A 56,405-nucleotide genomic window follows, 5' to 3' on the forward strand; every position below is an offset into this window, starting at 1 on the left:
TTCGGACCGCATCGCCAGGCTTGGCGTCGGCGTCGAAATGCAGGTCGGCGAGGAGACGGTGAACGGCTTCTTTCCGATCACCGAACCGGTCATCGGCGGCCCGGCGGCTCGCATCATGAGCCTGCGCGACGGGTCGAAGAAGATGTCGAAATCGGACCCGTCGGACCTGTCGCGCATCAATCTCACCGACGATGCCGACACCATCTCGAAGAAGATCCGCAAGGCCAAGACCGATCCGGAGGCCTTGCCGAGCGAGCTCGACGGACTGGAAAGCCGGCCCGAGGCGGAAAACCTGGTCGGCATCTATGCCGGCCTCGCCGAAATCTCGAAGGTGGACGTGCTGAAGGAATTCGGCGGCCAGCAGTTTTCGGTGTTCAAGCCGGCGCTAGCCGACCTTGCGGTGGAGAAGCTGGCGCCGATCGCCGGTGAGATGCGCCGCATCGAAGGCGACCGCGCCTATGTCGACGCGGTGCTCAAGGACGGCGGCGAACGCGCCGGCGTGCTCGCCGAAACGACAATGAAGACGGTGCGCGACATTATCGGCCTGTTGCAGGGCTGACCGCGGCACCCGCCCACCGCGCCAACACTGGGCATACTGGCCAAGGGACATACCGGCTCAAAGACCGGCGGCTTGCCGCCGGTCTGCCGTAGTGGCAGATTGCCGCCGAATAGACATCGAGTAGATAGACATGGTCTCCAAACGCCTCAGCCGCGAAGCCGGTCATCGCAGGAAATTCCTGACGATCATCGACGATACGCCCGAGTGCGAGCGCGCCGTCGCCTACGCCTCGAAGCGGGCGCAGAGCACCAGCGGCACGCTGGTGCTGCTCTATGTCATCGTGCCGGACGATTTCCAGCACTGGCTCGGCGTCGAGAAGATCATGCGCGAGGAGGCCAACGCCACGGCGCGCGCGGCCCTGGACGGCTATGCCAACAAGGTGCGCCAGAAGCTCGGTATCGAGCCCGAGATGGTGGTGCGCGAAGGCAAGCCGACGGAAGAGATCCACAAGCTGATCGAGGAAGACCAGGATATCGCCATCCTGGTTCTGGCGGCCGGCGCCGGCAAGGAAGGGCCGGGACCGCTGGTCGGCGCCGTGGCCGGCAAGGGCGCGGCCTTCCCCATTCCGGTGACCGTGGTGCCACAGAATCTGTCGGACGACGAGATCGACAGCCTCGCCTGAAGCCCGCCCGGGATTCTGTTCCCCAGCCAGCAAAAACATTCCGCCAGCCAGCCGATCGGGCGATGCCTTTCGCTTGAATGTCCAGCCGATAGAGCCTATTTAGAACTATTCCAAACTATCTGCCCGAAACGGGCACGGAGACGGCCATGTTCATCCAGACCGAATCGACGCCCAATCCGGCGACGCTGAAATTCCTGCCTGGCAAGGAAGTGCTTGTCGAAGGCACGGCCGATTTCCGCGATGCCGATAGCGCGGCAACGGCTTCGCCGCTGGCCGGCCGGCTGTTCGAAATTCCCGGCGTCACCGGTGTCTTCTTCGGTTACGACTTCATCACCGTGACCAAGGACGGCCCCGACTGGCAGCACCTGAAGCCGGCGATCCTCGGCGCCATCATGGAGCATTTCATGTCCGGCGCGCCTGTCATGGCCAAGGCCGGCCCGGCCGCCGAGACCAGCCAGACCGGCGAATTCTACGACAAGGCGGACGAGGAACTCGTCGTCACCATCAAGGAACTGCTCGATACTCGCGTGCGCCCGGCGGTGGCCCAGGATGGCGGCGACATCACCTTCCGTGGATTCGAAAACGGCACGGTGTTCCTGCACATGAAAGGCGCCTGCGCCGGTTGCCCGTCATCGACGGCAACACTGAAGCACGGCATCCAGAACCTGCTTCGCCATTTCGTGCCTGAAGTGCAGCAGGTCGAACAGGTTTCCTGACCGCTCCGTACCGACATCATCCAAAAAACAAAAAACCGGGCCGAATTGCCCGGTTTTCTGTTTGGGACGTCCGTTGTTGCCTAGACGGTCCGCGTACGAAACTTGTCTTCACGTTTGACCATGATCCCCGAGGGATCGTGGTCCTTACATCACGATGACCTTGGCGCCGACCGAGGCGCGGTCGTAGAGATCGATGATGTCCTGGTTCATCAGCCGGATACAGCCGGATGACATCGCCTTGCCGATCGAATTCCATTCCGGGCTGCCGTGCAGGCGGTAACCCATGTCACCGCCCTTGTTGAAGAGATACATGGCGCGCGCGCCAAGCGGGTTCTTCAGGCCCGGCTCCATGCCATTCGCGAACTTGGTAAGTTCCGGCTGGCGCTTGATCATTTCACGCGGCGGCGTCCAGGTCGGCCATTCGCGCTTCAACGCAATATGGGCGGTTCCGTGCCATTCGAAGCCTTCGCGACCGACGCCGATGCCGTAGCGAATGGCGCGACCGTCGCCCTCGACGAAGTAGAGGAACTTGTTCTGCGTATCGACGATGATGGTGCCCGGCTTTTCCTTGGTGTCGTAGTTCACTTCCTGCCGGTGGAACTGCCTCGGCACTTTTTCGATCGGTATGCGCGGCAGCTGGTAACCAGCATCGGTCACCGCGCCATAGTCGTTGGAGAAGATCTGCCCGCCAATGGTGCTGCAACCGGCGAGTGCGGTGGAGAACGCCAATGCGGCCATTATTGCAAGCGACTTCATCCGCATGAGGTGATCCGTGCCCTGCTAAACTGCGCGGCACGAGTCGGCCGCTTTCTCGCCATCATTCATGCTGGCATTTGCTTTGCTTGCCAAGCGCACGATGCCTATATGCGTGGCCTTACCCGCTGGTAAGCGTATCAGTATGGCATTTCGGCAACAGCCCTCACCGGATTGTGAAGTAAATTCAATGGGGGCGACATCAAACGGTTACGTGGAATCGAGGATCAGTCATGAATGTCGGCGATGCAGCCCAAAGATCAGGCCTGCCGGCCAAGACCATCCGTTACTATGAGGAGATCGGCCTGATCGCGCCGGCGCGCGCCACCAACGGCTACCGCGACTATTCCGGCGACGACATCCACCGGCTGGCCTTCCTGCGCCGTGCGCGCAACCTCGGCTTTTCCATCGACGATTGCCGCCAGTTGATGGCGCTCTACCAGGATCGCGGCCGTGCCAGCGCCGACGTGCGTGAGATCGCCGCCGCCCATGTCACGGCGATCGAGGAAAAGGTGCGCGAGCTGCAATCCATGCGCTCGACCCTGCAGAAGCTCATCCATGCCTGTCATGGCGACAACAGGCCGGACTGCCCGATCCTGGATGACATGGCGGGGTCGCCTGGCGACAGGGCCGTTTCAGCGAGGCCATAGCAAGGGTAGGCTAGTCCGGGGGAAGTCAGAGCGATGAGGAGGTCCGGTCAGGTCCGGCGGAACAAGGGACTTCAGTCTTATTTGCGCGAGTGCTAATATACATATACGTTGAGCGTGCGGGGACCGACACACCCAATAGCCCACACCCGCAATGGCCGGCGCCCCCCTAGAACCCAAAGCCAAACTGCGCCGGCCATTTCGCGGCTATGGTCCCCAACGTCTTCTGTTATATTCTGCTTGTCTAAAGTAACGGAACGTTCAATGGACATTAGCGGAACTTAAACGGTCCCCTCAGACCTTTGGGCATTAGCGCGCAAGACTTTAGTCCTGCCGTTCTCTAGTGAAGAACGGAAGTTAACCGGCACGACATAGAGCCGTTTGGCAAAGATCAATACCAGACTGCACCCGGCCGGATATTGCGCGATCACGGAAGACTCCCCAAGCCAGGCCGAGGTTTGCCAAACGTGTAATCGCCCGGCGCAGGGCGATTGTCTGTTTGAGAGACCCATCGTTGCACGAGCGATCGCGCCGGGGCGGCGTCCCGTAGGAACGGCCCGGCACGCTCGCAGTCTGGGGGACGTGGGGTCGTGCCGGGTCGTTGCGGGTCAGGCTTGTGGGATCGTCTCCGCACTGCCTAAGCTATAACAATATTAGCAATAGCTCAATTAAGACTGAAGTCCCCAGCCCATGAGCTATTTGGCTGCAGAGGCCGCACAGGTACCGTCCTTTTCCGAACTCAACTTCATTTCTACCAGTAAACTCCCCGCGGCCTCCATTCGGTCCTCTGTCGCAAAGTAATCCTATTTGACGGTCGCGATACACCCAAAAGAAGTCAGGACCGGTTCTTGAAGACTTGATCTGGGGAGCATACCGTCGGTTCAAGGGGCTTGGGTAAGGTCATGTTGAACGACGACAAAGGCGAGCGGCTTTGGGCTTTGGACCTTGACGCTCTGCGCAAGGCTTTTGAAACCTACGTTCAAGAGCACAAAACGACGGCTGCGGAGTGGGGGGAACACGCCAAGCGGTTCCTCGAAAAACAAAGAGTTAGTCAGGGACAGTCGCGCTGATCCGCGCTATTGGCAGCACTGCTCCCGAGGTGCTTCACTGGGCTGAACTCGGTTTCGTCCTTGCTGGTTTCCTATGGGATGCGCGTCACCCCGCAAGGTGATTATCTGGTTGACAAACCCAAACCAATGAGCGATAACGATTCCAAGGAGTTATCGCTATGTCCGTTCTGTCCCGCCCCGAATTCCATGACGAAGCCAAGGCTTTCGAGCATGTCGAATCCATACTGTGGCCCAACGGTCCTGTTTGCCCGAAGTGCGGCTCTGTCGATCGCCACTATTCCCTGAAGGGCGTTCGCACCAAGCCCTCTAAGAAGAACCCCCACGGTGTCGAGCGTCACGGCCTGTACAAGTGCAGCGCTTGCCGCTCGCAGTTCACGGTCCGCATGGGATCCATTTTCGAGGAAAGCCATTTGCCCCTGACCAAGTGGCTACAGGCTATCCACCTCATGTGCGCCTCCAAGAAGGGTATCAGCGCTCACCAGATGCACCGCATACTCGAATGCACCTACGAGGCCGCTTGGTTCCTGTGCCACCGCATTCGCCTTGCAATGGCGTCTGGCGATCTGTCCCCGATGGGCGGCAACGGCAAGACCGTCGAGGTTGACGAGACGTATATCGGTCGCCTCAAGGGTACCCCGGTTAAGTCTGGCGGCGGCGCGCACAAGAACACTGTCGTCACGCTGGTAGAGCGTGGGGGCCGCGCCCGTTCCTTCCACGTCGATACCGCTCGCATTGGCACCGTGATGCCAATTGTTCGCGCCAACATCGCCAAGGAAAGCGCATTGATGACGGACGAGGCTGGCATGTATCGCCGCGTGGGCCAGGAATTCGCCTCGCACGATGTCGTCACGCACTCCAAGGACGAGTATGTCCGCTACGAAGGCGCAAAGACCGTCCACACCAATACCGTCGAAGGCTTCTACAGCATCTTCAAGCGCGGCATGAAGGGCGTTTACCAGCATTGCGCGGAACACCATCTGCACCGCTATCTGGCAGAGTTCGACTTTCGTTATTCGAACCGCATCGCCCTTGGCGTCGATGACGGCACCCGCGCTTTCATCGCGTTGAAGGGTGCCGCTGGTAAGCGCCTCACCTATCGCAGACCTGCTTGACGATAAGCGAACGCATTTCCGCAAGCCTGTGCAGTTAGAGTTGCCGCTTTGGCGGCATGCTCGCCGCCGATAGCGCGGCACCGTTGCGGCATACGTTGCACCGGAATGTCATTTTGAACATAACGTGAATAACCGGTGTCTATCATCAGGCGATAGACTCCGGCTGCATTGGATGCTATACCAAGCGTCAGAATCAGAGAGCGACGGCCATGACTGACATCAAAGAACTGATGCTGCTAACCCAAACTTCGATCAATGCCGCGATAGAAGAGGCATTTAAGATCGGGTTTGAAGCTGGCAAGAAGGCGGGAGAGCGCGAAGCGGCGCAGGGCTTCAAGTCTCGGCTAGCGTCATTTTTCGATGAGGATTTGCCCGTTGCCCCATCGGCATCTACGGAAATTAATAGTTTGTTTAGCAATTCGGACGATAATGCAGAGACAAGGGACGCGGAACGCGCAACGCCCGGAACTGTTAAACCCGCCATTCTTGCCGTGGTGGCAAAGGCCAATCACGGCATATCTACCAAGGACATCGCGAGGGCCACAAAATTTAAGTACAATTCGGTGCGCGGAACTCTGTGGACGCTGCACAAAGAACACGCCATCGAAAAGAACGAGAATGGCAGGTGGGTAGCCGCTTCCGCCATTCACAAAGAGGCGAAGCAAGCCGAATTGGATGAATATGAAGCCGCGCGAAGCGCGGTGAAGGATCAGCCGCCTTCTGGCGGAAACGAAAACAGCGGCTCCAATGAGGAGACCGCTGCTTAAAGTATCGAGTGTGTCGCGGCGCGCTGGCCAGCAAAGCGCGACACAGAACCCTAACGTGAGAAAGGAGAGTGCGTCATGTGGTTCATGACCCGGAGAATACCGGTAGCCGCCTGATGGCGGTTCACCCTGCCCCCTTCCACAAGGGGTAAGAGCGAGAGCGTAGGTGCGTCCAAAGCATCTGCGCTTTCGTGCGTTTCGTTTATCATACGTCGGAATCGGAGTCTATATTCCTATGTCCAAACCAGCGGATAAGCCGCAGATCGACAAATTCCGCGAAGCGGCCCGTGAACTGAAAACCGATCAGTCCGATGCCGCCTTTGAGGCTGTCGTGCAGAAGATCGCCCATGCGCCGAAGCTGACCAATGAGCAGATAAAGGAACTGGTGCGGCGGAAGCGTCTCGACCGCTAGAAAACAAAAAGCCCCGGATTTTCCGGGGCTTGTCGTTTGGACGGTCTCTAAAGCCGAACTAGGCGGCGAGCTTGACCTCTTCCACGATGCGGGTGTTGCTCATGAAAAAGGAAGTCTTCTTGAATTGCTCCAAACCGATCTCCTTGATCGTCTGCGTTACCGCCTCGTGAAGCGCTTTCCTGATTTCCGTATTCATGGTCATCGACCTTTCCACAGACTCGTTCCTCCCCAAAATGCTCCGCAACCCGTTAGGGTTCCGTTACTTTCGCGTTATATATAACCATGCTCCACGAGTTTTAATAGACTCAAAAACGTCGCGGTCCTGAAGGCCCCTTCCGAGCATGGCGAAAAATTGCTGATCCGTTTGACTCCGGAGATGAAATTTCACGTGCATGCACGAAAGCTCGGGATCTAGATATGCCAAGCTGAGCACTTGCGCCAGTAGCGAAACCAGAACGTCTCCGTACTCGCTCATTGACTTGTCAGTTAGGTCAAAATCTGGCGAAAGGGTCATGAAGCGCACCCGCAGCACGGGGCTGTCATATTTTGGCAGGCCAGCTTTATTGACCTGGACCATAGCCACGTAGACGCCATTCATCTGAAGCGCGAATACACCAGCTTTCTTTTTTTCGGTTTCGATGAGATCCCGAATTACAGAAAAAGTCGCTTCCGCGTAGCTGTCAAAATCCTCTTCTAGTTTCTCGCATTGCGCCCGCCAGTCGGCCTCGAATGCCGACCATGTATTATCCTCCTCAAGGAGGCGCACGAATTTTTCGTTTTCTTGGTCCATCAACCCCTCCACCAGACTCTCGTCTATTAACGAGGACGGGGACCGGGTGCAATCGGGCGCCGGATTGATCTCACTGGAAAAGTGCGCGCTACAGGACTTGTAGCCATTCCCCTACGGCTGGGTAGCGCCGTCTAGACTCCGACCGGCAAAGACCGCATCCTCGGAGAACGGAAGGTAGAATGGATGAAATGGTTGATTGAGACGGCGATAGGTAGCGTAGCTGGGTTTGTCGCTATACATGCCCCCTATGCCTGGTATTGGCAGGTCGCAATTCTCTTAGCCCTCTTTTTAGCCCTAAACTTGGCAGTCGCCGCCATCCGAATCGCGCTAGCGTCTTTCAATAAAACCTAGATCCATCGCTGCTCAGTTACCCTGAGAGGTACCGGCCTGTCCTGAATATATTCCTATTTCCTTTTGGGTTTGTCAACCATAGAATCGCCCCCCGCAAAAGGGTTCAAACCGTGAACAGAATCTGGCATGGTGGCTGCCATGCCGATCATCTCCCCTATCGCGATCAATCCCCTCATTGACGGTCGCCAGTCCGAACGCGCCATGCTGGTGCGGCGCGGCGTGCAGCGGCTGCTCATGGAAATGGGCGCGCATGTGCTGCCTGAACTGTCGCTGGCCACCGGCCGCCGCGCCGACCTCGTGGCGCTGACCCGGCAAGGCGACATCTGGATCATCGAGATCAAATCCTCGATCGAGGATTTTCGCGTCGACCGCAAATGGCCCGACTATCGGCTGCATTGCGACCGCTTCTTCTTCGCCACCCATCCCGGCGTGCCGGCGGAAATCTTCCCGGAAGAGTGCGGCTTCATCCTCTCGGACGGCTACGGCGCCGAGATCCTGCGCGAGGCGCCGGAACACCGCATGGCGGCGGCAACGCGCAAGGCGCTAATGCTGCGGATCGCACGCGCCGGTGCTTCGCGGCTGCTGGCGGCGGAACTCGCCGGCGTCTCGGTGCCGGCGCTGGAGGGGGAGAGCGAGTAGCGCGCTCCGCGCCCTACTCCGTCTCCTCCGCTCCACCCGCGGCCGGTGCCATCAACAGCACCGCGGCGCCAAGGATGGCGGCGATGAAGGAGCCGGCGAGGATGCCGACCTTGACCGCGTCCTGCAGGGCGACATCGCCGGCAAAGGCGAGCAGGCCGATGAACAGGCTCATGGTGAAGCCGATGCCGCAAAGCAGCGAGATGCCGACCATGTGCGACCAGCCGGCATGGGCGGGCAGGTCGGCCAGGCCAAGCCTGATGGCAAGTGCCGAGGAGCCAAGCACGCCGACCAGCTTGCCGACGACGAGGCCGGCGGCGACGCCCAGTGTCAGCGGCTCGATCAGCGCGCCAAAACTGAGGCCTGCGAGCGAAACGCCGGCATTGGCAAAGCCGAAGATCGGAATGACGAAAAACGGCACGATCCTCTGCAGGCCGTGCTCGAGCCGGTGCAGCGGCGAATGGTCGAGATCATGGCCGATCCCGGCGGCGCGCTCGAGCGGAATGGTCAGCGCCAGGGCGACGCCGGCAAGTGTCGCATGGACGCCCGACTTGAGAACCAGCACCCACAGGATGGCGCCAAGCACGAGATAGGGTACCAGCGTCATCACCCGCATGCGGTTGAGTACGACAAGCACGGCAATGACGGCGAAAGCGGCGCCGAGATAGGCCAGCGACAGGCCGCTCGTATAGAAGATGGCGATGATGATGACGGCGCCGAGGTCATCGATGATGGCAAGCGCGGTCAGGAAGACCTTCAACGACGCCGGCACGCGGCTACCGAGCAGCGACAGCACGCCGAGCGCGAAGGCGATGTCGGTGGCGGTCGGGATCGCCCAACCGGACAGCGCCGGTCCATTGTTGCGGTTAATCAAGACATAGACCAGCGCCGGAACCAGCATGCCGCCGGCCGCCGCGATGCCTGGCAGGACCCGGCGCGGCCAGGTCGAAAGCTGGCCGTCCAGCATCTCGCGCTTGATCTCCAGCCCGACGAGCAGGAAGAACACCGCCATCAGCCCGTCATTGACCCAATGCGAGACGCTGAGCGGGCCGAGATAGGCGTGGAGAACGGAAAAATAGGTCTCAGCCAGGGGAGAGTTGGCGACGATCAGCGCAAGGGCTGCCGCGACCATCAGGATGATGCCGCCGGCCGCCTCGCCATCGAGAAATTCGCGGAAGACGGAAACCGGCCGCTGTTTGCTCTCCTGCATGTAGCCTCCTTAAGCAGCTCGTTTCGACTTTGCCGCATTGCCCTTTTACAGGCGTTTGCGCTGCCCCTCACCTGCCTGCCGGCAGGGCAATGAGGGGCGGCGCTGACTTCGGCGATCGATGGCCTCCACCGCGAATTCGAAATCGGCGAGCTACCCTTGCTCTGCCTGCCCAGCGATCTAACGCGGCGCGCGCTTGGCCAGTATGCGCTGCAGCGTGCGGCGGTGCATGTTGAGCCGGCGCGCGGTCTCGGAGACGTTGCGCTCGCACATTTCGTAGACGCGCTGAATATGCTCCCAGCGCACACGGTCGGCCGACATCGGGTTTTCCGGGGGCGCGGCGCGCTCGCCCGAGGTACGGGTAAGCGCGGCGAAGATATCGTCGGCGTCGGCGGGCTTCGACAGGTAATCGACGGCGCCGAGCTTCACGGCCGTCACCGCAGTGGCGATGTTGCCGTAGCCGGTCAGGATGATGGTGCGGGAATCCTCGCGCTTCTCGCGGATGGCGGCGACGACGTCGAGGCCGTTGCCATCGCCGAGCCGCATGTCGACCACGGCATAGGCCGGCGGCTTGGCGCGCGCCTTGCCCACAGCCTCCTCGACGCTCTCGGCGGTTTCGACCACGAAACCCCTGGTTTCCATGGCGCGGGCCAGACGGGTGAGGAACGGCTTGTCGTCATCGACGATCAGAAGCGAGGTATCCTCGCCTTCAACCATTGCGCCAATATTGTCGTCGCCTGTCATCGTCTTGAAAATTCCTGCTGCCTTAATTTTACGCAGATATAGTTTTGCGCCGCTATTGTCCAATTTACGCAGTGTCAAACATGGTGGCCGGGGCCGTTTCGGGGTTCAGGAAGACCGTTCTCGGCCACGAAATCTGCACCACGGCCCCCTCGCCCAGGCCGCTCGAATTGCGGAAATCGAGCGTGGCGCCGGAGCGTTCGAGCAGCGTCTTGGCAATGAACAGGCCGAGCCCCAGGCCACCGCCTGCCTCGGTCCCCTGGCGCGTCGACATATAGGGCTCGCCGATGCGGTCGATGATCTCGGGCGGGAAGCCGGGGCCGTCGTCAATGATCGAGAAGGTCACGGCGTCCTCGTCCCAGCTCCAGCGCACGGTGACGCTCTTGCGGGCGAAATCGACGGCGTTCTCGACCAGATTGCCAAGGCCGTAGATGACGCCCGGATTGCGGCGCCCGACTGGCTCGGGGCCGCTGCGCTCGCCCGGACGCAGCTTGATCGAGATACCGAAGTCGCGATGGGGCGCGGTGACTTCCTCGACCAGCGAGGTCAGCGGCAGGCGGGAAAGATGCGCCTCGCCCTCGGACGACAGGCTCGTAAGGCGTTTTAGAATTTCGCGGCAGCGTTCGCTTTGCGACCGCAGCAGCTTCACGTCATCGCCGTATTTCGGGTCGCTGCCGAGCGCCTTCTCCATCTCCTTGGCGACGAGCGTGATGGTGGCGAGCGGCGTGCCGAGCTCATGCGCCGCCGCAGCCGCTAGGCCGTCGAGCGCCGAAAGATGCTGTTCGCGCTGCAGCACCAGTTCGGTGGCGGCAAGCGCATTGGCCAGAAGCCGCGCTTCGGCGGCCACCCGGAAGGCGTACATGGCGGTGAAGGCGATCGATGACAGCACCGCCATCCACATGCCGGCGACATAGATGAACGGCATGGCGAGCGGCGCGCCTTCATACCAGGGCAACGGCAGATGGACGAATACCAGCAAGGTCGCGGCAATCATCACCAGCCCGCCGAGAACGGCGGTAAGGCGCAGGGGCAGCGATGTCGCCGAGATGACGACGGGCACGGTCATCAGCAGCGAGAACGGATTGGTCAAGCCGCCGGTCATGTAGAGCAGACCGGCGAGCTGCAGGCTGTCGAAGATCAGTATGCCGAAGGCGGCGAACGGGGTGAGCCGGTGCGCGGCCGGAAAACGGAAGGCCAGGAACAGGTTCATCCAGGCCGAACAGGCGATCAGCGCGAAGCACAGGCTGACCGGCAGCGGGAATTTGAGCCCATAGGCGACGACAAGCACCGTCACGCTTTGGCCGACGATGGCCAGCCAGCGCAGCCGGATCAGCGTGTTGAGGCGCAGCCGCTGGCTCTGCTGAAAATCGGGCGAACGCAAAACATTGATCATCGCCATGGATTACAGCCGCAAAGCGCCCAAGGCTAGGTCCGCTCCAATTCGATGGAGCCGGATTGGAGCTCTACTTCTTGTTCGAGCATGATCTTTTTGCAAAAACGGGTTCCCACTTTCTGGGATCATGCTCGCGGCTTCGCGCGGGCGGTAGCCGTGGCAAGCAGCGGGTTTTCCGGCCAGACATGCTTGGGGTAGCGGCCGCGCATGTCGGCCCGCACATCGGCCCAGGAGCCGCGCCAGAAGCCGGGCAGGTTGCGCGTGGTCTGGATCGGCCGGTGCGCAGGCGACAACAGTTCGAGCGTCAGCGGCACGGTGCCATTGGCAATCGAGGGGTGGCGGTCGAGGCCGAACAGCTCCTGCACGCGAACCGCAAGCACGGGCCATTCGCCGTCATAGCGGATCGGCACGTGGCTGCCGGACGGCGCGTCGAAATGGGTCGGCGCCAACGTCTCGATCCGGCGCTGCTGGTCATGCGGCACGAGCGAGGCCAGGCCAGCCGAAATGATACCCGGACCGATTGCGGCGAAGGATGCGGCCCCCGACAGGAAGGGCAGCAGCCAGTCGTCAAGGTGCTCAACCAGCGCTTCATCCGACATGTCGGGCCATGGCGACCCGAGGCCGCGATGCAGCCAGGACAGCCGCTGGCGCAGCGCCTCGGCCTCCTTGCTCCAGCTCAACAGCGACAGGCCGTGCTCGCGCAAGGCGTCCAGGATCGCCCGATCGGCATCGGCGCCTGACGGCGCCGGCAGCATGCGCTCGGCGAGCGTGATGACGCCGAGACGCACGGTTTCGCGCACGCGCACGGCGCGCCGCTCGCGGTCGAAACTTACTTGCCGGCGCGTTTCGATCCGGTCGGCCAGCGTGGCGCGGATGTCGTCCTCGCCGATTGCCGCCGCCGCCGCGATGCGGGCATTCTGGGCCTTGCCCTGCAGGTCGGCGACGACCAGAAACGGTTCGCCCGCCAGCGGGTCGGCGGCATCAAGCATGGCGCCGGAGCCATTGGCCAGCACGAAGCGGCCACGCTCGCCACGCGCCTTGGCGACGCGATCCGGCCAGGCGTGGATCAGCAAGGAACCCACGGAAGCTGTTTCGCTGTTCTTCGCCCCGCCCACCTGCCGCGCCAGCCGTTCAGCCAGTTGCCGCGCGGCGGCGGCGCGAGGTGATTTTTCGCCGCGAAAGCGCATCAGCCGCCGTTCGAGATCGGCGCCACCGCCGCCAAGACCGCGTTCGGTGAGCAGCACGGCGAGCATGGCCGCGTCGAAGGCATGGCCGCTCTTCGCTGCCTCGGCGACCATGTGCGCCAACCGCACGGGCAGAGCGAGCTTGCGCATCGAAGCACCCGCTTCCGTCAAACGCCCGGTCTCGTCGATGGCATGGAGCGCGCGCAGCAGCACCCTTGCCTCGTTTAGCGCCGGGGCCGGCGGCGGGTCGAGGAAGGCGAGACCCGCCGGGTCGGCGACACCGAAGGCGGCGCAGTCGAGCAGCAGGCCGGAAAGGTCCGCTTCCAGGATTTCCGGCGGCGTGAAGGCGGGAAGTGCCGATGTCTGCTCGGCGCGCCACAGCCGGATGGCGACGCCGGCTTGCGTGCGCCCGGCACGGCCGGCGCGCTGGTCTGCCGAAGCCTTGCTGACGCGCACGGTTTCCAACCGGGTGAGGCCGCTGGCCGGCTCATAGCGCGGCAGGCGCGAAAGGCCGGAATCGATGACGACGCGGACGCCGTCGATGGTGATGGAGGTCTCGGCGATCGAGGTCGCCAGCACCACCTTGCGGCGGCCCGGCGGCGGCGGCTTGATCGCGGCGTCCTGCGCCTTGCCGTCGAGCTGGCCATAGAGCGGGACGATGTCGGTATCCGTGCCGACCTTGCCGGCCAGCCGTTCGGCGGTGCGCTCGATCTCGCGCTGGCCGGGCAGGAAGGCAAGCACGCTGCCGCTCTCGTCGGCAAGGGCACCGCGGATCGCCTTGGCCATGGCATCCTCGATCGGGATACCAGCCGGCCGCTCGTCGTAGCTTATGTCGACGGGAAAGGCGCGGCCTTCGCTTTCGATTACCGGCGCGCCGGACAGGAGCTTCGCGACGCGCGCGCCATCGAGTGTCGCCGACATCACCAGCAGTCGCAGGTCCGGACTCAGCGCGCCTTGCACGTCGAGCGCCAAAGCGAGACCGAAATCGCCATCGAGCGAACGCTCGTGGAATTCATCGAAGATCACTGCCGAGACGCCGGGCAATTCGGGGTCGTCGAGGATCATGCGGGCCAACACGCCCTCGGTGACGACCAATATCCGGGTCTTTGCCGAAGTGCGGTTTTCCATGCGCATGGCGTAGCCGACAGTGGCGCCCGGCTCCTCATCCAGCAATTGCGCCATGCGGCGCGCGGCGGCGCGGGCGGCGAGCCGGCGCGGCTCGAGCAGGACGATCTTTCCGGCCCCCAGCCAGGGCGCTTCGAGCAATGCCAGCGGCACCAGCGTGGTCTTGCCGGCGCCGGGAGGTGCCACCAGCACCGCGCTGTTGCCGGAGCCAAGCGCTTGGCTTAGCGCCGGCAGCACGGCGGATACCGGAAGCTCCGGCAAGGGTTTTGTCGTCATCGCGCCCGCATATCAGCGCTCACGGCCACCGTGCAACCGGCACGGGTTCAAAGCCTTGTGCGAGCAAACGGGTTCCAGCGCACCGTGCCGAGCCGCACCTCCTCGCGCACCATGGTCAGCAGACCTGCCGCGCCGACGATCGCGAGGCCGACCAGCGACAGCCAGTCGGGGTACTCCTGGAAGAACAGCGCGCCGAGGATCACCGCCCAGACGATCTGCGAATAATGCGTCGGCGCGATGCGGTTGGCGGGAGCGTATTTGGCTGCGAGCAGTTGCATGAATTGTCCGCCGGCGGTGAAGGCGCCGGCCAGCGCCAGCCAGACAAGCTGCATGGCATTCGGCAAGGTGAACGCGGTAGCGGCAACGCCGGCCCCGTTGAACAGCAGGCCATAACCGACCAGCACGCCGAGCATCGATGTGCGCTTCTCCTGTTGCGCTAGCGATCGCAGCAGGATGACGCTGGCCGCGGCGAGGAAAGCATTCACGAAGGCAGCCAGATGGCCGAGGTTCAATTCGCGAAAACCCGGCCGCACCACCAGCATCACCCCGGCAAAGCCCGCAAACACGGCCAACCACCGCCAGGGGCCGACCTTTTCCTTCAGGATCACGGTGGACAGGATGGTGACCAGCAAAGGCGCCAGGAAGATCAAGGCGTAGACTTCGGCCAGTGGAATGTGGGTGAAGGCATAGACGCTGAGCACGCCGGACGCGATGCCGGCCCAGGCGCGGGCCTGCACGGCCCATGGCCGCTTCATGCGCCAGAAATCGCGCCAGCGCTCGCCCGACGGACGCGTGAAGAACAGGAAAATGCCGGCAAACAAGGTGCCGAAGAAACCGATCTCGAAGACGGTGAACTGTCCGCCCAGGCTCTTGATAACGGCATCACTGCCCGAATAGCTTGCATAGGCGATCAGGGCGAGCAGGATTCCGTTCGGCACGTTTTTCCATTTCCGGGGAGAGAGTAGCTTGAAGATATTGGCGCTCGGTGCGCATCCGGACGACATCGAGATCTTCATGTTCGGTACGCTGGCCGCCTATGCGGCGCAAGGCGCAGACCTCACTTTTGCCGTGGCCACGGATGGTGCCAGGGGCGGCAAGAGCGATGCCAAGGTTCTCGCCAGTGTCCGTCGCGAGGAAGCCACGGCCGCGGCAGCACTGCTTGGCGCGGCGCCGCGCTTTCTCGACTTTCCCGACGGCGAACTGGTGGCCGATGCCGCGCTGATCGGCACGCTGAAGGCGCTTATACGCGAAACCGGGCCGGACCTTTTCATCACGCACGCGCCCAACGACTATCACGCCGACCATCGCGCCCTGTCGGACGGCGTGCGCATCGCGGCCTCGTTCGCGGTTCCGGTGCTGCATGCCGACACGATGGGAGGCACCGGTTTCTCGCCGACGCACTATGTCGACATATCAGCCTACCGGGATATCAAGACGCAGGCGATCCGCGCGCACCGCTCGCAGCGGCCGGAGCAATATGTCGACAGGGCGCGCACCCAGAATGAATTTCGCGCCGGTCAATGCAACGCCGTCCCCGGTTCTCTGGCCGAGGCTTTTCGCTTCGAGCCGACATTTCCCTTTGCCGACATACGCGGCTTGCTGCCGCCCGCGCCGCCCGTCCGGCCGGTGACGCCACCGACGAACATCGTCGGAGAAGCCGGCTGAAGGGTTGACGGAAGAACCATCCGGCGATGATTTCCTAACGATTTCAAGCCTGCGTTTCGACATGTTGCGGCGCAGCAACGAATTCGCTTGCCTTGTTTAGTAAAAATTGCATCACTAAACAAATTACTAAACATCTGCCGCGCTTCGGCGCCGCCATGTTTGGGCCTCTGAGGAGAGAGGTTGAGGGCTCTTGAAACCGTCATCCGGGCGCGTTTCGCAAATGGGAGGAAGGCATGAAATCGAGCTTGAAAATGGCTTTGGGAATGGCCTCGGCGATGGTTGCGTCGACAGCCGTCTCGAACGCCGCGCACGCTGAAGACCTGACGCTTTGCTGGGCCGCCTGGGACCCGGCCAACGCGCTGGTCGAACTGTCCAAGGATTTTACCAAGGAAACCGGCATCGGCATGAAATTCGAATTCGTGCCATGGACCAACTATGCCGACCGTTTCCTCAACGAGCTGAACTCGCACGGCAAATTGTGCGACCTGATCATCGGCGACAGCCAGTGGATCGGCGGCGCGGCCGAGAACGGCCACTACGTCAAGCTGAACGACTTCTTCGACAAGGAGAAGATCAGCATGGACGACTTCGTGCCGGCAACCGTCGTCGGCTATTCGGAATGGCCGAAGAACACGCCGAACTACTGGGCGCTGCCGGCCATGGGCGACGTCGTCGGCTGGACCTATCGCAAGGACTGGTTCTCCAAGCCGGAACTGCAGAAGGAATTCAAGGAGAAGTATGGCTGGGATCTCGGCCCGCCGAAGACCTTCGACCAGTTGAAGCAGATCGCCGAATTCTTCCAGAAGCGGCAGATCGACGGCAAGACCGTCTATGGCGCCTCGATCTACACCGAGCGTGGCTCGGAAGGCATCACCATGGGCGCCATGGACGTGCTCTACAGCTACGGCTTCCAGTACGAGAACCCGAAGAAGCCCTACGAGATGCAGGGCTTCGTCAATTCCGACAAGTCGGTGAAGGGACTGGAATTCTACAAGGCGCTCTATGATTGCTGCACGCCGCCCGGCGCCTCCAACAGCTACATGGGCGAAGGCGTCGATGCCTTCAAATCCGGTCAGGTGGCGATGCACATGAACTTCGCCTTCACCTGGCCCGGCCTGCAGAAGGACGAAAATGTCGGCGGCGACAAGATCGGCTACTTCGTCAATCCCAAGGGGCCCGACGGCGACCAGTTCGCCCAGCTCGGCGGCCAGGGCATCTCGGTGGTTTCCTACTCCGACAAGCAGGAATCGGCGCTGAAATACATCAAGTGGTTCGCCAACAAGGACGTGCAGGCCAAGTGGTGGGCGCTCGGCGGCTATTCCTGCCTGAACGCCGTGGTCAACGATCCGAAGTTCCCGTCCAGCCAGCCCTACGCGCAGGCCTTCCTCGACTCGATGGCCATCGTCAAGGACTTCTGGGCCGAACCGAGCTACGCCCCGCTGCTGCAGGCCTCGCAGAAGCGCTTCCACGACTATGTCGTCGCCGGCCAGGGCTCCGCCAAGGATGCGCTTGACGGCCTGGTCAAGGACTGGACGCAGGTCTTCCAGGACGACGGCAAGATGTAAGGCTCCTCCCGAGCCCGACCCCGAGCCGGAGATTTCAGGTCGAGCCGACCTGAAATCTCCGCCTCTAAAATCCGAGATAGAGCATGATGTCGTCCGAAAACCGCTTGACACTTCTCGGCATCATGCTCTGGGTCCCGTGCCACCCTTGGCACGGGACGCAGTTCAGATAAATTCCATCACAGAGACGAGCCAAGTGACCGAAGCAGGACTGACCATGCTCAATCGGACCGCGGAGAACGTTGCCCGGGCGACCCCGGAACCGTTGGCCCGCAAGGTCCGGGGCATCAGCGACAAAGGCCTCGCCTGGCTGTTCATCTCGCCGACGATCCTGTTGCTGCTGGCCATCAACATCTTCCCGCTGTTCTGGGCGATCTACCTCTCTTTCACCAATTACCGGGCCAACCGGCCGAACGAGGTGGTGAAGAACCTCGGTTTTGCCAACTACCAGCGCATCCTCGGCGACCAGGACATTTGGATCGCCATGCAGACGACGGCGCATTTCGTGTTCTGGACCATCCTTCTGCAGACGCTGATCGGCTTCACGCTGGCCTGGCTGATCGACCGGAAGTTCCGCGGCCACGCCTTCTGGACGACGCTGATCCTGGTGCCGATGATGCTGTCGCCGGCGGTGGTCGGCAATTTCTGGCGCTTCCTCTACGAGCCGCAAATCGGTCTGTTCTCCTATGTCATCTCGTTCGTGTCAGGCATTCCGCCGACAAGCATCCAGATGCTCTCCAACGTCTCGCTGGCGCCGTGGTCGATCATCATCGTCGATACCTGGATGTGGACGCCCTACGTGATGCTGATCTGCCTCGCCGGCCTGCGCTCGATCCCCGAATACATCTATGAGGCGGCCGAGGTCGACCGCGCCTCCAACTGGCGGCAGTTCTGGTCGATCACGCTGCCGATGGCGCTGCCCTTCATCATGCTGGCGGTGCTGTTTCGCGGCATCGAGAACTTCAAGATGTTCGACATGGTCAACCTGCTCACCGGCGGCGGGCCAGGCTCGACCACCGAGGTCGCCTCGATCACGCTGAAGCGGCAGGCCTTCGAGAGCTGGCGCACCGGCTATTCCTCGGCCTTCGCCATCATCCTGTTCGTGGCGGTGTTCGGTCTCGCCAACATCTACGTCAAGGCGCTCAACAAGGTGAAGCAGAGATGAGCCTGACCACAGCCCATTCGGTCGTCGCCCCCTCGGCAGGTTCGAAGCGCATCGCCGGAGCGATCATCATCGCCTATGCGCTGATCTCGATCGTGCCGCTGCTATGGATCTTCGCCACAAGCTTCAAGACGCCGCCGGATTCGATCGCCTATCCGCCAAAAATCGTCTTCCAGCCGAGTATCGAAGGCTATTGCAACCTGTTCACGACGCGCACGCGACAGACGCCGGAATACATCAACTCGCTCGGACCGGCGACCGGCTTCTGCGACGAGACGGTACGCAAGCGCAACATGGTGATCGCCGGCCCGTCCAACTTCCTGCCGCGCTTCGTCAACTCGCTGATCATCGCCTTCGGCTCGACCTTCTGCGCCGTCTTTCTCGGCACGCTGTCGGCCTATGGCTTCTCGCGCTTCAAGGTGCCGCTGGCCGACGACCTGCTGTTCTTCATCCTGTCGACGCGCTTCATGCCGCCGATCGCGGTCGCGATCCCCATCTACCTGATGTACCGCGAGCTTGGCCTGTCGGACACGGCACTCGGCATGATCCTGCTCTACACGGCGGTCAACGTGTCGCTGGCGGTGTGGCTCTTGAAAGGCTTCATCGACGAGATCCCGCGCGAGTATGAGGAAGCGGCCATGATCGACGGCTATACGCGGCTGCAGGCCTTCTGGCGTACGGTGCTGCCGCAGGCGACCACCGGCATCGCGGCGACCGCCATCTTCTGCCTGATCTTCGCCTGGAACGAATATGCCTTCGCCGCGCTGCTGACATCGGGCACCGCGCAGACCGCGCCGCCCTTCATTCCGACCATCATCGGCGAAGGCGGCCAGGACTGGCCGGCGGTGGCGGCCGGCACGACGATCTTCCTGGTGCCGATCCTGGTTTTCACCATCCTGCTTCGCAAGCAATTGCTGCGCGGCATCACCTTCGGCGCGGTGCGCAAATGAGCATGACCAAATCAGTCAAACGCAGATCGCGCTGGCCCCGTTGGGCAAGGCGCGGGCTAATGGAAAACATCGCGACGGCGCTGATCGCCATCGGCTTCCTGATGCTGTTCCAGCCCTTCGCGCTGTCGCTCTACACCTATTCCTTCATCACCATGCTTGCCGGCACCGTGATGTTCATCATCGTCTCGAAATTCCCGGAATAACCATGGCCGAAATCCGCGTCCAACACTTGAGAAAGGCCTTCGGCGATTTCGTCGCCGTGCAGGATTCCAACTTCGTCGTCGAGGATGGCGAATTCTTCGTCATGCTCGGGCCTTCGGGCTGCGGCAAGACGACGACGCTGCGCATGATCGCCGGGCTCGAACTGCCGACCGGCGGCGAGATCCTGCTCGGCGGCGAGGACGTCACCATGCTGCGGGCACGCGAGCGCGACATCGCTTTCGTGTTCCAGCTGTTCGCGCTCTATCCGCACATGAACGTGCGCAAGAACATCGGCTTTCCGCTCCTGGCGCAAGGCATGCCGTCGGCCGAAATCCGCAGCCGGGTCGAAGAGACGGCGAAGCTTTTGCGCATCGACCACCTGCTCAACAAATCCGTCTCGGGCCTTGCCGGCGGCGACCGCCAGCGGGTGGCGCTCGGGCGCGCCATCGTGCGACGGCCGAAGTGCTTCCTGATGGACGAGCCGCTCGGCACGCTCGATACCGAATTCCGCGATCTGATGGTCCATGAATTGCGCGAACTGCACAACCGTATTCATGCGACCACTGTCTATGTCACGCATGACCAGATGGAAGCGATGTCGATGGCCGACAAGATCGCTGTCATGAACCATGGCGTCATCGAACAGTTCGGCACGCCCCGCGAGATCTACGACCGCCCGGCGACCATGTTCGTCGCCGACTTCATCGGCTCGCCGCCGATGAATTTCCTCCGCTTCGGCGGCGGGCTCGCCAAGGGCGCCAAGGAGATCGTCGTCCAGGGCGCGAAGGTCGCGGTGCCGGAGGTGCGCGAGGACATCGCACCAGCCGACATGGCGCTCGGCATCCGGCCTGAACACATCCGTTTCGACGACGCCTCGAAACTGCGCGGCGCCATCTATGGAACGGAATATCTCGGCACCACGCAGATCGTCGCGGTGGAAACGGCGGACGGCATCATCAAGGCGCGTGTGCCGGCCGAAATCCGGCTCAATGCCGGCGACCATGTCGGCCTGGCGCTGAACAGCGCCCGGCTGTCGCTGTTCGACAAGGGATCGGGCCGCGCGGTGAGAACCGCGGTTCACGATACCGCCTCTCAGGGGAGAGCGCAGCATGGCTGAAGTGCACATCAAGAACGTGACCAAGAGTTTTGGCGAGCATGTCGCCGTCAACGGTCTCGACCTGCATATAGAAGACGGCGAGTTCGTCGTGCTGCTCGGGCCAACGGGAGCCGGGAAGACGACGACGCTGCGGCTGATCGCCGGTCTGGAACGGCCAGATACCGGCACGATCGAAATCGGCGGCCACAATGCGACGACACTGTCGCCGGCCGAGCGCGACACGGCTTTCGTGTTCCAGCAGTACTCGCTCTATCCGCATCTGTCGGTCTTCGACAATCTCGCTTTCCCGTTGCGCTCACCGGCACGCAAGATCCCGGAAGACCAGATCCGCCGGCGGGTCGAGGAGGTGGCGAAGATGGTGCGCATCCATCACAAGCTTGCCAACCGCTCGACCAAATTGTCGGGCGGCGAAATGCAGCGCGTCGCCATCGGCCGGGCGCTGGTGCGCAAGCCGGCGATCTATCTGATGGACGAGCCGCTGTCGTCGCTCGACGCCAAGCTGCGGGCGGATCTGCGGCTCGAACTGAAGCGCATCCAGTCCGAGGTCGGCGCCACCATGCTTTATGTCACCCACGACCAGATCGAGGCGATGACCATGGCCGACCGCATCGGCATCCTCGCCGATGGCGTGCTGGTGCAGATCGGCTCGCCGCGAACCATCTATTCCGAGCCGGCGAACCTGCATGTCGCGGCGAGGCTCGGCCAGCCGGCGATCAACCTTCTGCCGACCGGCCTGCTGCCCGATGCCGGCGCGCCGGCCGGCACCAGGACGATCGGCGCGCGCACCGAACACCTGGCGATCGAAAAGGCCATGAATGGCCAGGCCGACGGCGTCGTCGATTGGGTCGAGCATCTCGGCGACCAGAACCATCTGCACGTGACGGTGGGGCCGAAGAAGCTGGTGACGCTGACCGACCCGGACACCGATCTGTCGCAAGGCGACAGAGTGATGATCCGCTACCGCTCGCCGCTGTATTTTGGCGCCGACGGGCAAAGACTGATGTGAACCATTCCGGCGCATCGCGCCGCTTCTGATTGACGATCGCGAATACGGGACGAATTCGATGAAGCACTTTTTCAACCGCAGGGAAACGATCGTCACCGAGGCATTGGACGGCCTGTTGCGGACCATCGGCTCGGGCGAGCTTGCGCGCCTCGACGGCTATCCCGAGATCAAGGTCGTGCTGCGCGCCGATTGGGACAAGACGAAGGTCAGCGTCGTCTCCGGCGGTGGCGCCGGACACGAGCCTTCGCATGCCGGCTTTGTCGGCAAGGGCATGCTGACGGCGGCTGTCTCCGGCGAAATCTTCGCCTCGCCGAGCGTCGAAGCGGTGCTGGCGGCCATCCGCGCGGTCACCGGGCCGGCCGGCTGCCTGCTGATCGTCAAGAACTACACCGGCGACCGCCTGAATTTCGGTCTGGCGGCCGAGAAGGCGCGCGCCGAGGGCTTTCGTGTCGAGATGGTGATCGTCGCCGACGACATCGCGCTGCCCGATATTGCCCAGCCGCGCGGCGTTGCCGGCACTTTGTTGGTGCACAAGATTTCAGGCCATCTGTCGGAAGCCGGCTATGATCTGACCGATATTGCGGCAGCCGCGCGCGCGGCGGCGAAGGACATCGTCTCGCTCGGCATGTCGCTGTCGTCCTGCTCCATCCCCGGCCAGCCGCACGAGGACAGGTTCGGCGAAGATGACGGCGAGCTTGGCCTCGGCATCCATGGCGAGCCCGGGGTCGAACGCATCGCTGTGCAGAGCGCCGAGAAGCTTGTGGCGATCATGGCGGAGCGCCTGGCAGTGCGGCACGATCCGAAGGCAAGCCATGCCTTGCTGATCAACAATCTGGGCTCCGTCACGCCGCTCGAGATGTCGCTGATTGCCAATGCGGTGCTGGCCTCGCCTCTGGCCAAAACCATCAAATTGGTGATCGGCCCGGGACCGCTGATGACGGCGCTCAACATGAACGGCTTCTCGCTGTCGCTGATCCGGCTCGATGCAGCGCGCGAGGCCGCCTTGCTGGCGCCGGTCGGCCCGCATGCCTGGATGCCGGCCAAACCGGTCGCGGCGCCAGCCATCGTGCCGATGGCGAAAGCGGCCGGACAAACCGCAGCACGCAAGGCCAGCCCGGATGCCGCTACAAGGCGCCTGATCGTGACGGTCTGCGGAAGACTGATCTCGCTCGAAGCGATCTTGAACGGGCTCGACGCCAAGGCAGGCGACGGCGATACCGGTTCGACGGTGGCGACCGGCGCGCGCAGCATCGTCGAACAGCTCGACACGTTGCCGCTGGCGAGCCCGGCGGCTACCCTTGGCGCGATCGGCGACATATTGAGCGCGTCGATGGGCGGATCCAGCGGCGTGCTGCTGTCGATCTTCTTCACTGCGGCCGCGCAGGCCGTTGACAGCGGCGCTGACGTGGCCAAGGCGCTGTTTGCTGGGCTCGAACGGATGACTTTTTATGGCGGTGCAAAGCTTGGCGACCGCACGATGGTCGATGCGCTGGAGCCAGCCCTGAAAGCGCTCGACGCCAACGGGCTGGAGGCGGCAGCGGCGGCCGCCCGGCATGGCGCCGAGGCGACGGCCGCCATGGAGAAGGCAAAGGCCGGACGGTCCGCCTATGTCGGCACCAAATTGCAAGGCGTGATCGACCCCGGCGCCCACGCGGTGGCCGAGGTGTTCGCGACCGCCGCGACACTTCTCGTCACGGCCTGACGCATGCACCAGTTGTCGAACGACCGTTCTTTCGCTACTGCCGGCAAGCTGGAAACCGGGGATCTTGACGACATGGCGGCGTTGAACCTTGCCGGGCTGATCGCGGCGGCCGCCGACGCGATCGCCGCTCACGCCGAGGAATTGACGGCGCTCGACCAGGCGATCGGCGACGGCGACCACGGGCTGAACATGAAGCGCGGCTTCGAAGCCGTGCGAGCCGAGGCCGACGCGTTCGCCGCGAAGCCGCTGCCGGATGCCTTGAAGGCGATCGGCACCAAGCTGGTGATGACGGTAGGCGGCGCCTCCGGCCCGCTCTTCGGCACATTGTTCATGGCGCTGGGCAAGGAGATTTCGGCGGACCCCGACCGTGCCGATTTGACGGCTGCCTTCGGCAGGGCGATCGAGGCGGTGGCCGCGCGTGGCAAGTCGCAGATCGGCCAAAAAACCATGCTCGATGTGCTGCAGCCGGTGCAGGAGGCCCTGGCTGGTGGAAAGACGACGGCAGAAATAGCCGACATCGCCGACGCCGCCGCCGAGGCGACCGTGCCGATGAGGGCGCTGCGCGGCCGCGCCTCGTTCCTCGGCGACCGTTCGATCGGCCATATGGATGCCGGCGCGCGCTCGACCGCGCTGCTGGTGCGCACGGTAGGACAGGCGATCGGGGAAAGCGCATGAGCAATGTCGGGATCGTGATCGTCTCGCATTCGCCGCTGGTCGCGGAGGGCACGGCCGACATGGTACGCCAGATGGTGGGCGACGAAGTGCCGCTTGCATGGTGCGGCGGAAACGGCCATGGCGGGCTCGGCACCAGTGTCGAGGCGATCATGGGCGCCATTGACAAGGCCTGGTCGGAAGCCGGTGTCGCCATCCTTGTCGATCTCGGCGGCGCCGAGACCAATTCGGAAATGGCGGTGGAGATGATCGGCGAGCCGCGGGCGCAGAAGATCATCGTCTGCAACGCGCCGATCGTCGAGGGCGCGGTGATGGCGGCGACCGAATCGTCCGGCGGCGCCTCGCTGAAGGAAGTGGTGGCGACGGCGCATGAATTGTCGCCGTCGTGAGTGAACGGGAATTTTGAGATGTCCACAGCCGCCGAAGCGACCGTCCTGATCACCCACGATGTGGGCCTCCATGCGCGTCCTTCGGTGAAGTTCACCAAGCTGGCCAAGACATTTGCCGCCGACGTCGAAATAGCGCTTGCCGCCAACGGACCGTGGTTCGACGCCAAAAGCATCGTCAAGGTGATGGCGGCCAAGGCGCCGAAGGGCACGGTGCTGCATATCAGGGCCAGCGGCAACGGTGCCGATGACGCCGTCCGCGCACTGATCGACCTGGTGCGGCGCGACTTCGACGAGGATGCCGGCCATGTCCGCTCGGCCTGAAGCCGGCTCGCATCTGCGCCGGCGCGCAAGGAAAATGGGCTATGCGGATTGAGGGCGTTCCGGCCTCGGCCGGCTATGCCGAGGGGCCGCTGTTCGACCTCGACCGGCCGCCGGCCTTCTACACAGGCAAAGCCACATCAGCGGAAGAGACGACGTCGCTGCAAGCAGCGATCGGCAAGGCGGTGAGCCGGCTTGCCGCCATGGTGGAAACCGCCGACAGCGACGCCGCCGGCATACTCGAATTCCACATCGCCATGCTGGAGGACGACGCGCTGAGCGGACCCGCCTTCGCATCGATCGCGTCCGGACAGACCGCCGACGCGGCATGGCGGCAGGCACTCGATGCCGAGATCGCCGGCTATGAGGCCTCGGACCAGGACTATTTCCGCGCCCGCGCCACGGATCTGCGCGATATCAGGGACCAGGTGCTGCGCGCCCTGACAGCGGACGGCGGCGCTGCTGCGCCTTCCGGTGCCATCCTCTGCGGCGAGGACATCGCCCCGACGCGCTTTCTCGAGACCGACTGGAGCAATGGCGGCGGCATCGCGCTGAAGGCAGGCAGCACCGCCAGCCACGTCGCCATGCTGGCGCGCTCGCGGGGCGTGCCGATGGTGGTGGGGCTGCGTGAACCACTTGCCAATCTTGCCGGCATCGCGCTGCTCGACGCCGAGCACGGCAGCATCGTGCTCGCACCCTCGCCTGATGAGATCGGTTCGTTCCGGCATTCGTCCTCTTCCTTCGCGGCCCGCCAGGACACGGCACGGCGTTTTCTCGCCCGACCGGCGGTGACCAAGGCCGGCACGGCGGTGCGCGTGCAGGTCAACATCGCCGATCCGTCGGATGTCGACGGCATCGATATCGCGACCTGCGACGGTGTCGGGCTGATGCGGACCGAGTTCCTGTTCGGCAAAACGCTGCCGGACGAGGAGACGCAGTACCGCGCCTACCGCAAGGTGCTGGAGTGGGCCCGGGACAAACCGGTGACGATCCGCACCGTAGACGCCGGCGGCGACAAGCCGGTGCCGGGCTTCACCGTCGAGGAAGGCAATCCGTTCCTCGGGCTGCGCGGTATCAGGCTGTCGCTGGCGCGGCTCGACATTTTCCGCGCGCAGATCAGGGCATTGCTGCGCGCCGCTCCACACGGCAATCTCAGGGTCATGTTTCCGATGATCGCCATGGCTGATGAGTATGAACGCGCAGCCGCTCTGTTCGCAGAGGAGCAGGCGGCGCTTGCCGCGCGCGGTGTGGCTCAAGCGATGCCGCCGCTCGGCATCATGGTCGAGGTGCCGTCGGTGGCCATCGCGCCCGAGGCGTTCGCCGGTGTCGCCTTCTTCTCGATCGGCTCCAACGACCTCACGCAATATGTGATGGCGGCGGCGCGTGACAATGCAGCGGTCGCCCATCTCAATTCGGTCCGCCATCCGGCGGTGCTGCGGCTGATCGGCTCAGTCACGGCCTTCGGACGGGAAACCGGCATTCCCGTCAGCCTGTGCGGCGATGCCGGCGGCGATCCCGCCGCGATCCCTTCGCTGCTCGAAGCGGGCTTGCGCGATCTGTCCGTCGCGCCGGCGCAACTCGCCATGGCCAAGGCGGCCATATCAGATGTTTCGGTCTAGGCGGCTGGCATGGCGGACATCAAACCCGAACCCGGTTCCGAAGAGGCGATCCGCGCCTACAAGACGATCCTATCGCAGGTCATCGACCAGCGCCCATCGGGCATGCGCCAGCGCCTCGCCGACGCGCTCGGCAAACACCGCAGCTTCGTAACGCAGATTTCCAGCCCGGCCTATACGATCCCGATTCCCTCAAAACATCTGCCTTCGATCTTTTCCGTCTGCCATTTCAGCCCGGCCGAGCGGGATCAGTTCCTCGCCGCCTACCATCAGGCGCATCCGGGAAAAATGTCTGTCGCCGCAGGCATGCGCAAGACGCGGCATGTGTCGCTTGTCGTGCCGGATTTCGGCGACGACAAGCAGAACGCGGCGCTCGACCGGGCAATCAACGAATTCATCCAGAAGATCACCAGCATCGCCGGCAAGAGTGGCAGCTGACCGTTTCTTGCCGGGCTGTTTGGGAGGACGCCATGAAGAAATTTATGAACGCGGTGGACACGGTGCTGACCGAGAGCCTCGACGGTTTCGTCGCCGCGCATGCCGATATACTGGTGCTTGGCGAGGAGCACAAATTCGTCCACCGCAGGACCTTGCGGCCGGGCAAGGTGGCGCTGATCTCCGGCGGTGGCTCGGGGCATGAGCCTATGCATGGCGGCTTTGTCGGCCATGGCATGCTGGACGCCGCCTGCCCCGGCCAGGTCTTCACCTCGCCGACACCGGACCAGATGCTGGCGGCGGCGCAAGCCGTCGACACCGGCGCCGGTTGCCTGTTCATCGTCAAGAACTACGAGGGCGATGTGATGAACTTCGACATGGCGGCCGAAATGTCCGACGGCGTCCTGCAGGTGGTGACCAATGATGACGTCGCCGTCGAGAATTCGTCCTACACGACCGGCCGGCGCGGCGTCGCCGGCACGCTGGTGGTGGAAAAGATCGTCGGCGCGGCGGCCGAGCATGGCCTGGCACTGCCCGTGCTGAAGACGCTGGGCGAACGCGTCAACGCCGCAACCCGCTCGATGGGTGTGGCGCTGACCAGCGGCACCGTGCCGGCGGCCGGCAAGCCGACCTTCGATATCGGCGACGGCGAGATGGAATTCGGCGTCGGCATCCATGGCGAGCCCGGCCGCCGCCGCGACAGCTTGAAAAGCGCCGATGCGATCGCCGAGGAAATCTGCACCGCGATCCTGGGCGATCTCGGAGACAGGGCGAAAGGTCCGGCGCTGCTGTTCGTCAATGGCTTCGGCGGCACGCCGCTGATGGAGCTCTATCTGATGTACAACAGCGCGCGAAAAATCTTCGAGAGGCGGGGCGTGACGATAGCTCGCTCGCTGGTCGGCAGCTTTGTCACCTCGCTCGACATGGCCGGCTGCTCGATCACCCTCACCATGCTCGACGACGAGATGACCGGCTGGTGGGACGCGCCTGTCCACACGGCAGCCTTGCGCTGGGGCATGTAAAGCTGGCAACAGCCACGCTTTTCTGCAACCATTCCGGTTAATCTACACAACATTTGTCCGGTTGATGCTGCCACCCCTCACCTCCATCGAAGAAAGACTGCTGTTGCGCTTCGCCGATCCGGAGGCCACGGCGGTCGAGGACAATTTGTCGGCAAAGGTGCTGTCGGCGCTGCTCGACAATGCCGAATTCCACGGGGTCCTGCCGATCATGCTGCGTAAACTGCAAGAGGGGGGCGACGCACGGCTGCCACAGGACGCCAGCTTGCGGGAAAAGCTTGACGATCTGCGCAACAAGGCGACGATCGCCACCGGCCAGTCGATGCTGCTGCAATACCATGGCGACCGCATCATGAAGGGGATGGCGACAGCAGGCGTCCCGGCACGGATCGTCAAGGGACCGGTCTTTGCGCGCAAGCTCTATCGCAACGTGTCCGACCGGCCGTTTACCGATATCGATATCCTCGTCGAGCCAGCAAACCTTGCCCGGGCAAACCAGGTGATCGCGGGATGCGGCTTCGAGCTCGGCAGCAATGAGGCCGAGTCCTACCAGCTGCAGGAATTCAAATGGCTGGAAAAGGAGAACTCCAGCCTGCTGGTCGAACTGCATGGCGATCTCGTGCATGACACCGGCATGCGGCGGCGCCTGTCGCTGGGTTTCCGCGAACTGGGCGTCATCGACGGCGACGCGACGGACACGCCGGCCGCACTTTTGACGATCGCCATCGTGCACGCCGCCGGTGGCCACAAATTCCATCGCCTGCAGCTTTGCGTCGACGTGCTGCAAGGGGTGCGGGCTCTGCAGTCAGCCGAATCGGAAACCTGCCTGCTCGACGCCGCCCGGATGACCGGCATCGAGCTCGAACTGGCGATCGTGCTCAATGTCACCGGCCAGTTGTTCGGCGAGGCCCGCGCGCTTGAGCTCGCCGGGCGGATCAAGCCCGATCTCTCGATAAGGCTTGCCAAGCGGCTGATAACGACGACCACGCTGCTCCGGGTCAATTCTCGGGAAAAGATCGGTTCGCGCCTGCGCCGCGATGCTTTCCGCTGGATCCAGCGGCTGGCCAAGGCAAGGCCATACGCCGCTTGAACTTGCCGTCAACCCGGCGATGTCAACGTGGCGCTTATCAGCGCCGCCGCGTCGGCCGGGCGTGCGCCCACTTCCAGGGTGAAGGTCGGCACCGAGGAAACCAGCCTGCCGATCGTCGCCAGCCGGCGTTTCTGCAGCGGCAGCAGGCCGGTCATGCCGGTGCGGACATTGTCCATCGCCAGCGCCACCATCGCGTCGGTCCGCGCCATGGGCACGAGCCGGGTTTGACTGTCGGGCGAGCGGGCCAGGTGCAGCAGGGCCGCCACCGGCCGAGCGACCGGGCTTTCAACGCGGACGATCTCGCTCAACCGCTCCAGCGAGACGGCCTGTTCGCCATTCCTGTCCCATGACCGGCCAAGGCACGGCGCAACCTGCGGGATCATTTCGGCGGTCTTCTCGTGGATCTTGACATGGCGCGGCAACCCCCAGGCCACCGGACTGTCCGCGGCAGGATCCAGGATCATGGCATCGTCGGAACACAGGCCAAAGCCTTGCGTTGCTAGCGCCAGCGACGTCGTGGTCTTGCCGGTGCCGCTCGGCGCATGGATCAGCACGACGGCGTCACTGCCTGGCAGCGTCAGCCCGGCCGTGTGCAGCATATGCTGGCCGCCGGCGTCGAGCGCGGCGTCCAGCACCAGCATAGATGGCGTCCAGGCTGCTTTGCTGCCAGGACGAACCCGGAGTTTCGCCCACCCTTCCTCGTCATTGACGGCAACGGTCTGTCGTCCGGGAAAAATGAGATTGACGGTGGCACCGTGGACGATCATCCGGCAGTACCCGTCTTCGGGTATCTCACCGTCGAAGACGAGCGATCCGCCGGGGTCCTCGTCCAGGACATCCATCTCGGCGATATCGAGGCGAAAGCCCGGTTCGACGGCATCTTCTATACGCAGGATGCCCAGCATCCTTTCGAAATCCTGCCACAGCTCAGGCCGGTCGGCCGCAATGCCGAGGACCTGGCCGTTGAGGCCATAGCATGCTGAAGGCCTGTTCAAGCGGGGCGCACCTTCGAGGGATCGGCATGGTGACGGTAAATCTCGACCATGCCGGGAAGGCTATCACTGACCACCGGCCTGCCGTTGAGGCAGACCCAGCAATGCGCCGAGACGCGTGGCGTCTGCAGCGACTTCGGATCGACGCCGAAGCGCAACTCCGGATCGAAGCCGGCGAGGCGCAGGAAGCGATGGCCGAGCAGGCCTTCGCGCAGGCATCTGCGGTCGCGCATCAGCCAGGGATGGCGCACGGTGCGGTTGACGTGGGCGACGATGTAGGCGGCGGACAGGCCCCGATAGGGTGTCGATGAGGCAAGCGGCGCCCATTTCAGCATATCTTCGAAGCTGCGCCCGGCAATGAGGACCGGAAGCAGCCGCGCGCTTGCCCAGAGATGGCAGCGAAATAGGGCGCGCAGAAGCGGACCGTCAGCCATCAAGACCCCGGGGTGGCGAGAATGCCTTCCGAGACGAGATCGGCGGCCAATGCCGCCATGTCCTCGTCGAGTGTATCCTTGTCGGCCTCGAACTCCTCGCAAAGCAGGCCGACGATCTGATCGAAGCTGCGGGCACCATCGACCTTGTCGAGAAAGGCTTCGGTCGTGCCGTTGCAGGTGTAAAGCTGGCCGCTGCGCGCCAGAAGCACGACCGCACCATCACCGACATGCTGAACCGAGGCGTCGTCCGCCAGCCGCAATATCGTTCCAGAGACAATTTCCATCACCAACCCCAACAAGCCCGCAAGATCCCTGAAATGAGATAGCGCGGTGGTGCAGTGCTGTCTATCGGCCGGCCGGGAGAGATAGCATCCCGGCTTGTGCGGTCTTGCAGCTTCGCAGGATCCTCCCTGTCGACAAATCGCACTCAAGTGCCTGTTCGTGTCCGAAATCGCCCCAGAAATAGTCGTTCGCGCGAGATGACAAGCAGGTGAACTGACCGGCAGGACCGTTGCATTTCTTCCCCTAAGTAAGGTAAGGACTCCCGGGGTTTTGGGGAGATAGCGTATGCGTTACAACTGGGAGCGGGCTCCGACGACTTTCGAACGTCATCGGAAGACCCTGGCGGCAGCTATTTTGATCTTCGGCGGCGTCCGCCTCATGCTTGTGGCTCTGCCGATCTAGCGCGGTCGAATTTTATCCAATGAATACTGTTTGTTAGTCGGCTACCGGCCTGCGTTAGCGAGGCTGTCCGGTCACGATAAGGACGCGCCGGCCGCTCCTCATGGGGTGTCTCGAGCGGCTTGCCGTCCTGGCCCTGCAAGATCACCGTGCGGACGCGTCTTCGGCCGGCGCAGTTGCGGTTGCGGGCGCGAGCACCGCACCGATCGACCGCAAACACCGGTTTTGCCCCGTTCGACACGAGATGATGCATTGTCGGATCCTCCCCCGAGAAGGCTTCACTTCATGACAGAGCGCGCCAAGGGTCAAGCCGGGACCGGTTCAGACTAAAATCAGGGAAGACAGCGCCGGAACAAACAGCATAGGCTGCTAGGAAAGACGGCAAATGGTTCCTGGGGAGGTTACGGATGGCTTCACGCTATCACGAGGTTTATGACGGCTGGAAACGCGACCCGGAAAAATTCTGGGCGGAGGCGGCTGACGCCATCGACTGGTATTCGCCCTGGGACAAGGTGTTCGATGCCAATGCCGGCGTCTACGGCCGCTGGTTTCCCGGTGCGATCTGCAACACTTGTTACAACGCCATCGACCGCCATGTCGCGGGCGGCCGCGCCGACCAGATCGCTCTGATTTACGACAGCGCCATCTCCGGTACGGTGAAGAAATTCACCTATGCCGAATTGAAGCGCGAAGTGGTGGCGCTGACCTCGGTGCTGAAGAACCGTGGCGTCGGCAAGGGCGACCGCGTCATCATCTACATGCCGATGGTGGCGGAGGCGGCCATGGCCATGCTCGCCTGCGCCCGCATCGGCGCTGTGCATTCGGTGGTCTTCGGCGGCTTTGCCTCGCATGAATTGGCCACTCGTATCGACGACGCCAAACCGAAGCTGATCATCTCGGCTTCCTGCGGCCTCGAGCCGGGCCGCGTCGTTGCCTACAAGCCGCTGCTCGACAAGGCGATCGAAATGTCCCGCCACAAGCCGGACGCTTGCCTGATCCTGCAGCGCGACCAGCTGCGCTGCGACCTGAAAGACCATTTCGACATCGATTATGCCGATGCCGTCGCGCGCGAGCGGGCAGCAGGCGCCAATGTCGACTGCGTGCCGGTGCTCGCCACCGACCCGCTCTACATCATCTACACCTCAGGCACGACCGGCCAGCCCAAGGGCATCGTGCGCGACAATGGCGGCCATATGGTCGCGCTGAAATGGACGATGGAAAACGAGTTCGGCGTCAAGCCCGGCGAAGTGTTCTGGGCGGCGTCCGATGTCGGCTGGGTGGTCGGACATTCCTACATCGTCTACGGCCCGCTGCTGCACGGCTGCACCAGCATCCTGTTCGAAGGCAAGCCGATCGGCACGCCGGACGCCGGCACCTACTGGCGGGTCATTTCCGACCATGGCGTCGTCGCATTGTTCACCGCGCCGACGGCCTTCCGCGCCATCAAGGGACAGGACCCCAAAGGCGAGTTCGTTCCCAGATACGACCTGTCGAAATTCCGTACGCTGTTCCTGGCCGGCGAACGCGCCGACCCCGAAACCATCAAATGGGCGGAGCAGAAGCTGAATGTGCCTGTCCTCGACCATTGGTGGCAGACCGAGACCGGTTCGCCGATGACCATCAATCCAGCCGGGCTTGGCCTGCTGCCGGTGAAATATGGCTCGCCCGGCGTGCCTATGCCCGGCTACGACATCCGCGTGCTCGACGATGCCGGCCACGAGGTGCCGCGCGGCACACTCGGCAATGTGGTGGTCAAGCTGCCGCTGCCGGCAGGCTGCCTGCCGACGCTGTGGAACGCCGACCAGCGCTTCCGCCAGGCCTATCTCGACGAGTTCCCCGGCTTCTACAAGACGGCCGACGCCGGCATGATCGACGCGGACGGCTATCTCTATGTGATGGCCCGCACCGACGACATCATCAATGTCGCCGGCCACCGGCTGTCGACCGGCGCCATGGAAGAGGTGCTGGCCGCCCATCCCGATGTCGCCGAATGCGCAGTCGTCGGCATCGCCGATGCGATGAAGGGGCAAATTCCGCTCGGTTTCGTGGTGCTGAACGCCGGCGTTACGCGCGACGGCGGCGCCATCGAGACGGAGGTGGTCGCGCTGGTGCGTGAGCGCATCGGGCCGGTCGCCGCCTTCAAGACCGTGGTGACGATCAAGCGCCTGCCCAAGACGCGGTCGGGAAAAATCCTGCGCGGCACCATGCAGAAGATCGCCGACAAGGAAGCGTGGGCGATGCCGGCAACCATCGACGACCCGGTCATCCTGGACGAGATCACCGTTGCGATGAAGGCGCGCGGAATCGGGATTTGATACCACCGGCACATGTGACGCGCCGCCATTTCCGGATGTTTCGGGGCGGCGAAGTTTGTGATCGCCGCGGTTCGCAATCGTTGATTGTGCATCGCAACATTCCACCCTACACTTTTCGTGGGGGGCCATCCGGCGGTGCGGTATGGCTCAGCAGAAAATTACATTTGGCGGCGTCGACATCCTGCGGTTCCTCGCCGCCGTAATGGTCATGGTCTACCACCACGGCTTCTGGGTGTGGGCCTATCCCGATGGCATCTCGGCGCGGGCCGCGGGCGGCGTGCCGGCACAACGTGGTATAGGCGCCTGGGTCGGATCAGGCTGGGTCGGCGTCGAGATATTCTTCGTCATCAGCGGTTTCGTCATCGCCTTCAGCGCCGAAAAGTCGACGCCGCTGCGCTTCTTCGAGGCCCGGGTGAAACGGCTGGCGCCGGCGGTCTGGATCTGTGCGCCAGTCACCGCCGTGCTGTTGCTGCTCATCGGCCTGAGCTGGCCAACCGATGCGGTGGTAAGGCTGGCCCGCACCGGCCTGTTCGCGCCCTATGGTCCCTGGGTGGACAGCGTCTACTGGACACTCGGCATCGAGATCGCATTCTACGCCATCGTCTGGGTGCTGCTGCGGCTCGGGCGTTTCCACCTGATGGAGGCGGTCGCCATCGTTATCGGCGTGGTCAGCACTCTGTTCTGGTGCCTCTATTATCCGCTCGGCTGGGCCGACTTCGCCGAAACGCGGTGGCTGCAGCTCACCCTGGTGCACCACGGCTGCTTCTTCGCCGTCGGCGTGCTCATCTGGCTGGTGCGGTTCAAGGCGCTGACGGTGCCGCGCCTTGGCTTCTGCCTGCTGTTCCTTGGCGGCGGCGTGCTGCAGATCGCCAGTTCGGTCGACGTCCACAACATCAAGGTCAATGCCGTGATGCCCCATGCGCCGCCGATCCTGATCTTCCTCGTCGCCATCGCCTTGATGGCGTGGTCGCTGCGCCTCGACCTCAGCTGGAGCGGCTGGCGCCGGATCGGCCTGATGACCTATCCGCTCTATCTGATCCACGATGTCGTCGGCGCGGCGATGCTTGGGGCGATGGTCCGCGCCGGGGTGCCTTATCTCGTCTCCATGGCCGTGATCGGCGCGACCATGATCGCGGCAAGCTGGCTGGTGGCGACGGAAGCCGAACCGCGCGTCCGGCTGTTGCTCGATCACACCGTGTTCCGCTACCGCCTCAAGGCGGCGTGACCAACCGCCTGCCCCAGATAGCGAATGGCCAAGCTATCTCCCAGCCGCGACAAATGCGGCTGGGCCTCGAGGGCAACGGCCAGGCTCAGGCCGCCCTGCTGCGCACTTCCGACTTGTCGAGATAGTAGCTCGAATATTTGTCGAAGAATTTCTCCGACGCGCCGAACGATCCGTATTTGGCGAGCTTCTTCAGGTCGACCTTGTTCAGCACCGCGCCGACGATCTTGTTGGCGACATAGGGTTCGGATTCCAGCATCGACCGCACCATGGCGCGCGGTGTGCGGCCCCATTCGGTGACCAGCACGAAGCCGTCGACGAGCGGCGCGAAGGCCTTGGCGTCAACCACCGGTCCGAGCGGCGGCAGATCGACGACGATGTACTCGAACGTCTCCTTGGCATTCTCGATGAAACGCCGCATTCCGGCCGAGGACAGAAGCTCGCTGGTGTGCGAGAAGTTGCCGCGCAGCACGGCCGGGATGATGGCGAGCTTGGTCTGCCGGTCGATCTTGCCGACGGATTGCCAGGTCTGGCCGTTGACCACGGCCTCCATCAGGCCCTGCTCGGCCTCCATGCCGAGGCTGCGGCTGAGGCCAGGATTGCGCAAGTCGCCGTCGATGAGCAGCGTCTTGGCGCCGTTGGCGGCAAGCAGCCCGGCGAGATTGGCCGCGACCGTCGATTTGCCTTCACCGGGAAGCACCGAGATGACGCCGATGACACGGCTGCCTTGCCCTTCCATCACGACATCGAAGGCGATCTTGGCGCTGCGCAGTGTTTCGGAGAACATCGATGCCGGAGCGTCGATGCTGACCCGCATGCGTGCCCGCCTTTCGATGGCGGCCGGCGATCTGGCATCCTTCTGATCCGGTTGAGCCTCGGCCTGCTTGTCCTCCTTGGCCGGTTTGCTGCCGATGGTCGGCAAATAGCCGAGGAATTTGAGGCCAACGCGGTCACGGACCTCCTCGCCGGTCCTGAAAAACCGCTCGTTGAACTCGTTGAGGCCGCCGAAGCCGGCGCCCATCAGCATGCCGAGCACGAGGGACAGTCCGAGCACGATGATGGTGCGCGGGCTCGAGGCAGAGAGCGGCGTCGACGCGTCCGAGATGATGCGGATCTTGCCGACCGGGAAGGATTGCTGCTGCGCGGCTTCCTCATAGCGGCCGAGGAAGGTCTGATAGAGCGTGGTGAGCGCCGTCGCCTTCTGGTCGAGCTCGCGCAACTGAACCTGCGACTGGTTGTCGATCGAACTCTTGCCCTGTGCGGTGGCGACATTGGCCCGCAGCGCCGTCTCGCGCGCCAACGCCACCTCATACTCGTTGCGATAGCTTTCGGTGAGCTGCTTCAGCTCGCCGAAGATCTGCGCCGATATGTCGGCCTTTTCCTTGGCGAGCGCCACGGCCTGCGGATGAGTGGGGCCGAAATTCGCCTCGACGTCCTGCTGCCGCTTGGCGACCGCGAGATAGCGGGTCTTGAGGGTGGAGATGACCGAGCTGCTCGGCTGGTCGGCCGATATGGCGGCATCCCTGAAAGCGTTTTCGGAGCCGCTGTCGATGATCGATTTGTACTGCTGGTAGCGGGCGCTGGCGCGCGCCGTGTCGGCCTGGGCCACGATGAGCTGGGCGTTGAGGTCGGCAAGCTGCTTGTCGCTCATCAACTGGCCATCGCTGTTGGCGGACAGGCCGTGTGCGGCCCTGAATTTTTCGACCGCCAGGGATGCCTGCTGCGAGCTTTCGCGCAGTTCCGTCAGCCGGCCTTGCAGCCAGACCGCCGCGCGCTCGGTGGCATCGAAGCTGGCGTCGAGCTGATCGGCAAGATAGGCGTCGGCATAGGCCTTGGTGATCGCTTTCGCCAGGCCCGGATCCGTCGCTTGATAGCCAAGCGCGATGACGTAGCTTCGTCCGACGCGATCGGCACGAATCTCGTTCTGCAGCTTGAGAATCGCGTAGTCACGGCGCGACGCGGCAATCAGCGCGTCGCGGGCAGCCGGGTCGAGCTTGCTGATGTCGCCGACGCCCGGGATGATAGGGCTCGGACGAACATACTGGATCAGGCCGCGGATCAGGCCGACGCCCTGGGCAAGCGCCGACTGCGGCGGGTTCATGAACGCGTCGCTTTGGTCGAGCTTGAGCTTGTCGACGACCACCGCGGCAAGCCGCGTCGAGGTCAGGATCTCGATCTGGCTCAGAATGGCGCTATCGGTCTGCATGGTCGTCGACGCCGCCGAAATATCGTCGACGATCTTGTTCAGGCCCTCGTCGATCAGCACGCTCGAGATCGACACATATTTGGGCGGTGTCGTCTGCAGATACAGCATGCCCAGGAAAAGACCGATGGCGGCGCACACGGCAACCACCTTGGCTTGCCGCGCGGCCATGCCAAGCAGCCGCTCGATATCGATGAAGTCTTCGCCGTTTCCTGCGTCCGAATTCGGCAATGGCATCCTCTTGTCGAGAGGGAAATTGGCATAGTTCATCGTCGGTCCAATCCAGAGCCTGTTGCGTTCCCGATCATTGGGCTGAGGCTCTATCTCTTTGTTTGGGCATGATCTTTTCCGAAAATCTCCGGGATCGTGCCTTGGCTTGCAGGCGCCTCAACGGTCGGGAGCATTGCCACGAAGCAACGCAAGCTTCATGCCAGACGGCGGGGGCCTGTCGGGCCCTCGCCGCCAGCCATCCGGCAATACTCCCGAAAGATGGGCATTATGCGGCTTCTTCCTGACGTTCATGCGACCGGACGAACTCCTGAAGCATCTCGAAGACCGGGCCCTTCATGTCGGCACGCGCCAGCGCGAAGGCGATGTTGGCCTGGATGAAGCCTTCCTTGGAGCCGCAATCGAACATGCGGCCCAGGAAAGGCTGGGCGAAGAATGGTTGGTCCTTCGACAGGCGGACCATGGCATCGGTCAGCTGGATCTCGTTGCCGGCGCCACGTTGCTGATTGCCGAGCAGCGCAAAGATCTCGGGCTGCAGGATGTAGCGGCCGTTGATGTAGAAGTTCGACGGCGCGTTGGCCGGGGCCGGTTTTTCGACCATGGCGGAGACCTCGAAACCGCCGCCAATATCGGCGCCGCGGCCGACAATGCCGTATTTGTTGGTCTCGCTCGGATCGCAACGTTCCACGGCGATGACGTTGCCGCCGGTACGCTCATAAAGGTCGACGGTCTCGGCCAGGCAGCCGCGCCCGCCGAAGGAGACCATGTCGGGCAAAAGCAGGGCAAAGGGCTCGTTGCCGATGACCTCGCGGGCGCACCAGACGGCGTGGCCGAGGCCCTGCGGCGACTGCTGGCGGATGAAGGAGGTGGCGCCGGCCACCGGCAGCATGCTTTCGAGCGCCTCCAGCTGAGTTTTCTTGCCGGTCTGCTCCAGGGTGCCGATCAATTCCGGATGCAGGTCGAAATAGTCCTCGATGACCGCCTTGTTGCGGCCGGTCACGAAGACGATGTGCTCGATGCCGGCTTCGAAGGCCTCGTCCACCGCATATTGCACGACAGGCCTGTCGACCACGGGAAGCATTTCCTTCGGCATCGACTTGGTCGCCGGCAGGAACCTCGTTCCAAGCCCCGCCACCGGTATCACGGCCTTCCTGATTTTCTTCATCGCAAATTCCTTCTGAGGAGATCGACTTCAGTCCACTCACAGGCCACGAAAAATCCCTCCATGTGCCTGCATCTTCACCTCCCCACCCCCACGGCAAACTGTGCCGCTACTCGTCGCAACCGCACGGCGATCGGCATACCCATGTGCCTGACCGCCGCCGGGTCGCTGAGCGCCGTCCGGATCGCCTTGAGCGGGGACCGCGCCTTGATGTGCTGGACCATCGCCAGGAAGGAGGCCGCCTTGCGCAGGCTGCGGCCGCGCCGGGCAAAGGCCGCCTGGGCTGCCTCGTCCATCCGATGGGTTTGAGCGAATACGGCATCCGCCTTGCGCATCGCTTCCACATGGTGAAGCTCGAGCACACGCGAGATGGAGCCGCTGCGAATATGATAGGCGTAGCCGATGTCGGGCTCGACCACGCATCTGCCGCCCTTGGCGAGCGCCTCGGCAAACAGGATGTAGTCTTCGCCGATCCTCAGTTGCTCATCGTAGCGCAGCCGGTTTTCGTCCAGGAACCGGCGCTGGAAGATCGGCTTGAGGTAGCCGAGGTTGAACTTCGATTCAAAGACGATGTTGCCGGCGATGTAGGTGGCCAGCGAAATCTCACGCAAGCCTTCCAGATACTGCCTGGGGAACATCGCATCCTCGACCACGCCGTCCTCGCGGATGACCTGGAGATTGTCGACGGCGATCTGGGCATCCGCCTTTTCGGCGCGGCCGATCATGGCGGCGAGACGGCCGGGAAAGACGGCATCGTCGGAATCAAGAACCGCGATCCACCGGCCACGGGCGACGTCGAGCCCGGCATTTCGGGCGCCGCCGGGACCACGATTCCTGGCCAGGGCGACGACGCGCACAATGTCTTGGGGATAGGACCGAGCCACATCGAGCGTGGCGTCGCGTGACTGGTCGTCGACGACGATGATCTCGACGCTGACGCCCTTCTGCGCGATGGCGCTGGCGATCGCCCGGTCGAGCGTTGCCTCGGCATTGTAGGCGGCAATGACGAAGGAAATATCGGGGACTGAAACATCGGAGGTTGGGGAAACGTCAGGCTGCACGCTTGCCTCCTTCCCCAGGTGAGGATTGACCGTAGAGGCGGATTTCGCGGACGCCGACAAGGCCGCTGACGACGCCGACATGCATGATGCCGCGCAGCACGCTGCGGTTCCTGCGCACCGGGCTGGCGACGACGGCAAGCGCCGAGGCGAAGCAATAGATGGCCTTTGCCGAGGCGAGGCCGACATGCTTGATCAGCCCCATGCCACGCGCGTTGCTGCCCAGAAGGTGGCCATGCGTCTGACCGACGCGAAAACGGCGGCGGCCGAGCCAGTCAAACGCCGCCCTCGAGCGCGGTACCACCTCGTCCACCCAGGCCTCCCTGGAGAAGGCAATGCGGCCGCCGGCCTTGACCATCTGATCGAAGAACTCGGTGTCTTCGCCGCCGGTCTGGCCGCGCGCCAGGCTGAAGCGACGGCCATGCAGGCTGTCCGATCCCATGCGCAGCAGCACGTTGCAGGTGTAGCCGGTGCGGATCTCGCCGCGCACCCAGACGGGCAAGGTCGAATGGAAATCGCCGCGCTGCATCCATTCAGGTGCATCCGGGCGGTAGAGCGCCCGCACCGGGCCGAGCACAGCTGTCGCACCGCTATCCTCGGCCGTCGCGACCAGCTCGGACAGCCAACGGGTGGAAGCAGTCTCGTCGTCGTCGATGAAGGCGAGGAAATCCGCCTCGCTGGCATCGAGGCAAGCGTTGCGGGCGACCGAGATGTTGCGCGCCGGGGCATGCCGATAGCGGATCGGCAATTGCAAATCCCGCGACAGCGCTGCCACCAGGGCCTGGGCGCTCGGCGCGTCGTCATTGTCGGCGACGATGACACCGACATCGAAGCCTTCGGGCATCCCCATGGCGGCAAGCGAGCGCAACGTATCGGCCAGCTCCGGCCGCCGGAACGTGCACACGCCGATGTCGATGCTGCGGTTCCTGGCCTGGACCGCCATCACGCCACCCCTCGTCGCGCGCCGAGGCCGAGAAGCTGCAGCCAGAAGCCGACGGACCAGCCGAAATGCATGACCATGGCCGAGACGCCAGCGAGCGCGATGTCGGCATTGCGCTGGCGGATGGCCGTCACCAGGCCGTAGCCCAGGCACACCGAAGCCCAGACCAGCAGCGGCACCGCCGCGATCCAGTGCACGAACGAGAAGACCGCCAGCAGGACCACCGGGAAGACCGCCAGCGGCACCATCTGCCGGACCTTGGGGATGACGCGGTGCTTCAGCACGTTCTTGGCGCGGCCGCGGCCATAACCGAGATACTGGAGATACAGGCCTTTGAGCGAGGCGCGCGGATAATAGACCATCTGCGTCTTGCCGCTCATCCAGATCTTGTAGCCGGCCTGCCGCAGCCGGTAGTCGAGCTCGGCATCCTCATTGTGGCTGAACGTCTCGTCATAGCCGCCGACAGCGCCGAATGCCGATATCCGCATCAGGGCGTGATGGCCGTGGTCGACCCATTCCCCGGCGGAGAGATGGCGGTGCTTGGAGCCGCCGGTGCCGAGTTTTGAATTCTGCGCCGCCGCAACCGATTTCTGCAGGGCGCCGCTGCCGCTGGTCCGCATGGAAACCACGACCGAATCCGCTGATGTGGCCAGTGCTTCCTCGACCAGCCGGTCGCAATAGTCGTCGGGATAGCCGCCATGGGCGTCAATGCGGATCAGATACTGCGCGCCTTCGCCAAACGTGCCGACGGCGAGATTGATCGCCGCGCTCTGGATGCGCCGCTCGTTGTGCAGCAGGATGACGCGTGCATCGGCGGCGGCGATCTGCTCGACGATGGCCAGCGTGCCATCGGTGCTGCCGCCATCGACAACGACAATCCTGGCGCCAAGCCTTTCGGCGGAGGGCCGCAACTGATCAAGCAGCGTACCGATATGGGTCGCCTCGTTCAGGCAGGGAATCACGATCAGGCTGGAAGGAGGCGCTTGCGTCATCGGGTAGGTCCTATGCCAGGGCTTCGGCGGCGAGCGGTTCGCGCACGGTGGTCAGGCGGCGCAGTTTTTCGACCAATGCCCGGCAGTCGCTGCGATCGTAGCTCCATGTCCTCGGATTGCACGCAAGCACGCGCGCCTTCAGCCTGCCGAAGCGGTGCTCCTCCATCTTGCCGAGGGCTGTTTCGAGTGCGTCCGATGAAGCTTCGGGCAACAGGACGCCGATGTCCTGCTGGTTGAGGAATCGGCCAGTTTCGGTATGACCCATCGAGATCGGCACCGCGCCGAAGCGGCAGCCTTCATAGAGGCGGTTGGGCAGCAGCCATTCCGAATTCTGCCCCTCTTCGAAGAAATCGATCGCCCAGGAGAAATGAACGTCCTGGTAGATCGCCGCCATGTCCTCCGGGTTGCGGTAGGGCCCGCGAAACGACAGATAGGGCTCGGCATCGACGAAGGCATGAAAGTCCGGAAATTCGGAGAGCGCCGGGCGGCCACGCAGCACGGCTTCGAAACGTCCATCCATGCGGCGTGTGAAATCGGCCAGGAGCTCGAGCGAGCGGCGGCAGCGCAGCGCACCGAACCAGCCGATCCGCCATGGTGGGGCGGCAGGCCCTTCCATTGCCTCAGGTTCGCCGGGCAAGATCGACGCTGCCTCGAAATATTTGTTCTCGACCAGTTCGACGGGTGCGGCAATCTGGCGGAAGGGCTTGAAATAATTGGCGATGAAGGCCGGCGAACTGGTCACCAACAGCTTCACGTCGCGCGCCAGATGGCGCTCGGTGGCACGCAGCGCCTTGCCAAGGACATCGTCGCGCAGCACTAGGCGGTGGATGTCGAGGCATTCATAGACGATCGGCACCATGGCGCCGAAGACCGACCTGGCGCGGCGAGCAAGCGCCAGCATTTCCAGATTGCGCGCGATGATGAGATCGGGCCTGGGCGTGTCCTTGAGCTTTGAACCGATTGAAATCGCAGCTTTCGCCACCGCTGCCAGGCGCTGCGCGAATCGACCGTCGCGCGTCACGCCGAGGTCGACTGGGCGCAATCCTTCGATATCGGCAATCGGCGTGGCGGCGCGACGGAAGCCCACCAGCGTGACCCGGGCGCCACCTGTCCTGAGCATTGTGAGGCGTCGGCGAACCGCCGGATCGGAGACATCGTGCACCAGGTACAAGACATGCAGCATTAAAACTCGACCGCTGTTTGACCCACCCAAAGGGATGCTAGTACAGCTCTTGCTGCATCGCAACATTTTTGGCGCGGCCGTGGACATTTTCTGTTGCACTGCAAAATTATTGCCGTAGTTTGGGGTTGGCGGCGGTTGTGGGTTTCGATTTTTCGGAATCCGCGCAAAGATCAGGAATCCTGAATTTGGAAGCCAATCCATTCGATCCGCCAGAAGGCTCGCTGCGTAAGTCGGTCGGCCGAGGCGCGGTGGTGACCGCCCTGTCGCAATCGGTGCGGGTCGCGACACAGATCATATCCGTCATCGTGCTGTCGCGGCTCCTGTCGCCGCAGGATTTCGGCGTCGTGGCGATGTGCGCGCCGGTGCTGGCCTTCATCGCGCTGTTCCAGGATTTCGGCCTGACCCAGGCGACCATCCAGAAATCGGGCATCCGGCATGAGGAGGTGAACTACCTCTTCTGGATCAATGTCGCCGTCAGCGCCATCCTGGCCTGCGTGCTTGCGGCCGCGGCACCGCTGGTCGCCGCCTTCTACGGCGAGCCGCGCGTCGCCGGACTGGTGGCCGCGTTCGGGCTGCAGATCATGGCTTATGGGCTTGGCGCCCAGCATCTGGCGCTTTTGACGCGACGCATGCAGTTCGGACGTCTGGCGGTCATCGATGTCGCCAGCGCGGTTGCCGGGCTCGCCGTATCGATCGCCTGGACCTTCATCGACCGCTCCTACTGGGCGCTTTTTGCCGGCACGCTGACCGGTGCGGTGCTGCCGACGCTGTGCTTCTGGGCAAGCTCGCGCTGGCGGCCCGGCATGCCGCGCAAGGTCGCGGGCATCGGCGAGCTGATCAATTTCGGCGCCGGCATCACCGGCTTCAATTTCGCCAATTTCTTCGCCCGCAACCTCGACAATGTGCTGATCGGCAAATATTGGGGCGAGGCCCAGCTCGGCCTTTACGACCGCGCGTACAAGCTGCTTCTGTTCCCGCTCAGCCAGATCACCAATCCGCTGTCGAAGGTCATGGTGCCGGCGCTGTCCAGGCTGAAGGACGAACCGGATCGCTATCGCAGCGCCTATCTGCGCGTCATGCCGCTGATCCTTCTGGTGGCGCTGCCCGGCGTCGCCTTCGCCACCGCCATGTCGGACGTGCTGATCCCCTTCGTGCTCGGCGAGCAGTGGCGCGCGAGCGCCGCGATCTTCCTGGCGCTCGGCTTTGCCGGCCTGCTGCAGCCGTTGAACAACCCTGCGGGCTGGCTTTTCGTCAGCCAGGGCCGCTCAGGCGACTTCATGCGCTGGGGCATCATCACGGCAGTGACATCGGTGCTCGCCTTCGCGATCGGCTTGCCCTATGGCGCGCTCGGCGTGGCGATCGCCTACGCAGTCAGCGAATATCTGCGCACGCCGTTCCTGTGGCTTTATGTCGGCAAGAGCGGACCGCTGCGGGCCAGCCATGTGTTGCGCGCCGCAACGCCATTCGTGCTCGGCGCCCATCTGGCGCTGGCGGCGGTCTGGCTGATCAAGCCGCTGCTGCCGCAGCAGCATGTCATCGCCTTGGCCAGCGGAGCCATTCTTGCCTACCTCATCACCATCGCCGTCGCGCTGGCCTTCGCATCCGGCCGCGAGGCCTTGCGCGAGGCCCTGAAAATGCTGCCGGCAAGACAGCCGGCGGCAACGCCGCGCGAGGCGCAATGATTTCGGCGCCTTTTTGAGCTACCCACATCCACACGAGCATCAGGCCTGATCCATGCACTACCGATCGATCTCCGACATGAACGACACGATCGTCAGCAACCTTCACCGGCTGCCACGCGACATCGACCTGGTGGTAGGCGTTCCCAGAAGTGGCGTGCTGGCGGCGACGCTGGTCAGCCTTGCGGCGAACATTCCGATGACCGACCTGGACTCGTTCTTGGACGGCCGCGTCTACACATCAGGCATCACCAAGCGCCGCGCCGCGCTCGACCGCAAGGTCTCGGACATGCGCAAGGTGCTGGTGATCGATGACAGCATCGCCGGCGGCAACGCCATGCGCGATGCCCGTGCCCGTATCGAGGCTGCCGGCATCGAGGGCGATTTCACCTACGCCGCCGTGTTCGGCCTGGAGCCGCGGCACGCGGAAACCGACCTCGTCTTCGAAGTGGTCTTGCATCCGCGCATGTTCCAGTGGAATTTCATGCATCACAAATTCCTGGCGCAATGCTGCGTCGACATCGACGGCGTGCTCTGCCTGGATCCGACCGAGGCGGAAAACGACGACGGGCCGGCCTACGAGAAATTCCTCAGCGAAGCACGGCCGCTGCATGCGCCGACCCACAGGATCGGCTGGCTGGTCACCAGCCGGCTGGAGAAATACCGCGCGCTGACCGAGGCTTGGCTGGCCAGAAACGGCATTCAGTACGATCAACTGGTCATGCTCGACCTGCCGAGCAAGGCGGAGCGGCAGCGGCTTGGCGCGCACGGCAGTTTCAAGGCCGATTTCTACCGCAAATCCGATGCCATCCTGTTCATCGAAAGCGAACATCCGCAGGCGTTGAGGATCACCGAACTGTCGGGCAAGCCGGTGCTGTGCGTCGAAACGCATATGGTGAGCTTTCCCGACAAGCTGTCGCTGCCGGCGCTCGGCCATGCGGCGCGCAACCTGCCGGCCAGGCTGCGGCAAATCAACTCGCAGGACGGCCGCAAGGGGGCAGCCAAGGCACTAGCCCGCGCCTTGCTTGGCGCGCGTGGCTACGAGAGCCTGAAAAACCGGGTCAAGCGCCCGGCCTGATCCGGATCGTGCGCTGTGCGGGTGCCTTTCAGGCAGCCTGCAGGGCACGCTGCCGGACCGCCCTGTCCAATATCGAGGAGAAGGTGACGAACTGGCGATCGGGATCGAGCTCCGGGCGCGCCGCGAAACCGCGCGCCAGACTGGAAACCCGCTCATACTCCTTTTTGTCGTTCCACAGCAGCCTGACGGCCGCGACCCAGTCGATGAGCGGAGCGTCATAGTCGAGCACTGCGCCGCCGGGGCCGATCGCTTCGGGCAGGCCACCGCGCCGCGAGCCTACGACAGGAATGCCGCTGCAATGGGCCTCCGACGCGACGCGGCCCCAGGCCTCTTCCCACTTCGACGGCGCAAGCAGGATCCTGGTGCGGCCATAGACCGTCTTCATGTCGTTGGTGCGGCTTTCCAGCGTGACATTGCCGAGCGGTGCGATCGTTTCCTCGATGCGCGCCCGATGGTCGTCCTCCAGCTTCCAGCTCTCGACGAACAGGAACGGGATTTCAGGACAGGCGCCGGCAAGGCGCACCGCCAGCTCGAAGCCCTTTTCCTCATAGGGGTTGATCAGTGTGACAAACTGGCCCGTGGTCGGCGTGCTGTAATGCGTTGGATTGATGGTCGGTGGAATCACTGTCGCCTCGATGCCGAATTCCCTGCTGTAGGTCCGCGCGGTGAACTCGGAATTGGCGATGTAGAGTGCGCCACGCAATTCGCGCAGATCACCGCCCAGCTCATGGAACTCGACATTACGAAGATAGATGACCAGCGGCACGCCCTCGGCCTGCAACGCCTTGCCGAGCGGAACCGATTTGTGGCACTGCACCACGGTCACATCGGGCTTCTGTTTCTTGACGGCAAAGCCTGCCGCTTCCCAGGGAAACCATGTCCTTATCACCGGGTAACCGGGAAAGCTGTCGACGACCGCCGGTTGCCGCAAGAGCTTCATCTTGGCGCGCGCCTTAAGGCCGAACATGCCGTCGCCAAAGAGAGCGGCAAGCACCGACGCCTCATGCCCGTGTTCGATCAGTTGCTGCGCCAGATGGTGTGTGCTGGACTGGACACCGCCACCGAACTCGGGCGGATAGCCGTTGCCACTGGCAAACAGGACTTTCATGAAACCGGCTCCTTGTCGCATCCTGGTATTCTGGCGGGTCTTCTCGAAGGCGGCCTGTTCGGCAAGCTGCTTGCGTCTCAAGCATTATGCGGCGGATCGAGCGTCGCGAACGGATTGGTGCATGAGTGCCATCCGGTGAACCGGATCGGATCGTCAGGCGAACTGCGCCAGGCGTAGTCCGTCAGCATATGGAACTCGGCGACGACCCAGCGATCGAAATGCCTGAGGTCGCGCCGCTTCTGCCGCGGCAGCAACTCGCGCGCCTGCCCGAGCTTGGTCGTTTCGAGCAGGGTGATGGCATCGCTCAGTTTTTCACTGGGGAATATCCACGGGTTGCGGTTGCGGAACTCCAGCGCGAACTGCTGCAGATGCTCGATGCGCATGTTCAGCCTGCCGAGGTATTTTTCGAGGGAGACACGAATCAGGTCCTCGTCCGAAAACGAGGAGACGGCCGCATAGGCAACGCCCGTCGACGCGGCGCCTCCCGCCAGGATGGCCAGTGCCGAGCGCCGTGTGACTTCGATCATCGGCCCGCTCCTTTCACGAGATCCGGCTCGCCGCCCGCAGGGACAAGGCCGCCGCGGTCAGGCTCGGGTTGGCGCAAGAGCAGCTTGGATAGGTGCTGGTGCCGACGACAACCAGGTTTCTCAATCGGTGATGGATCATGTTGCTATCGATCACTGAATCGGCTGGGCCGGTGCCCATCCTGAGCGTGCCCTGGACATGCGATTCCGTTGGCCGGATGCCGCGGTCGAAGAGCCGTTCGACCGGCAGCGGGGCCAGCAGTCCAGGCAATTTATCCAGCGCCCGGGCCATGCCCTTGACCGCGTAGTCCGACGGTGCCTTGAAGCTTACGAAGGCGTTGTCGTTCTCGTCGAGGGTGACGAAATTTTCGTGATCGAGCAGGTTTTCGGTGACCACGACAAGCGGCAGCGCCTGGCGCACCCGGCCCTTCTCGGCCCGCATCCCGTGCTGCCAGCGGTTTTCGAAATAGACCAGCGCCGCTGCGTGCTCTGACCGGTGCGGGCCGTCATAAAGGCCGAAATTCAGGCCGGTGGTGATGGTGCTGCCGTCGAAATTGTCGACGCCGTCGAGATAGACCTCGAAATTCCAACCATAGGATTCATGCAGGCCGCGCCCGACGAATTCGTCTCCCAGGCCCGAACGCAGCATGATCGCGGCGCTCTGGATGGCATTGGCGCCGAGAATGAAGAGGTCGCCGCTGACCTGATATTCCTTGCCGTCATGAACGAAGCTGACGGCCCGGACCGTGCCGCCGGCATGATCGAGCCGCCTCACTTCCGCGCCGAGGCAGACCGAAACGTCGGGATGCTCGAAGACATGCATCAGGCCATTGTTGGCGGTGAATTTCGCGTCGACCGGACACAGCCAGCAACGCAGATTGGCACAGCACGAGGTGCGCTGTGAGGTCGGCACCCGGGCGCGGGCGGTCGGCATGACGAAGTGCTGGTCAGGCTGGGCCGCCTTCATCATCTTGTCCGGCGTCGACATGCGATGCGGCGGTTGCGGAAACGGTTTCGAGCGCGGCAGCATCGCCGCCATGTCGCGATCGCCGGAGATCGACATGATCTCTTCGGCGTCGCAGTAGAACGGCTCGACGTCGTCATAGCTGATCGGCCAGTCATTACCGATGCCGTAGGTGCTTTTGAGCCTGAAGTCGTTGGGATGGAACCTCGGCGTCTGCGCGAACCAGCAGTTGGTCCCGCCACCCAGCCCGATCGTGTAGTTCCACGGCTTGTCGGCATTGTCTGTCTTGTAGGTCGTCTCGTCGTCGATGTCGGTGTTGGCGCCCTGGCCAAGCTGCCATTCATGCGTGTTGTGCCGGCCCCATTCCAGCACCAGGATGCGTGCCTTACGCCGCTTGGCGAACTCGTGCAGGAAGAAGGCCGAACCGAAACCGGAACCGATCGCGACAACATCGAAATGATCCCTGGTGATTTGCTCCGGCTTTACGTCCAGCACCATCAGCTGCAATTCCTTTCCGCGCCGCGCGCGCCCGCCTGATTCGGGTTCCCGCTGTCCATGTCCGCTCTCATGCCGCGATTCTGCCGATCGAGTGATACTCGATGCCATGGCGCGCCACGACCTTGGGGTCGTAGAGGTTGCGGCCATCGAAGATGACGGGCGTGGTCAGCGCATCCTTCAAGGCATCGAAGGACGGGGCGCGGAAACTCTTCCATTCGGTGGCGATGAGCAGCGCATCGGCGCCGCGCAGCGCCGCTTCCTTGGTGCCGCACAAAAGCAGGTCGTCGCGCTGCCCGTAGATGGCCTGGCATTCCTGCATCGCCTCGGGATCATAGGCCTGAACCGTCGCGCCGGCGTTCCACAGCGCCTCCATCAGCACACGCGCCGGCGCCTCGCGCATGTCGTCGGTGTTGGGCTTGAAGGCGAGACCCCACAAAGCAAAGGTCTTGCCCTTGAGGCTGCCCTTGAAATAGCGGTGCACCTTGTCGAAGAGCACGGACTTCTGGTCGTTGTTGCGCTCCTCGACGGCACGCAGCAGCTTGGCGTCGAACTTGACGCCCTCGGCGGTCTTGATCAGGGCGCGAACGTCCTTGGGAAAACACGAGCCGCCATAGCCGAGACCTGGGTAGATGAAGTGGTAGCCGATGCGCGGATCGCTGCCGATGCCCTTGCGCACCTCCTCGATGTCGGCGCCGAGCTGCTCGGCCAGATTGGCCATCTCGTTCATGAAGCTGATCTTGGTCGCCAGCATGCAATTGGCGGCGTATTTGGTGAATTCGGCGCTGCGCACGTCCATCACGATCATCTTCTCGTGGTTGCGGTTGAACGGCGCGTAGAGCTCGCGCATGACCGCCTCGGTCGCCTCGCTGGAGGTGCCGACGATGATGCGGTCCGGCTTCATGCAATCGGCGACGGCCGAGCCTTCCTTGAGGAATTCGGGATTGGAGGCGACATCGAAGCTCAGATCGTCGCGTCCTCTCTTTTTCAGCGTTTCAGCGATCCTGGCCTTCACCTTTTCACAAGTACCGACCGGCACGGTCGATTTGCCGACGACGATCTTGGTGGTTTCCATCTCGCGGCCGATGGTCTCGGCGACCGCCAGCACATATTTCAGGTCGGCCGATCCATCCTCGCCGGGCGGGGTACCGACGGCGATCATCTGGATTTCGCCGTGCCGGACGGCGGCGGCGGCGTCAGTGGTGAATTTGATGCGGCCGGCGGCATGGTTTTCCCTGACGAGGCTTTCGAGGCCCGGCTCGAAGATCGGGACGAAGCCCTGGTTGAGCCGCTCCACCTTGTTTGCGTCGATATCGACGCAAACAACCTGGTGGCCAACCTCGGCGAGCACCGCCGCTTGCACGAGGCCGACATAGCCGATTCCAAACACCGTCAAATTCATTCGGTTTCATTCCCATCCATGGCCGCGAACCGTTTTCGGTCCGGCCGGTTCAATTGGTCTTTCCCAGCTCTTTTACGCTGCATACGAGCGATTCGGGAAACTGGCAGGGCTCACCCAGCGCGGTGAAGGCGACGCGCTCGACCTGCAGCGAAAGCTTGCGGCCCGGATCCTCGAACGCGCCCATCCAGCCTTTCATGGTGTCGCTGCCCCAAAGGCTGAAGAAGATCTTCTGCGCATGGCTGGGCAGCTTTGCCGGGTCGGTGATGGTGTTCACCAGCTGGCCGTTGACGTACCAGCGCAAACTGTCCTTCTCCCAGACGAAGGCGTAGTCGTTGAAGGCCTTGTCGGTGCCGCCCGGCACCTCCACCAGCTTCTCGTTCTTGCCCTTGCCGGCGATATAGGCGTTGACCTGCACCTTGGAGGTATCCTTGGTCAGGATCTCGAAATCGATCTCGTCCCAGGGTTGTTTGTCGGACGGACCGATATAGGTGAAGAACGCCGCATTGAGGCCGGAGCCTGTGTCGGTCTTCATCCTCGCCTCGTAGGTGCCGTAGCCGAAGCGCTGCTTGGTCTGGATCTCGCCGCAGGCGAACTCGCGATCCTTCAGCTTCTGCTTTTCGAAGCCGAGCGACAGCACGCCATCGGAAAGCGCGACCAGTCCCTTCGACCAGGTGCAATTCTGATGGCTGCCGTTGTTCCAGCCGTCGGACACATACCAGCGCGAACGATCGAAGCTTTTGAAATCGTCGACGAAAGAGGGGGAGGACAGGATATCCTGTGCATGGGCAGGGACCGCCGGGAGGCAGCCAAGAGCGGACAGCAACAGCGCACCGAGCAAACTCAATCGCCGCAGGCCGGCTTTCCCGGTCAGCCGCGCAAAGGGCGATGCATCAATTGCCGTCATGGACGTGGTTATCGGATCCGAACTCATACCAACTCACCTTTGTGCTGTGCGTCCCCGACCCAAAGTCGACGTTTGAACCGCTTCCAAACGGGCCAACCTTGGCCTCTTGCTTGACCTCTCCCGAATTCCCTCTCCTGCTTTGCATCACACCTTCGAAGGCGTCCCACACCTTCATCGTCACGCGCGGCCGGCGCCCGCGGGCCTGGCGGAATCGACCCCGGCCGAATCGGACGCAGCACCCTCGTCGAAGACCAAATCCAGCGAATGGCGGAGCTCCTTCATCATGCCGTTCTGCCGCGACAGCGCCGCGATGCGGCGTTCGCTATTCAGGATCGATTCCGTCAGCGCGCTGACTTCGGATGAGCGCCTGTCGGAAGCGGAGCCGTTCTCCATGGCTTCGACGAGAAAGGCGGCGTTGGTCGCCGTCTTGCGATAGCGGCTCTCCAGGCCGGTTTTCTCGGCCTCGATCTCGACGGCGATCTGCTCGAACAGCTTCGCCAGCCGGTCGAGGCGCGCTATGTCGACCTGCCGGTCGCGGGCCGGATCCCTGGATCTGAAGCCGAATATCGAGGCCATGGGCTTAAATTCCTGTCATCGCCGGCTTAAGTCCGGGCTGCTGGCCGATCCCCGCAAGCGGGGCTGAAAAACGCGTACCGCATCGTCCAACTCCACGGACGGGAGAGACTTGGGACCAATCCGATCGGGGGCCAGTTCGGCTGGTCGTTCTATTTGCTGCACCGCAACATAGACTGCCATCGTCGGAGCCGTGAGGCAACCACCCAATTCGTAAACTCATAAATCCGGTGGAAATGGTTTGCGCGGGGCGCGTGCCGTTGGCGGGAAACGGGGCATCGCCAGAGCCTTACCGTTCCTTGCCCGCGCTGGTTCCGGCCATCAGGAAACGCAGCGGCGGCACGCGCTTTTGCCCGGACACGAGGCCAACGCGCCGAAACAGCGCCTCGAGCTTGTCGGACGCCACGCCCTGGACGATGGGGACCAGATTGGATTGACTGGCGAGAGCATACGCCGCTGCCGAAGCCAGCCCGCGCTCGGCCTTCACGTCGAGGAAATTGCGCAGCCGGTATTTGTCGCGCACATGCCTCTCGTGCCGCCGCAGCACCGCCTTGGAGCCTTCCGGCAGGCTGTCGATCGCCAACAGCGCCAGATCCGCATCGGCGAGCCGCTTGAGGTCCTGCGTCTTGTGGCGGCCACTGAGCGAATCAGCGCGCACGATGGCGCCGTAACCGCAGGAGCGAATGACCTTGAATCGCGCTCCATGGGCGACTGCCCGGGCGTAGAGTTCATAATCCTCGCCCAGCCGCAGGCTCTCGTCGTAGCGCAGTCGGTGCCGGTCGAGGAAGGCGCGGCTGATCACCGGCTTCAGGAAGCCAAGCTCACCCCTTTGCACGCGGCGCCTGGAGATGTTGCCTTCCACGAAGCGCTCGAAGTCGAGGAATTCCGGATCGGCGGCAAAATCGGGGGCGACGATCTTGGTTGCGTCGCCTGTGGCATCATCCCTGATGAGCATGATGTTGTCGGCCGCGAAATCCCAATCCGAGGCGGCAAACAGGTTGCGGAATCGGCCCTCGAGGAAGAAGTCGTCTGCGTCCAGAATGCTGATGAACGGCGCTTTCGAGCCGGCGATCGCGGCATTGCGGGCGAAGGACGGGCCACGATTGACCCCGAGGCGCATGACCGCGAGCCGGCCGCTGCCGTCGTCGGCAGACCGGGCGACCTCGGCCGTGTCGTCGGTGGAGCCGTCGTCGACGACGACGACCTCCGTCACTTCCGGCTCGCGCAACGCGGACGCGATAGCGACCGCGATCGTGGGTGCCGCATTTTTGGCCGCGATAATCACGCAGACCTCTGATTTCGTCATCGACATGGGTTAGCCTCTTGCACAGGTTCCGATCTGCCCTCGCCCTGTACGTATTGCGACGCCACCGCCATCACGGACTGGCCGGCCGCTCGAAGATACGGCGGCTGATGTCCGCCGACGCCGCCCAGCCAGCTTCGGCCAGATAGCGGACGGGAGCCCGGCCGCACAATTCCCACAACACCGTTCGCCGCTGCGGCCACCGCAAGGATGACAGCCACGGCGCGATGACCATGTTGAGCAGGTCCTCATTGCCGATGCGCGACAGGATCGGCTTGGCCCGCTCCGACAGCAGCGTGCCGGTGCCGCCCAGCAGCACATCAGCGGCGCGCAGGCCGAGCAGCAGCGTATCGTCCAGCCCCTGGCTCACCGCCGCATCGAGCACACGCTGCTGATCGGCCTCGTCGAGACGGTTGGCGCTGGCCCTGATATCGCAGACATAGCCAGCGCAAGGTTCGCGGTTGAACAGTGCCTTGGCAACGCTGATGCAGGACAGCATCAGCGTATCGGCGACCGAGGTGAACGGCACTTCGGTGCCTGTGATCTCGACCAGCCGCTTGCGCCGCAGGAAGCCGTCGGCATCGCGCGGGCTGGGCGAGCCAGGCTGCTGGAGCCGATAGTGAAGGTCGACCGTCGAGAGCCCGTTGCCACGGACCATGTGTTGTTCTCCAAGGAAGCGGACCCACCAGACCGAGCGCGACTTGCCGGCAACCTCATAGCCGATCGAACGCAGCGCATCGCGGGCTCTCGAGAAGCCGGCCGGGGAAACCAGTATGTCGACATCCCCCGAAGGCTTCATGAAATGGTCGTCGTAGAGCAGATGCTGCTGGAAGGGACCTTTGAGAAAGACGAAATCGATCTGCCTGTCGCGCAGCGCCTGGTGGATCGCCATCGAATCCATGAGGCAGGCGGCGTTCATCGAAACCGTCCGCCGGCGATAGGTGTCGAGCCAGCGGAAAAGCTCTGCCGGCCTGTCGCCCGCCGGGGCGCGCGACAGCGCCTTCAGAACGAAGATGGCGACTTTGTTCAGCCTGGCGATGTCGGCGACGACGGCATCGGAAAGGTTCGGCGTCGACACGTCGCCCGCCGAGGCGGTTGGGCCCGCGAAATACAACCGCAGGCAGGCCTGAACATAGGCAATCTCGTCGGCGCAGTCCGCCGCGCGCAGTCGTTCATAGGAACTTTCCGGCAAGGCCATTGAGCGCATGGTCTCCAAAATGCGGTTTGCGCGACGCGTATGCTGCAAGTGCGAAGCAAAGCATCCTCAAAAACCTCGGCGCCGTAAAGCCTTTCCTTTCGCAGTGCGAGATTTTGCAGCCAGAGCGTTTGTCGACCTTTCCGACGATCGCGCAATAAACAATTGGATTTCAAGTCCTATTGAGACGTTTAGGCCGTCCATCACCACGGGTCGGCTAAAGTAAACCCGTCTTCTTAGGAGTGCCTAAAGAAGCATCAGCTCCACGCAGTTTTTACGCAGGCAAAGTCAATTGTTTAAAGAATCAGCAACGCAAGGCCCGTCCGTACGTGGTTTCAGCCCGAAATAGGCGAAATTGTGAGCAATCCGCACACGCATGGTGACGTCCGCAACCCACAATTGATTAACCAGAGGTAAATCAGGCTTGACTCATAAATGTTGCCATGCAGCTATTGCAGCGCAGCATGAAAGTGCTGACGGCACTCGACAGGCCGTTTCCAGTCCTCATTGGAGAGTAAAATGGAACAGAATGTTGAAAAGCACGAGTACGAAACGCCCAGCCTGACGGTACATGGTTCGATCGAGACCATCACCCAGGGCGGTGGCGGCAGCACGGCAATCGACGCGTCCTTTCCGGCGCATACCCCGATTGGCGATCTGACGTTCTCCTGAGACTAGCCTGGTTCTGGGGGAGTGACGTTGGGCCTCCAGGATTGAAGACCGTGAATGGAGCCGGGGATGAAAATCCCCGACTTTCCCTTTTTGAAATGGCGATGCGTAGACCGTGTGTTGCAAGAGGTTTTGGCATGAACTGGAACCCATCCGAGCACGATACCGTAAGTGCCATCAAGGACGCCGTGGCTTGCCAATTCGGTGACGGCCTCGCGCTTCTCAACCTGAAATCCAATATTTATTACAGCCTCAACGGCGTCGGTGCGTTCATCTGGGAGTTGATCCAGGAGCCGAAGACGATCGGCGATATCCAAGGCGCCGTGCTCGAGCGCTACAATGTCGACGCCGAGCGCTGCAAGGCCGACGTCGACGCCTTGCTGAAAGGCATGGCCGAAAACGGACTAGCAAGGCTGCAGCATGAGGCATTCGTCTAGGCAGGCTCCGCAAAAGGCCATGATCTCCCAGCAGAAACATGCGACGGACCAAAAAAAAGGGCCTGCGAAACGCCGGCCTGGCCGGGGCTTGACCAGGGTTTTGTCCCTGAGCGGCTCGGAAGCCCTTTTCCTCTGCCAGTGCCTGCTGGTGGTCGCGACTGTCCGGTTGGGACTGACATTGTTCTCGTACAATCGCGTTCGTGGCATGGTGACCCGGCTCAACGCCCGCCAGTGCGCCAGTATGGGCGAGCTACGGCTCGTCGCCTGGGGGGTCGCCGCGGCTGCGCGGTTGGTGCCGCGCGCCACCTGTCTTACCCAAGCGCTTTCGGGCCAATACATTCTGGCGCGCCAGGGCAATGCCTCCAAGATCCGCATCGGTATCGAACGCGGCACGGGCGAGCAGTTGAAGGCGCATGCCTGGCTGGTCAGCGACAATCATGTCGTGCTTGGCGGCTCCGTCGATGGGTTCGCGCATCTGGTCGACCACGGCAGCCGATGAGCGGCGTGGCCGGAATCCTGCTACGACAAGGGCCCCCGCCTGCCGATGCGGCGGCAGACATCCAGCAGATGCTGGCCCGCATGCGCCATCGCGGCCCCGACGGAAGTTCATGGTGGCTGGATGCCGGCATAGCCCTTGGCCACGCCTGGCTCAACACCACGGATGAAGCCGGCCCCGGCCCGCTGACCATGGCCGGCGGCAAGCTCGCCATCACCGCCGATTGCCGGCTGGACAATCGCGACGAGCTGATGGCACGGCTCGGCATACGCGACAGGACGGCGGCGGACGCGACGTTGCTGATGCGGGCCTATCTGCGCTGGGGCGAAGCCAGCCCTGTGCATCTGCAAGGCGATTTCGCCTTTGCGATCTGGGACGCCGAGCGGCAGCTGTTGTTTTGCGCGCGCGACCATTTCGGGGTCAAGCCATTCTACTACCACGCCGCCGACCGGCGTTTTGCCTTTGCCTCCGAGATCGGGCCGATGCTTGGCCTCGATGGGGTCGGAGCACGCATCAGCGAGCGCCGCATTTCGGGATTCCTGGCCGGGCTTCCCGACGACCCGCAATCCACGCCCTACAGCGATATCTTCAGCCTGCCGGCGCGTCACACCCTCACGGTCAGCGCGCAACAGGTGGTGCTGCGCCGATACTGGCAGATCGAGCCGTCGGCGCGACCGCTGCGGTCGGATGCGGCTGAGGAATTCGCCCATCTGTTTTCGCAATCGGTGCGCAACCGCATGCGCGGAAGTCAGTCGATCGGCGCGATGCTGAGCGGCGGCCTCGATTCTTCCTCGATCGCCTGTGTCGCCGGCCTGCAGAACGCCGCCGAGCGGAAGCCCAGGCTGCCGACCTTCTCGCTGATCTTCGAGAAGGGCTCATCGATGGACGAGCGGCCGTTCATCGATG

Annotated in this window: 57 protein-coding genes (2 of these 57 running past the window's edge); 32 read left to right on the forward strand and 25 right to left on the reverse strand. The window is 63.2% G+C overall.

The annotated features are described in order from the left end of the window. The 3 genes from trpS to A3AU_RS0109840 form a co-directional block, all read left to right on the forward strand. Positions 1–559, forward strand: the 3' portion of a protein-coding gene (gene trpS / locus A3AU_RS0109830; RefSeq protein WP_027052656.1) for a tryptophan--tRNA ligase. The gene continues 509 nt to the left of window position 1, outside the view; only the last 559 of its 1,068 coding nucleotides appear in the window; its start codon lies beyond the left edge, outside the window; its stop codon occupies positions 557–559. A 130-nt stretch (positions 560–689) separates the two neighbouring features. Continuing rightward, positions 690–1,181, forward strand: coding sequence for a universal stress protein (locus A3AU_RS0109835; RefSeq protein ID WP_027052657.1), 492 nt, complete (start codon positions 690–692; stop codon positions 1,179–1,181). Positions 1,182–1,327: 146 nt separating this feature from the next. Further along, positions 1,328–1,897 carry a NifU family protein gene (locus A3AU_RS0109840; protein ID WP_027052658.1) on the forward strand — a complete coding sequence of 190 codons (570 nt, stop codon included), beginning with the start codon at positions 1,328–1,330 and terminating at the stop codon, positions 1,895–1,897. A gap of 144 nt (positions 1,898–2,041) precedes the next feature. Here the strand turns inward: A3AU_RS0109840 and A3AU_RS0109845 are convergent, their stop codons facing one another. Beyond that, entirely contained in the window at positions 2,042–2,659 is a 618-nt protein-coding gene (locus A3AU_RS0109845) for a L,D-transpeptidase (protein ID WP_027052659.1), read from the reverse strand. A gap of 224 nt (positions 2,660–2,883) precedes the next feature. Between A3AU_RS0109845 and cueR the strand changes: the two genes are divergently transcribed. The 5 genes from cueR (at position 2,884) to A3AU_RS1000000139780 (ending at position 6,655) form a co-directional block, all read left to right on the forward strand. Beyond that, on the forward strand, positions 2,884–3,300 hold the full coding sequence (cueR, locus tag A3AU_RS0109850; RefSeq protein ID WP_027052660.1) for a Cu(I)-responsive transcriptional regulator: 417 nt from the start codon (positions 2,884–2,886) through the stop codon (positions 3,298–3,300). Between the two features lie 899 nt (positions 3,301–4,199). Then, the gene (locus tag A3AU_RS0109855) at positions 4,200–4,367 is read left to right on the forward strand and encodes a hypothetical protein (RefSeq protein ID WP_154674559.1); all 168 of its coding nucleotides are present in this window, start codon (positions 4,200–4,202) and stop codon (positions 4,365–4,367) included. A 158-nt stretch (positions 4,368–4,525) separates the two neighbouring features. After that, the gene (locus A3AU_RS0109860; RefSeq protein WP_027052662.1) at positions 4,526–5,479 is read left to right on the forward strand and encodes an IS1595 family transposase; all 954 of its coding nucleotides are present in this window, start codon (positions 4,526–4,528) and stop codon (positions 5,477–5,479) included. Between the two features lie 209 nt (positions 5,480–5,688). Then, positions 5,689–6,246 (forward strand): hypothetical protein, encoded by a 558-nt coding sequence (locus A3AU_RS0109865; RefSeq protein WP_027052663.1) that lies wholly within the window; start codon positions 5,689–5,691, stop codon positions 6,244–6,246. A gap of 232 nt (positions 6,247–6,478) precedes the next feature. Further along, positions 6,479–6,655, forward strand: a complete 177-nt coding sequence (locus tag A3AU_RS1000000139780; protein WP_167335226.1) for a hypothetical protein — start codon at positions 6,479–6,481, stop codon at positions 6,653–6,655. A 58-nt stretch (positions 6,656–6,713) separates the two neighbouring features. Here A3AU_RS1000000139780 and A3AU_RS1000000138880 read toward each other — a convergent pair whose 3' ends face one another. Both A3AU_RS1000000138880 and A3AU_RS0109880 read right to left on the reverse strand, forming a co-directional pair. Then, on the reverse strand, positions 6,714–6,857 hold the full coding sequence (locus A3AU_RS1000000138880; protein WP_154674560.1) for a hypothetical protein: 144 nt from the start codon (positions 6,855–6,857) through the stop codon (positions 6,714–6,716). A gap of 57 nt (positions 6,858–6,914) precedes the next feature. Beyond that, positions 6,915–7,445: a hypothetical protein gene (locus tag A3AU_RS0109880; RefSeq protein WP_027052664.1), complete on the reverse strand. Its 531-nt coding sequence runs from the start codon at positions 7,443–7,445 to the stop codon at positions 6,915–6,917. A gap of 489 nt (positions 7,446–7,934) precedes the next feature. Between A3AU_RS0109880 and A3AU_RS0109890 the strand changes: the two genes are divergently transcribed. Then, positions 7,935–8,435, forward strand: coding sequence for an MmcB family DNA repair protein (locus tag A3AU_RS0109890; RefSeq protein WP_161633501.1), 501 nt, complete (start codon positions 7,935–7,937; stop codon positions 8,433–8,435). A 13-nt stretch (positions 8,436–8,448) separates the two neighbouring features. Here A3AU_RS0109890 and nhaA read toward each other — a convergent pair whose 3' ends face one another. The 5 genes from nhaA to A3AU_RS0109915 form a co-directional block, all read right to left on the reverse strand. Continuing rightward, positions 8,449–9,642: a Na+/H+ antiporter NhaA gene (nhaA, locus tag A3AU_RS0109895; RefSeq protein ID WP_027052666.1), complete on the reverse strand. Its 1,194-nt coding sequence runs from the start codon at positions 9,640–9,642 to the stop codon at positions 8,449–8,451. A 177-nt stretch (positions 9,643–9,819) separates the two neighbouring features. Further along, positions 9,820–10,383: an ActR/PrrA/RegA family redox response regulator transcription factor gene (locus tag A3AU_RS0109900; protein ID WP_027052667.1), complete on the reverse strand. Its 564-nt coding sequence runs from the start codon at positions 10,381–10,383 to the stop codon at positions 9,820–9,822. Positions 10,384–10,447: 64 nt separating this feature from the next. Continuing rightward, positions 10,448–11,779, reverse strand: a complete 1,332-nt coding sequence (locus A3AU_RS0109905) for an ActS/PrrB/RegB family redox-sensitive histidine kinase (protein WP_032917113.1) — start codon at positions 11,777–11,779, stop codon at positions 10,448–10,450. Positions 11,780–11,898: 119 nt separating this feature from the next. Further along, complete coding sequence (hrpB, locus tag A3AU_RS0109910) at positions 11,899–14,358, reverse strand: ATP-dependent helicase HrpB (RefSeq protein WP_027052669.1); 2,460 nt, start codon at positions 14,356–14,358, stop codon at positions 11,899–11,901. Positions 14,359–14,405: 47 nt separating this feature from the next. Then, complete coding sequence (locus A3AU_RS0109915) at positions 14,406–15,296, reverse strand: DMT family transporter (RefSeq protein ID WP_027052670.1); 891 nt, start codon at positions 15,294–15,296, stop codon at positions 14,406–14,408. Between the two features lie 28 nt (positions 15,297–15,324). On the opposite strand from A3AU_RS0109915, the gene A3AU_RS0109920 reads away from it, so the two are divergent. The 15 genes from A3AU_RS0109920 (at position 15,325) to A3AU_RS0109990 (ending at position 29,262) form a co-directional block, all read left to right on the forward strand. Beyond that, entirely contained in the window at positions 15,325–16,023 is a 699-nt protein-coding gene (locus A3AU_RS0109920; RefSeq protein WP_027052671.1) for a PIG-L deacetylase family protein, read from the forward strand. A 233-nt stretch (positions 16,024–16,256) separates the two neighbouring features. Further along, on the forward strand, positions 16,257–17,588 hold the full coding sequence (locus A3AU_RS0109925) for an ABC transporter substrate-binding protein (protein WP_027052672.1): 1,332 nt from the start codon (positions 16,257–16,259) through the stop codon (positions 17,586–17,588). A 214-nt stretch (positions 17,589–17,802) separates the two neighbouring features. Next, entirely contained in the window at positions 17,803–18,750 is a 948-nt protein-coding gene (locus tag A3AU_RS0109930; RefSeq protein WP_027040434.1) for a carbohydrate ABC transporter permease, read from the forward strand. Then, positions 18,747–19,697, forward strand: a complete 951-nt coding sequence (locus A3AU_RS0109935; RefSeq protein ID WP_027052673.1) for a carbohydrate ABC transporter permease — start codon at positions 18,747–18,749, stop codon at positions 19,695–19,697. Before A3AU_RS0109930 ends, A3AU_RS0109935 begins: the two co-directional genes overlap by 4 nt. Continuing rightward, positions 19,694–19,900 (forward strand): hypothetical protein, encoded by a 207-nt coding sequence (locus tag A3AU_RS0109940; RefSeq protein WP_027052674.1) that lies wholly within the window; start codon positions 19,694–19,696, stop codon positions 19,898–19,900. The genes A3AU_RS0109935 and A3AU_RS0109940 overlap by 4 nt, the downstream gene beginning before the upstream one ends. Before the next feature lie 2 nt (positions 19,901–19,902). Continuing rightward, positions 19,903–21,015, forward strand: a complete 1,113-nt coding sequence (locus tag A3AU_RS0109945) for an ABC transporter ATP-binding protein (RefSeq protein WP_027052675.1) — start codon at positions 19,903–19,905, stop codon at positions 21,013–21,015. Continuing rightward, positions 21,008–22,021 carry an ABC transporter ATP-binding protein gene (locus A3AU_RS0109950; protein ID WP_027052676.1) on the forward strand — a complete coding sequence of 338 codons (1,014 nt, stop codon included), beginning with the start codon at positions 21,008–21,010 and terminating at the stop codon, positions 22,019–22,021. The genes A3AU_RS0109945 and A3AU_RS0109950 overlap by 8 nt, the downstream gene beginning before the upstream one ends. A 58-nt stretch (positions 22,022–22,079) precedes the next feature. Continuing rightward, entirely contained in the window at positions 22,080–23,723 is a 1,644-nt protein-coding gene (locus tag A3AU_RS0109955) for a dihydroxyacetone kinase subunit DhaK (RefSeq protein ID WP_027052677.1), read from the forward strand. A 72-nt stretch (positions 23,724–23,795) separates the two neighbouring features. After that, a complete protein-coding gene (dhaL, locus tag A3AU_RS0109960; RefSeq protein ID WP_027052678.1) occupies positions 23,796–24,398 on the forward strand; it encodes a dihydroxyacetone kinase subunit DhaL in 603 nt (200 codons plus the stop codon). Continuing rightward, a complete protein-coding gene (dhaM, locus tag A3AU_RS0109965; RefSeq protein WP_027052679.1) occupies positions 24,395–24,784 on the forward strand; it encodes a dihydroxyacetone kinase phosphoryl donor subunit DhaM in 390 nt (129 codons plus the stop codon). The genes dhaL and dhaM overlap by 4 nt, the downstream gene beginning before the upstream one ends. A gap of 18 nt (positions 24,785–24,802) precedes the next feature. Next, positions 24,803–25,105, forward strand: coding sequence for an HPr family phosphocarrier protein (locus A3AU_RS0109970; RefSeq protein ID WP_027052680.1), 303 nt, complete (start codon positions 24,803–24,805; stop codon positions 25,103–25,105). Positions 25,106–25,146: 41 nt separating this feature from the next. Then, positions 25,147–26,721: a phosphoenolpyruvate--protein phosphotransferase gene (ptsP, locus tag A3AU_RS0109975; RefSeq protein ID WP_027052681.1), complete on the forward strand. Its 1,575-nt coding sequence runs from the start codon at positions 25,147–25,149 to the stop codon at positions 26,719–26,721. Between the two features lie 9 nt (positions 26,722–26,730). Beyond that, a complete protein-coding gene (locus tag A3AU_RS0109980) occupies positions 26,731–27,156 on the forward strand; it encodes a hypothetical protein (protein WP_027052682.1) in 426 nt (141 codons plus the stop codon). A gap of 32 nt (positions 27,157–27,188) precedes the next feature. After that, complete coding sequence (gene dhaK, locus A3AU_RS0109985; RefSeq protein ID WP_027052683.1) at positions 27,189–28,175, forward strand: dihydroxyacetone kinase subunit DhaK; 987 nt, start codon at positions 27,189–27,191, stop codon at positions 28,173–28,175. Positions 28,176–28,239: 64 nt separating this feature from the next. Continuing rightward, complete coding sequence (locus tag A3AU_RS0109990) at positions 28,240–29,262, forward strand: nucleotidyltransferase family protein (protein WP_027052684.1); 1,023 nt, start codon at positions 28,240–28,242, stop codon at positions 29,260–29,262. A gap of 8 nt (positions 29,263–29,270) precedes the next feature. Here the strand turns inward: A3AU_RS0109990 and A3AU_RS0109995 are convergent, their stop codons facing one another. Genes A3AU_RS0109995 through A3AU_RS0110005 form a run of 3 tightly spaced genes read right to left on the reverse strand, consistent with a single transcriptional unit; the run spans position 29,271 to position 30,972 of the window. Continuing rightward, on the reverse strand, positions 29,271–30,257 hold the full coding sequence (locus A3AU_RS0109995; protein ID WP_027052685.1) for a phosphoenolpyruvate carboxykinase (ATP): 987 nt from the start codon (positions 30,255–30,257) through the stop codon (positions 29,271–29,273). Continuing rightward, the gene (locus A3AU_RS0110000; protein ID WP_027052686.1) at positions 30,254–30,688 is read right to left on the reverse strand and encodes a lasso peptide biosynthesis B2 protein; all 435 of its coding nucleotides are present in this window, start codon (positions 30,686–30,688) and stop codon (positions 30,254–30,256) included. The genes A3AU_RS0109995 and A3AU_RS0110000 overlap by 4 nt, the downstream gene beginning before the upstream one ends. After that, complete coding sequence (locus A3AU_RS0110005; RefSeq protein WP_027052687.1) at positions 30,688–30,972, reverse strand: PqqD family protein; 285 nt, start codon at positions 30,970–30,972, stop codon at positions 30,688–30,690. The genes A3AU_RS0110000 and A3AU_RS0110005 overlap by 1 nt, the downstream gene beginning before the upstream one ends. An 804-nt stretch (positions 30,973–31,776) precedes the next feature. Here A3AU_RS0110005 and A3AU_RS0110015 point away from each other — a divergent pair. Together A3AU_RS0110015 and A3AU_RS0110020 are read left to right on the forward strand one after the other, a co-directional pair. After that, entirely contained in the window at positions 31,777–33,684 is a 1,908-nt protein-coding gene (locus tag A3AU_RS0110015) for a propionyl-CoA synthetase (protein WP_027052688.1), read from the forward strand. Between the two features lie 142 nt (positions 33,685–33,826). After that, positions 33,827–34,909, forward strand: coding sequence for an acyltransferase family protein (locus tag A3AU_RS0110020; protein ID WP_027052689.1), 1,083 nt, complete (start codon positions 33,827–33,829; stop codon positions 34,907–34,909). A gap of 85 nt (positions 34,910–34,994) precedes the next feature. Here A3AU_RS0110020 and A3AU_RS0110025 read toward each other — a convergent pair whose 3' ends face one another. The 6 genes from A3AU_RS0110025 to A3AU_RS0110050 form a co-directional block, all read right to left on the reverse strand. Then, positions 34,995–37,379: a polysaccharide biosynthesis tyrosine autokinase gene (locus A3AU_RS0110025; RefSeq protein ID WP_027052690.1), complete on the reverse strand. Its 2,385-nt coding sequence runs from the start codon at positions 37,377–37,379 to the stop codon at positions 34,995–34,997. Positions 37,380–37,605: 226 nt separating this feature from the next. Further along, a complete protein-coding gene (locus A3AU_RS0110030; protein WP_027052691.1) occupies positions 37,606–38,502 on the reverse strand; it encodes a UTP--glucose-1-phosphate uridylyltransferase in 897 nt (298 codons plus the stop codon). A gap of 74 nt (positions 38,503–38,576) precedes the next feature. Then, positions 38,577–39,560: a glycosyltransferase family 2 protein gene (locus tag A3AU_RS0110035; protein WP_027052692.1), complete on the reverse strand. Its 984-nt coding sequence runs from the start codon at positions 39,558–39,560 to the stop codon at positions 38,577–38,579. After that, positions 39,550–40,500, reverse strand: coding sequence for a glycosyltransferase family 2 protein (locus tag A3AU_RS0110040; RefSeq protein ID WP_027052693.1), 951 nt, complete (start codon positions 40,498–40,500; stop codon positions 39,550–39,552). Before A3AU_RS0110040 ends, A3AU_RS0110035 begins: the two co-directional genes overlap by 11 nt. Continuing rightward, complete coding sequence (locus A3AU_RS0110045; RefSeq protein WP_027052694.1) at positions 40,500–41,489, reverse strand: glycosyltransferase family 2 protein; 990 nt, start codon at positions 41,487–41,489, stop codon at positions 40,500–40,502. Before A3AU_RS0110045 ends, A3AU_RS0110040 begins: the two co-directional genes overlap by 1 nt. 10 nt (positions 41,490–41,499) lie before the next feature. Then, on the reverse strand, positions 41,500–42,672 hold the full coding sequence (locus A3AU_RS0110050; protein WP_027052695.1) for a glycosyltransferase family protein: 1,173 nt from the start codon (positions 42,670–42,672) through the stop codon (positions 41,500–41,502). A gap of 185 nt (positions 42,673–42,857) precedes the next feature. Here A3AU_RS0110050 and A3AU_RS0110055 point away from each other — a divergent pair, with 185 nt between their 5' ends. Then, entirely contained in the window at positions 42,858–44,354 is a 1,497-nt protein-coding gene (locus A3AU_RS0110055; protein WP_027052696.1) for a lipopolysaccharide biosynthesis protein, read from the forward strand. Positions 44,355–44,406: 52 nt separating this feature from the next. Next, a complete protein-coding gene (locus A3AU_RS0110060) occupies positions 44,407–45,429 on the forward strand; it encodes a phosphoribosyltransferase family protein (RefSeq protein WP_027052697.1) in 1,023 nt (340 codons plus the stop codon). Positions 45,430–45,457: 28 nt separating this feature from the next. Here the strand turns inward: A3AU_RS0110060 and A3AU_RS0110065 are convergent, their stop codons facing one another. The 8 genes from A3AU_RS0110065 to A3AU_RS0110100 all read right to left on the reverse strand — a co-directional run bounded on the left by A3AU_RS0110065 (position 45,458) and on the right by A3AU_RS0110100 (position 53,900). Then, a complete protein-coding gene (locus A3AU_RS0110065; RefSeq protein WP_027052698.1) occupies positions 45,458–46,537 on the reverse strand; it encodes a glycosyltransferase in 1,080 nt (359 codons plus the stop codon). Positions 46,538–46,614: 77 nt separating this feature from the next. Then, a complete protein-coding gene (locus tag A3AU_RS0110070; RefSeq protein ID WP_027052699.1) occupies positions 46,615–47,064 on the reverse strand; it encodes a hypothetical protein in 450 nt (149 codons plus the stop codon). A gap of 13 nt (positions 47,065–47,077) precedes the next feature. Next, positions 47,078–48,523, reverse strand: a complete 1,446-nt coding sequence (locus A3AU_RS0110075) for a GMC oxidoreductase (protein WP_027052700.1) — start codon at positions 48,521–48,523, stop codon at positions 47,078–47,080. Between the two features lie 67 nt (positions 48,524–48,590). Beyond that, positions 48,591–49,922, reverse strand: a complete 1,332-nt coding sequence (locus tag A3AU_RS0110080; protein ID WP_027052701.1) for a UDP-glucose dehydrogenase family protein — start codon at positions 49,920–49,922, stop codon at positions 48,591–48,593. A gap of 49 nt (positions 49,923–49,971) precedes the next feature. Beyond that, a complete protein-coding gene (exoK, locus tag A3AU_RS0110085; RefSeq protein WP_027052702.1) occupies positions 49,972–50,853 on the reverse strand; it encodes an endo-1,3-1,4-beta-glycanase ExoK in 882 nt (293 codons plus the stop codon). Positions 50,854–51,003: 150 nt separating this feature from the next. Further along, positions 51,004–51,402 (reverse strand): hypothetical protein, encoded by a 399-nt coding sequence (locus tag A3AU_RS0110090; protein WP_027052703.1) that lies wholly within the window; start codon positions 51,400–51,402, stop codon positions 51,004–51,006. Between the two features lie 286 nt (positions 51,403–51,688). Further along, positions 51,689–52,711 (reverse strand): glycosyltransferase family 2 protein, encoded by a 1,023-nt coding sequence (locus A3AU_RS0110095; protein WP_027052704.1) that lies wholly within the window; start codon positions 52,709–52,711, stop codon positions 51,689–51,691. 64 nt (positions 52,712–52,775) lie between these two features. Further along, positions 52,776–53,900, reverse strand: coding sequence for a nucleotidyltransferase family protein (locus tag A3AU_RS0110100; RefSeq protein WP_027052705.1), 1,125 nt, complete (start codon positions 53,898–53,900; stop codon positions 52,776–52,778). A gap of 516 nt (positions 53,901–54,416) precedes the next feature. Here A3AU_RS0110100 and A3AU_RS1000000137730 point away from each other — a divergent pair. The 4 genes from A3AU_RS1000000137730 to A3AU_RS0110120 all read left to right on the forward strand — a co-directional run. Further along, a complete protein-coding gene (locus A3AU_RS1000000137730; RefSeq protein ID WP_010913078.1) occupies positions 54,417–54,569 on the forward strand; it encodes a lasso peptide in 153 nt (50 codons plus the stop codon). Between the two features lie 134 nt (positions 54,570–54,703). Then, positions 54,704–55,003 carry a PqqD family protein gene (locus A3AU_RS0110110; RefSeq protein WP_027052706.1) on the forward strand — a complete coding sequence of 100 codons (300 nt, stop codon included), beginning with the start codon at positions 54,704–54,706 and terminating at the stop codon, positions 55,001–55,003. A gap of 88 nt (positions 55,004–55,091) precedes the next feature. Next, positions 55,092–55,502, forward strand: coding sequence for a lasso peptide biosynthesis B2 protein (locus A3AU_RS0110115; protein WP_244277710.1), 411 nt, complete (start codon positions 55,092–55,094; stop codon positions 55,500–55,502). Next, positions 55,499–56,405: the 5' portion of a lasso peptide isopeptide bond-forming cyclase gene (locus A3AU_RS0110120; protein WP_027052708.1), read on the forward strand. It continues 1,016 nt past the right edge of the window; only the first 907 of its 1,923 coding nucleotides appear in the window; it begins with the start codon at positions 55,499–55,501; the stop codon falls past the right edge of the window. Before A3AU_RS0110115 ends, A3AU_RS0110120 begins: the two co-directional genes overlap by 4 nt.

The organism is Mesorhizobium erdmanii USDA 3471, from assembly GCF_000472705.1.
Classification (GTDB): Bacteria; Pseudomonadota; Alphaproteobacteria; order Rhizobiales; family Rhizobiaceae; genus Mesorhizobium; species Mesorhizobium erdmanii.

Coding starts and splice junctions, on each gene's coding strand:
- A3AU_RS0109845 (WP_027052659.1), bottom strand. CDS start 2,659: ATGCGGATGAAGTCGCTTGCAATAATGGCCGCATTGGCGTTCTCCACC.
- A3AU_RS0110100 (WP_027052705.1), bottom strand. CDS start 53,900: ATGGCCTTGCCGGAAAGTTCCTATGAACGACTGCGCGCGGCGGACTGC.
- A3AU_RS0109890 (WP_161633501.1), top strand. CDS start 7,935: ATGCCGATCATCTCCCCTATCGCGATCAATCCCCTCATTGACGGTCGC.
- A3AU_RS0109905 (WP_032917113.1), bottom strand. CDS start 11,779: ATGGCGATGATCAATGTTTTGCGTTCGCCCGATTTTCAGCAGAGCCAG.
- A3AU_RS0109935 (WP_027052673.1), top strand. CDS start 18,747: ATGAGCCTGACCACAGCCCATTCGGTCGTCGCCCCCTCGGCAGGTTCG.
- dhaM (WP_027052679.1), top strand. CDS start 24,395: ATGAGCAATGTCGGGATCGTGATCGTCTCGCATTCGCCGCTGGTCGCG.
- A3AU_RS1000000139780 (WP_167335226.1), top strand. CDS start 6,479: ATGTCCAAACCAGCGGATAAGCCGCAGATCGACAAATTCCGCGAAGCG.
- A3AU_RS0109925 (WP_027052672.1), top strand. CDS start 16,257: ATGAAATCGAGCTTGAAAATGGCTTTGGGAATGGCCTCGGCGATGGTT.
- A3AU_RS0109840 (WP_027052658.1), top strand. CDS start 1,328: ATGTTCATCCAGACCGAATCGACGCCCAATCCGGCGACGCTGAAATTC.
- A3AU_RS0109880 (WP_027052664.1), bottom strand. CDS start 7,445: ATGGACCAAGAAAACGAAAAATTCGTGCGCCTCCTTGAGGAGGATAAT.
- A3AU_RS0110040 (WP_027052693.1), bottom strand. CDS start 40,500: ATGGCGGTCCAGGCCAGGAACCGCAGCATCGACATCGGCGTGTGCACG.
- A3AU_RS0110020 (WP_027052689.1), top strand. CDS start 33,827: ATGGCTCAGCAGAAAATTACATTTGGCGGCGTCGACATCCTGCGGTTC.
- A3AU_RS0109970 (WP_027052680.1), top strand. CDS start 24,803: ATGTCCACAGCCGCCGAAGCGACCGTCCTGATCACCCACGATGTGGGC.
- A3AU_RS0110070 (WP_027052699.1), bottom strand. CDS start 47,064: ATGATCGAAGTCACACGGCGCTCGGCACTGGCCATCCTGGCGGGAGGC.
- A3AU_RS0110005 (WP_027052687.1), bottom strand. CDS start 30,972: ATGGAAATTGTCTCTGGAACGATATTGCGGCTGGCGGACGACGCCTCG.
- A3AU_RS0109955 (WP_027052677.1), top strand. CDS start 22,080: ATGAAGCACTTTTTCAACCGCAGGGAAACGATCGTCACCGAGGCATTG.
- exoK (WP_027052702.1), bottom strand. CDS start 50,853: ATGAGTTCGGATCCGATAACCACGTCCATGACGGCAATTGATGCATCG.
- A3AU_RS0110045 (WP_027052694.1), bottom strand. CDS start 41,489: ATGACGCAAGCGCCTCCTTCCAGCCTGATCGTGATTCCCTGCCTGAAC.
- A3AU_RS0110095 (WP_027052704.1), bottom strand. CDS start 52,711: ATGTCGATGACGAAATCAGAGGTCTGCGTGATTATCGCGGCCAAAAAT.
- A3AU_RS0110110 (WP_027052706.1), top strand. CDS start 54,704: ATGAACTGGAACCCATCCGAGCACGATACCGTAAGTGCCATCAAGGAC.
- nhaA (WP_027052666.1), bottom strand. CDS start 9,642: ATGCAGGAGAGCAAACAGCGGCCGGTTTCCGTCTTCCGCGAATTTCTC.
- A3AU_RS0109855 (WP_154674559.1), top strand. CDS start 4,200: ATGTTGAACGACGACAAAGGCGAGCGGCTTTGGGCTTTGGACCTTGAC.
- A3AU_RS0110075 (WP_027052700.1), bottom strand. CDS start 48,523: ATGGTGCTGGACGTAAAGCCGGAGCAAATCACCAGGGATCATTTCGAT.
- A3AU_RS0110060 (WP_027052697.1), top strand. CDS start 44,407: ATGCACTACCGATCGATCTCCGACATGAACGACACGATCGTCAGCAAC.
- A3AU_RS0110090 (WP_027052703.1), bottom strand. CDS start 51,402: ATGGCCTCGATATTCGGCTTCAGATCCAGGGATCCGGCCCGCGACCGG.
- A3AU_RS0109950 (WP_027052676.1), top strand. CDS start 21,008: ATGGCTGAAGTGCACATCAAGAACGTGACCAAGAGTTTTGGCGAGCAT.
- A3AU_RS0110080 (WP_027052701.1), bottom strand. CDS start 49,922: ATGAATTTGACGGTGTTTGGAATCGGCTATGTCGGCCTCGTGCAAGCG.
- A3AU_RS1000000138880 (WP_154674560.1), bottom strand. CDS start 6,857: ATGACCATGAATACGGAAATCAGGAAAGCGCTTCACGAGGCGGTAACG.
- A3AU_RS0110065 (WP_027052698.1), bottom strand. CDS start 46,537: ATGAAAGTCCTGTTTGCCAGTGGCAACGGCTATCCGCCCGAGTTCGGT.
- A3AU_RS0110050 (WP_027052695.1), bottom strand. CDS start 42,672: ATGCTGCATGTCTTGTACCTGGTGCACGATGTCTCCGATCCGGCGGTT.
- ptsP (WP_027052681.1), top strand. CDS start 25,147: ATGCGGATTGAGGGCGTTCCGGCCTCGGCCGGCTATGCCGAGGGGCCG.
- cueR (WP_027052660.1), top strand. CDS start 2,884: ATGAATGTCGGCGATGCAGCCCAAAGATCAGGCCTGCCGGCCAAGACC.
- A3AU_RS0110015 (WP_027052688.1), top strand. CDS start 31,777: ATGGCTTCACGCTATCACGAGGTTTATGACGGCTGGAAACGCGACCCG.
- A3AU_RS0109930 (WP_027040434.1), top strand. CDS start 17,803: ATGCTCAATCGGACCGCGGAGAACGTTGCCCGGGCGACCCCGGAACCG.
- dhaK (WP_027052683.1), top strand. CDS start 27,189: ATGAAGAAATTTATGAACGCGGTGGACACGGTGCTGACCGAGAGCCTC.
- hrpB (WP_027052669.1), bottom strand. CDS start 14,358: ATGACGACAAAACCCTTGCCGGAGCTTCCGGTATCCGCCGTGCTGCCG.
- A3AU_RS0109860 (WP_027052662.1), top strand. CDS start 4,526: ATGTCCGTTCTGTCCCGCCCCGAATTCCATGACGAAGCCAAGGCTTTC.
- dhaL (WP_027052678.1), top strand. CDS start 23,796: ATGGCGGCGTTGAACCTTGCCGGGCTGATCGCGGCGGCCGCCGACGCG.
- A3AU_RS0109990 (WP_027052684.1), top strand. CDS start 28,240: ATGCTGCCACCCCTCACCTCCATCGAAGAAAGACTGCTGTTGCGCTTC.
- A3AU_RS1000000137730 (WP_010913078.1), top strand. CDS start 54,417: ATGGAACAGAATGTTGAAAAGCACGAGTACGAAACGCCCAGCCTGACG.
- A3AU_RS0109940 (WP_027052674.1), top strand. CDS start 19,694: ATGAGCATGACCAAATCAGTCAAACGCAGATCGCGCTGGCCCCGTTGG.
- A3AU_RS0110000 (WP_027052686.1), bottom strand. CDS start 30,688: ATGGCTGACGGTCCGCTTCTGCGCGCCCTATTTCGCTGCCATCTCTGG.
- A3AU_RS0109980 (WP_027052682.1), top strand. CDS start 26,731: ATGGCGGACATCAAACCCGAACCCGGTTCCGAAGAGGCGATCCGCGCC.
- A3AU_RS0109900 (WP_027052667.1), bottom strand. CDS start 10,383: ATGACAGGCGACGACAATATTGGCGCAATGGTTGAAGGCGAGGATACC.
- A3AU_RS0109865 (WP_027052663.1), top strand. CDS start 5,689: ATGACTGACATCAAAGAACTGATGCTGCTAACCCAAACTTCGATCAAT.
- A3AU_RS0109945 (WP_027052675.1), top strand. CDS start 19,903: ATGGCCGAAATCCGCGTCCAACACTTGAGAAAGGCCTTCGGCGATTTC.
- A3AU_RS0109835 (WP_027052657.1), top strand. CDS start 690: ATGGTCTCCAAACGCCTCAGCCGCGAAGCCGGTCATCGCAGGAAATTC.
- A3AU_RS0110025 (WP_027052690.1), bottom strand. CDS start 37,379: ATGAACTATGCCAATTTCCCTCTCGACAAGAGGATGCCATTGCCGAAT.
- A3AU_RS0110030 (WP_027052691.1), bottom strand. CDS start 38,502: ATGAAGAAAATCAGGAAGGCCGTGATACCGGTGGCGGGGCTTGGAACG.